The following is a 57,671-nucleotide window of genomic DNA, read 5'->3' as shown; positions in this document are numbered from 1 at the left end:
GGTGGAGGACATTGTATCCAGCGTGGCCCTGATAAGGCCCGGGCCCATCAAGGGGAACATGGTGGAGCCCTTCCTGGCCCGGCGGGCCGGCAGGGAGAAGGTTACCTATCTTCACCCAGATCTCAAACCCATACTGGAGAAGACCTACGGGGTGGTGCTCTTCCAGGAGCAGGTTATCGAGATCGCAACGAGGGTGGGAGGGTTTACCCCCGGGGACGCGGACCGGCTCAGGAGGGCCATGACCCACTACCGCTCCCCTGAGGAGATGGAGGATATCGGGAAGGACTTCGTGGCCAAGGCGGCCTCCCGGGGGGTGCCCGAGGGCACCGCCCGGGAGATATTCCAGATGATGAAGGGATACGCCAGCTACGGCTTCTGCGAGGCCCACGCGGCGGCTTTTGCCAGTACCGCGTACAAGACGGCCTACCTCATCCAGCACTACCCCGCCCACTTCTTCGCGGCCATCCTCAGCAGGCAGCCCATGGGATACTACTCCCCGGCCACCATCACGGTGGAGGCAAGGCGCAGGGGGATTGGGATCCTGCCCTTGTCCATAAACGAGAGCGGGAGGGACTTCCAGGTGGAGGGAGAGGGCATCAGGGTGGCCCTGAGCAGGGTGAAGGGGATCCGCCAGGGAGAGGTGGTGTCCATCCTGAAGGGCAGGCCCTATCCTTCCCTGCAGGACTTCCTGGAGAGGAGGAGGGTATGCCTGGACACCGCGGGCAGCCTCGTGCTGGGGGGTGCCTTCGATGCCCTGGATGACAACAGGAGGGCACTCCTTTGCCAGATCGAGGCATGGAGAAGGGGTTTGAGTTTCCCGGGAAGGCCCCAGGACTTCAGTCATGCCGAGAGGATCCTCCAGGAATATGAGGTCCTGTGTTTGTGGGTAAGCGGCCACTACATGGAGGTCTTCAGGGAGCGCCTCAGGAAGCGGGGGTTTTTAAGCAGCTGCGAACTGGAGAGATTAAGGGATGGATCCCGGGTGAGGGTGGCGGGGCTCCCTGTAAGGCCTCACAGGCCCCCCACCAGGAGCGGGCGTACCGTTGTGTTTCTCTCGCTGGAGGACGAGACGGGGCTTATCGACATCGTTGTGTTTGAGAACATATACCAGCGGTGCGGCCAGTTCATATTCTCCCCGGAGGTCCTGCCCCTAGAGGTCGAGGGCACCCTGAAACGCAGGGGGAGGGGGGGAAGCATAGTGGCCTCCTGGGTAAAGCCAATGGGTCCCGGTGCCTTGGCTTCCTGGGAAGAGGGCCCTGTGCTATAATCAAAACAACCAAAGGAGAACCATTCCAATGGACACAAAGGGATCGACCCGGGGCCACCTGGTGATCCCGGGCCTCCTCATCGTGGGCACCCTGGCGGCTACCGCCGTCCGGATACCGGCCACCAGCTTCCGGGGCTACTTCCACCTGGGAGAAGCCATCATATTCACGGCGGCCCTGCTGTTTGGCCCGTTGACTGGAGCCATAGCAGGCTCCGTGGGCTCGGCCCTGGCTGACCTGGTCCTGGGGGTTCCCGTCTGGGCCCCCTTCAGTTTCGTGATAAAGGGCTTCGAAGGCTTTGTGGTGGGGTTTCTCTCAGGCCAGGCGGAACCGCGCAGGGATGTCGCGGCCATGGCCGCAGGGGGCCTGGTGATGATAGCAGGCTATGCGGTGGCGGTTGCCTTCATCGAGGGCCCTCGAATCGTACCGAGAGAGGTGGCGGGGGATCTCGGGCAGGTACTGGTGGGCGGCATCATTGCCTTCCTGGTGACCAATGCCGTGAGAAGGGCCTATCCCGAGGTGGCTGGCTACAGGGAAGGCCCGGGAAAGCGGAGGTGATACCCGTTGCAGGGAGGAAAACTCCCTCCCGATGTCCTCCGGTCTGTAGTCCTCGGGCGGATACAGAACAGGAACCCAGAGGTCCTGGTCCATGCCTCACTGGGAGAGGACTCCGCCGTCATCGACTTCGGGGACTTCGTGTGCGCCCTGTCGGTGGACCCCATAACAGGGGCTGACGAGGGTGCTGGGTGGCTCGCCGTCCACGTCTCCTGCAATGACGTGGCGGCCAATGGCACCACGCCTGTGGGGGTGCTCCTCTCCGTCTTGTGCCCGGAGGCGGGCTATGCAGAGAGGCTGGAGGCCATCATGACGGATGCCGAGAGGGCTGCCGGCGAGCTGGGGATAGAGATCCTGGGGGGCCACACCGAAGTCATGCCAGGCTTATCCAAACCAATCATAACGGTGACAGCCGTGGGCAAGGCACCCAGGGACCGCCTGGTGACCTCCGGGGGCGCAAGGCCTGGGGACCAGCTCCTCCTCACCAAGGGAGCCGGCATTGAGGGTACCGCAATCCTTGCCTATGACTACGGTGACATCCTGGCGGGCAGGGTGCCCCCGGGCATCCTGGAGAGGGCCCGGGGTTTCGTATCCATGATCAGTGTGGTAAAGGAGGGCATTCTCGCCGCGACGGCCGGGGCCACTGCAATGCACGATGTGACTGAGGGAGGGGTCCTGGGGGCCGTCTACGAGATGGCGGAGGCCTCTGGGACCGGGGTGGAGGTGTGGGCATGCAGCATCCCCATCCTGGAGGAGACCAGGGCCATCTGTGAAGCCCTGGAGGCCGACCCCCTCTCCCTGATCTCCAGTGGCGCCATGCTCATCGCCGCTCGGGAAGGGGAATGCCTCAAGGAACACCTGGAAGCCCAGGGTGTACGGGCCGAGGTCATCGGAAGGTTCACCCCGGGCTCCCAGCGAGTGCTAATCACCGGAAACGGTCCTCGAACCATAGCTCCCCCCCAAGGGGATGAGCTGTGGCGCGTAAGGGCCCGCCTGGATGCCCTCCTGGCGTCCGGGAGCCCTGGAAGGGCGGGATAGGGGATGCTGCTGCTTCTGGCCGCGGTGGCACTGGGCATCTGGCTCCTGGCGGCCGGGGGCGTGAGGGTCATGACCCGTTACGAGCACACACCTCGTTCCCGGGCGGTGTTCCGGGGGCTCGTTCCCTTCGGTATACTGGCGGGCTACTGGGTTACGGTCAGGTACTTCCCGGGGCTGGAGGGCACCCCCTACTTCTGGTTCCTGGCGGCGTTGTTCTTCCTACCCTGTTACACCCTCCTGGCAATTGTCCTGGCAGAGGCGTGGAGGTTCACAGTGCAGCTGGAGTACGAGAGGAAGATATACACCCTCCAGGAGGAGGAACTTCGCCTGGAGGAGGAAATGGAGGCCCTCAGGCGGGCCGGGCGCGGGGAGCCTGTGAGGCGGGAGGATGCTGAGAGGAGAGAGGCCCCGTCCTCAGGTGCCCGGGAGCTCAGGGACAGGGTGGAGAGGTGGAAGCTCCAGGGAGGCTCGGTGAGGGTCAGGACCATGAAGGTTGAGGGATGGGAGAGGGAGATCAGGAAAAGTACCCGGGAGGAGCTGGTGGCCCTGGCTCGGGAGATAGAGAAGTCCCTGGGGCAGGATGGGGACGATGACCAGGCCCACCTGGACCTTGTCAGGAGTTACCTGGCCAGTGAGGAGCCCCGCGAGGCCCCTGGGAACGGCAGGACAGCCCAGGAGGCCGCAGGCCAGGATGCCTTGTTGTACCAGCAGCTGGCTGGCACCCGCAGGGAACTGGCCATGTGGAGGCAAAAGAAAGAGGACTTCTTGAAGAGCAAGATAACCCTGGCATAGGGGGAACGGCCATGAGCGTGATAACCTCTTACACCACCCGCATCCGCCTTAAGACCGGGGAGGGTCAAGACTTCCGGGAGACTGTGGGGTGGTCCCTCTTGGTGGATGCCGTAGAGGCCACCGCCGAGAGCCATGGGGGCCGTGTAGTAAGGTCCATATCGGACTTCTTCGGGCGGGTGCGCCTGTGTGACCTGGCCCTCGTTACTCCGGAGATGCCCAGGGGTGTGGGTGTCGAGGTGGACGAGGCCACGGGGGAGGTATTCTTCCTCTATGACGACTATGGCGGCCTGGAGGAGGCCAGCCGGGACCTGGCAGAGGAGATCTCGCAGAACTTCGCGGCCCTTGCCGTTACCCGGGCCTTCGAGAGCCTCAACTATGAGGTTGAGGTGGAGGAAGTGTCCTCCCCAGAGGGCAGGGAGGTCCTGGTGAGGGGGGGCTTGTGATGCCCCGGATCGAGGCCAGGGTGGGCCGGGGAGGCAGGGTGAAGGTAGACTTCGTGGGGTTCTCCAAGGACAACTGCCTGGCGGAGGCGGCGGTCCTGGAGGCGGCCCTGGCAGAACTGGGCCTTGTGACCTCTCTGGTTGAAAGGAGTCCCAAGAGCGAAAAACAGATCCAGGAGGAGATCGGAGAGGAGGCCTCAAGGAGTGCGGACCCAGAGGGAACCCGTTAGGGTCGTGGCCTCAAAGGGACAGGCCTTTGTGGAGGTGGCCGTGTACCATGACAGGGTGGAGGTCTATGAAAGGTCCGGAGGGGGAGAGGAGGGGCTTCGCCAGGCCCTGGAGGAGCTGGGCCTGGAGGCCTGGACGTGCTTCTCTTCACCCTGCGGCTAGGAGGGGATCCCTTGGCCTACGAGCTGGAGACAGGCTGGATAAGGGAGGCGCTTCTCAAGAGGAAGTCGCTCTATTCCCCTGTCATCTGCTTTGAAACCTCTGACCCCAAGCGCATATACCAGCTGAAGTGCTATCTACTGGAGAACGAGGAGACCAGGGCCGCCGAGAACGTCCTGCTATATGACCAGTGGGACGGCCTCTCCAGGTTGCTTCCTTCGCCATCGGGACCCGTTGCGGAGCCCTACAGGAAACGAGTGGGGGGCTCGCCCTTGACCGCCAGGGCCATGGGGCGGGAGGGCGTTGAGCTGGCCCAGCTCAGGGCGGTGCTCAAGGAGGTTGACCCCTACCTGAAGTCCTCCCGGTCCCTCTTCATCATCCAGAACCTATCCGAGAGCCGGGAGTGGGAGACAGGCCTGCAGAGTGCCCTCAGGGCCTGGGCCATCGACCCCTCGATAATAGCCCGGGGCTCCTCCATTGTGCTGCTTACCGCGGCCACGGACAGGCTTCTGGACGACTTCACCCGCGAGCTGGTCATCACCAAGGAGGTGGACCCCTCCTCGGACCGGGAGAGGGCTTCGATAATATCCGAGCTCTCCAGGGAACTGGATATCCCACTGGATGGGCTCATGGGCGAACTGGTGGTGGCCACCGCGGGGCTGAACCTGCACCAGATGGAGAGCATACTCCTGGAATCCTACCACCGGTGGCAGCGCTTCGACCTCAGGGCCGTGAAGGCACTGAAGTCGGACCTAGTGCAAAGCTCGGGGGTCCTAGAGGCAAGGGATCCCGTATACGGGTTCAGCGATATAGGTGGTTACCAGTCCATTAAGGACTTCGTGAGGAAGTTCATCATCAATGTCATGAAGAATTCGGACAGGGCGAAGCGCTTCGGCCTCTCACTCCCCAAGGGCATCCTGTTCTTTGGACCACCGGGGAACGGGAAGAGCCTCTTTGCGTCTGCACTGGCCACGGAGATCCAGCTGCCCTTCATCAACCTGGTCACTGAGAACATCTACTCCAAGTGGCTGGGGGAATCGGGCCAGCGCATGAAAAATGCCATTCGCATGGCGGAGAAGATGTCCCCCGCAGTTGTGTTCGTGGATGAGATCGACCGTTTCGGTCAAAGGAGCGCCGTGGCGGGAGGCTCGGCGGCGGAGGAGACCCGGAGGGTGTTTTCCCAGTTCCTGGAGTGGCTGGGAAACCCGGAGCGGGGTGCCATGATAGTGGGGACCACCAACGTACCAGGGCACCTAGATGAGGCATTCCTCAGGACCGGCCGGCTGGACTACAAGATCCCCTTCCTCTACCCTGGGGAGAGGGCCCGGCTGGAGGTTCTCCTGGTGCACCTGGGGGTGACGCCAGGTACCCGGCCCAGGGCACCCCTGGGGGAGCCCGAGGAGGAGGTGAGGGACTTCCTGTCCCGGGAGATAGTCCCCAGGACCAAGAACTTCTCCTGCGCCGAGCTGGAAGAACTGGTGACCCGGGGCAAGCGTGTGGCCTTTGACCGCGGGGCCGAGAACCTGGCCAGGGAGGACTTCATCACCGCGGCCAGGAGTTTCCGGGTAGACCACCGCCACAGGGAGGGCGTTATCAGAACCTGCCTGGAGCAGGCAAGGCACTATACGGATGACCAGTCCTTCCTGGATGCCATGGAGGCTGAGATGGAGGTGGACATCTAGGCCTGTTGGACAATCTGGCGCCATTGTTGTATTCTGGGTGGGGCGGCCTGGACGGCCCGCCGGCAGCCCAGGAAGACACAGGACACTTGTAAACTCGATGTGAGGGGGTGTTATGGTGAAGGAGGAAGTCGAGAAGGCCCTGGCCAAGGTAAGGCCCATGCTCCAGGCCGACGGGGGTGACGTGGAGCTGGTTGACGTCGAGGGGGGGCTGGTGAAGGTGCGCCTTAAGGGGGCCTGCGGCGGGTGTCCCATGGCTACCCAGACCCTGAAGCATGGTATAGAGCGCCTCTTGAAGAAGGAAGTGCCCGAGGTGGAGGAAGTCGTCTCGGTGTAACGTAGACGTATAGACGGGACGAGCTGGCGGCGCCTGTGACAACAGTCACGGGCGCCGCATATATTATCGAAGAACGAAAGGGGGGAGATACATAGTGACGCTACCCAAGAACCTCTGCATTGTGAAGACCGCCGACCTGACCTTTGATGAAGTCATTGGCGAGGTTACCAAGCAGGTCATAGCCAGGGGTACCATTGACCTGCTGGCCCACAAGAAGCCGCCTGCCCGGCAGATCATCGATACCGTAGCCTCGGTGAAGATCAAGAGGACCCGGGTTGTGGATGGCAAGGTGATATTTGACGGAGAGGTTGAGGTCAAGGTCATCTACGAAGCGGCCAGGGACGACCAGCCGGTATTCGTCGCAGACATCGTGATACCCTTCTCCGACTTCGTGGACATTGAAGACGCCACGGCTGACGCCAAGATCGTTGTCAAGGCCAGGATCGAGGATGTCGAGGCCGTTCTTACCGGGAAGGAAGTGAACGGCTTCAAGAAGATCCAGGTGACTGTGGTCGTCGAGGTCTTAGTAAAGGTTGTCAAGGAGCGCGTGCTCAAGGTGGCTGTTGATGTCTCGGGGCCCAAGGGGATCGAGGTCAGAAAGGAGATCCTCAACGTACAGAGTACCCTGGCGGTTACTACCAAGCAGATCAACGTCAGGGAGACAGAAAACCTCGACGACCTCTTGAAACCGCCCTTCGTCCAGCTCATCGATACCTTCGCCACGGTTCACATTGAGGACTTCAGGGTCATCAGGGACAAGGTGATCTTCCAGGGCATGGTGCACGTCAAGGTGTTGTATGCCACAAAGACCCAGCAGGTTGTGGTGCTGGCCGAGGATATCCCCTTCAGGGACTTCATTGATGTGCCAGGGGCGGAGCCCGGGGCTGACGTGGATCTGGACGTGGAAGTTGAGCACATTACGGTCACGGCAGAAGACCGGGACGATGATAATCGCAAGGAGACCATCACCAAGACGGTGATACTCAAGGTCACCGCCAGGGTGCTGGAGAAGAAGACCATCCGGGTGGTCACCGACGTCACGGGTGTCCCGGGCATAGAGGTAACGAAGCAGCTGGTCAGGGTGGAGGAGGTCATCGGCGAGCAGACAGCCCAGGTCATTGTCAGGGAGGTCCTTAATCCGGAACCGCAGAACAAACCCTGCATTGTACAGGTCATTGACTGCCGGGCCTTCGCGAAGATCACCAACGTCGAGGCGCTGGTCGACAAGGTTGTCGTAGAGGGCGAGGTGGAGATAAAGGTTATCTATGAGAGCGAGGCCCAGGCCGCCCACGTGCTGTCGGGTGTGTTCAGCTTCTCGACCTTCGTGGACATCCCAGGTGTCACTCCAGACCTCGAGCCGTCCGCCTCTGTGAGCGTTGTGGATGTCACCTGCCAGCTCCAGAACGGTCCTCGCAGTCCCGTTGATGTCCAGGCGGTGCTGGTCGTGGACGTGCGTGTGGCGGTATCTCGCCAGATCAGGGTGGTCCTGGCGGTCTTCTGCCCTCCGAAACCCGTTGACTTCGTCTGCCTGGCAGTGGTGACGGCAAACAGGGTGAATGTACGGAGCGGGCCTGGTACGCAGTTCCCAGTGATAGGCCAGGTGAACCTGGGTGACAAGGTGACCATACTGCAAGAGGTCGGAGCCTGGAGAAAGGTCCAGGTGCCAGGGCTCGGAGGCGTGGTGGGGTTCATCTTCGGCCGGTTCGTTCGCTGCATAGAACCCCTCGGCTAACGGTTGATGGCCCACGCGAGAGGCCTGCGGAGAGGATCCGCGGGCCTCAGCGAGGGATGGCTCCGGCGGTAAGAACGAAAAGGGGCTATCCTGGGCGGGTCTTGGGTAGAAACCCTGGTGCCTGGGGCAGCCCTGCCTTTTACCACTGGCCGGATATGATCTCTACCAGGCACTGGACTATGGCGGGGTCGAACTGGGATCCGGCCTTGTCCTCGAGCTCCTGGATGGCTTCCTCCGGTGTCACCGCCGGCCTGTAGGGCCTCCCGCTGATCATGGCCTCATAGGCGTCTACCACCGCCAGGATGCGGCACTCCATGGGTATGCTCCTGCCTGAGAGCCCTTCGGGATAACCGCTGCCATCCCACCACTCGTGGTGGTGGAGGATGAGGTCAGCTATGTGGCAGAGCTCCGGTGAGTTCCGGGCTATGCGGTAGCCTATTACCGGGTGCTGGCGGATCTCTTCCATCTCATCCTCGGTGAGGTGGTCCTTTTGGAAGAGGCTCTGGTCACGCACGCCTATCTTTCCCAGGTCGTGCACCTCCGCCAGGAGAGCTAGGTTAGACATGATCCTTATGGGCAGGCTCAGCGACTGTCCCACACGAGAGCACAGATCTGACACCCGTTCCAGGTGGCCTTCACTGGCGTAGACCCGGGTGGCCAGGATCGCGCGGAGGGCCTTCACCATGCCATGGGAGGCGCTGGTGGTACGGTGCATCTTGTCCCGGTACATGTTCCTGTCCGCCAGGTTGAAGACCTCCTCCAGCGGGGCGGAAGGGTTGTAGGTAGTGGCCATCCCCAGGGAGATGCTGATGGGCAGTTCGGGGTGGGCTTCGCTGTAGGAGCGGCAGGCTTCTTCCAGGCGGGCGCAGAGCGTCTCGGCTATTATCTCAGTAGTCCGGGGCAGTATCACCGCGAACTCGTCCCCTCCCATGCGCGCCACCACATCCGTATCCCGGAAGCACTTCTTGAGGAGGTCAGCCAGGGTCCTGAGCATTTCGTCGCCCTTCAGGTGGCCCATGGTGTCATTGACCAGTTTGAGCCCGTCTATGTCAGTGCTCACCAGCGTTACCGGGTACTCACCGCTCTCCTGGAGCCTCTGCATCGCCTCTTCGAAGTGGGCCCTGTTGTGCAATCCCGTGACGGCATCGTGGAAGGTTAGGTGTCTTACCGATTCCTCTGCTCGCTTCCGCTGAAGGGTGTTGGAGATGAGCTCCCCAACCACCCTGAGAAGCCCGGAGTTCTCCGACAGCCACGGGTTGGGTGCCCTTATCCATTCAAATCCGGCGAAACCTGCCAGGGTTCCCCCGCACACCATGGGGACCACTATGATTGAGTAGATGCCCTGGGACATCCAGCGCTCCTTCTCAATCCTGGCCTCTCCGGGCATGCCCTCCACCATGGGCACCACTATGGTCTCATTGGACATGATCCTCTGGCAAAACCACGGAAGGGAGTCCACGAAAGTCCCCCTTAACTCCTCCCTCTGGGACGGGATTCCCTCCCGGCACCACTCGTAGGCGCTGTCCATCCTGGTGCCTGCCTCCGAAAACAGCAGGACGTATGCCCTGTCAACCTCGAGGAATTCCCCGATCCGCTCCAGGGCCCTGGTGATGTACTCGTCCATGCGCTCCGCTGGAAGGCTTATGAGCTCTGTGGATATTCCGGCGATGAGGTTCTCAAACTTGTACCTGAAGGCCAGGTCCATTTCCGCCTTCTTGCGGTCGCTGATATCAATTGCCATCTCATAACGCACCATCTTGCCGGTGGGCCAGGGGATGGCCCTGTCTATGCAGCGGTACCAGCGCCCATTGAGCGAGTTGTGGAACTCCCACACGTGGGGCTGCCCCAGCTTCTCGCCAAAGATAATGTGATTGGTGCAGAAGGAGCAGGGGCTGTCCCCTTGCTGCAGGGCCCTGTAGCATACCTGGCTGGCGACTCCTCCCATGGCCGCCTTGGCGGCTTGGTTCGCGTAGAGTATCTCATAGGTATCCGGGTCCACCACGTAAACGATCTCGTCTATGCTGTCGAAGATCGATACCAGCTGCTGGTGCTTGAGGCTCAGTTCTTCCTCCATCATCTTGCGCTCGGTGACGTCCCGGGCTATGCCCTCCACCGCCACCAAGTGGCCCTGGCTGTCGTAGATAGGGTGGAGGTGTTGCTCCATCCACCGGGTGCCGTGCTCCTGCTGGCAAGACATGACGATGGTGCCCCCAAAGTCCATTTTCCCCAGGTTCTCAGGGCAGGTTATGGCCTCGGGCAGGAGTGCCTTCCACACGGAGGGGTCACGATAATAATCCCCTGGTTCATGGCCGGTGACGGTCTTGGCAGCGGGGCTCACATACTCGAACCCCTGGTCAGGCTTCAGTCGAAACCGGTAGATCACGTCACTGGCGTTCTCCGCCAGGAGGCGGAAGAGGGCTTCGCTGGCCTCCAGCGCCGCTTCCCTCTCACGCTCCCGGGTGACATCGCGAAACACCATGATAACGCCGGTTATGGTGCCGTCGGTGTCCCGGATGGGGGAGGCGCTGTCAGCTATGGAGCGCACCGTGCCATCCTTGGCCACGAGGGCGGTGTGGTTTGCCAGTCCTACAATGCGGCCCTCCTTGAACACCCTGGTGATGGGGCTCTCCACTGGCCGGAGGGTCTTCTCGTTGTGGATCCTGAATACCTCATTCACAGGCCGCTCTACGGCTTCCTCCTGGGACCAGCCTGTGAGAGCCTCCGCCACGGCGTTCAAGAGGACTACCCGCTCACTGGTGTCCACCACTATGACGCCATCGCCTATGCTGGCCAGGGTCACCGCCAGTCTTTCCTTTTCATAGGCGATGGCCTGCTCGGCAAGTCTCTTGGCCGTGATGTCCAGGGCCATTTCGATCATGTAGGACAACTTGCCGTTATCGTCGAAAACGGGAACGCCGTGGACCTCAACGTACACGGCGTCACCGTTTTTGTCCATGTGCTTGTGCTCCACAACTACTGACTTGCCCGTCCTGGCGACCTCTCTCAGCGGGCAGGGATGATCAGATTCTGAACAAGGTGTGTCCCTGTGGTGGGTGAGCTGGTAACAGAACAACTCACCCTCTCCAGCCCCGCCGCAGACCTTCATGGTGCTCTCGTTGGCCAGGGCGACACTGTGATCGACGTTCAGGACCAAGAAGGGAAAGGGGATGGCGTTGATGACGGTGGAAAGGAAGCGGTCTTGTGCCAGGTTTTGCTGAGCAAGCCACGAGCCGTTATGGCACTTGTTTCCAGGTCCAGGGTCCGACCCCATAGACTCTACCCCCTAATGCCTACAATCTTGTTCTGGTCCCCTCCACCGCAAACCTTGTCGAAAAAACCGTATCTCGAATTGCCAGAGTCTATTCTCCTTATAGGCAGTTTTTTCCTGCTCTTAATCGTGTATTTCATCATATTTTTAGTTTTCCCTAGATACCCAGTACATGTAAGAAAGGGCCCGTCACCTGTAGGAGCATATCGACATCTTTCGACAAAAAAGTTAAAAGTGGGAAAGAATATCCCTTCCCCCTGGGTTTCACAGGGTTCGCCGCAGGCAACCTAGAAGGCCCCGCCCTGAGGCGGGGCCGGAGCGTGTCTAGGCCCGGTTAGGAGCGAAGGAGAGGGCGAGTGAGGCAGGTAGGGCCTCCCGTAGCCGTGACTGAGATTTGCTGGCCCGTGTACTCGTGCACCCGGCACCCGTGCTTGATGAGGCGAGCCTTCGTCACGGGGTTCCCAGAGTGAAGCACCACGTTCCTGGGGGAGATGGCCAGGACGTTTGGCCCCAGGCTGTCAAATTCCTCATCCGGTACGGTTACCGTGTCTATGCCGCGAGCCTCGAAGAGCTCCAGGAGTTGGATAGGGGCGAGCCTCGGGTAAACCACTGCCAGGTCACGGTCCACTGGGGAAATAACTGACATCAGGTGGAGAACATGTCCTGCACCCAGGTAGTGAGGGAGGTGGATCTGGATGACATCCCTGGTGACGAACCCTTCCATGACAGCCTTGATCTGGCGGTAGGCCTCGTGGTTTGTCCTGTAGGAATGACCGATGAGAAAGGTGTCGGGGTCAAGCCACAGGGTGTCCCCGCCGTCCACCGTGGCATCGCCGTGGACCGAGAAGAGTATGGGAATGCTGAGCTTGGCCATAGCCCGGGCAGTGTACTCCTCCTCTCCTTGCCTCAAAGGATTACCTGACCGGCACATGATGGCTCCTCTCGGGGTCATTATTGAGGCATCATGTGTAAAGAGGGGTTCCCGCTTCTCAGGGTGGACCTCATCCTGGTCTATGACCTCGGCACCCTCGCTCCGGAGGATGCTGGTGAAGGCGTCATGCTCCGCCTGAGCCGCCTCAAGGTCAGGCCTGCCTGGGTAGCCCCAGAGTTTGTATTGCTCCATGTTAGAGAACTCCACTCCGGGTCTTCTAACCAGCACCTTCTTCAGCGGCGAGCATTCATCAGACACACCATAGGTTTGCATCACTTCCACGGCCTCCCTTCCTGTAGTGGGCTCTGGGCATGGATCGAGCATAACATGAAACATGCTCGGGACGGAAGGGTGATGGCCCAGATTTGCCAAAGCACCTGGTGGTGAAGAGGGGTTTGGGGCAGTATGGAGAAGAGGCTACAGAAACATGCCAGATCCCCGGAAGGGGCCCCAGGAGGACGCCATGGAGACGTTGATCGAGATGAAGGCAGCTGTCATGGATGCTATAGACGCCAGGGCCAGTGACATCCTGGCCCTGGGGAACCGCGTTTTCCAGATGCCTGAAATGGGGTACCGGGAGCACGACACGGCGGCCATGGCGGCGGGGGTGCTCCGGGGCCTGGGGCTGGAGGTCCAAGAGGGCCTGGCCATTACGGGGGTGAAGGCCATCGCCCCCGGCCTGGCTTCCAGGCCCTGCGTGGGCGTTTTCGGCGAAATGGATGCTGTGGTGTGCCATGCCCATCCAGGTGCCCACGCTGACACCGGGGCAGTTCACGCCTGTGGGCACAACGCACAGGTTGCCGCCATGGCGGGGGTGGCCATGGGCCTTATCGAGTCTGGGGCGATATCCCATCTGGATGGCTCGGTTAGGTTCATGGCGGTCCCGGCCGAGGAGTACGTGGAGATGGAGGCCAGGGCTCACCTCAGGAGGCGGGGCCGGATCGCCTTCTTCGGGGGAAAACAGGAGATGATACACCGGGGGCACCTTGATGATGTGGACATGGCAATGATGTTTCACCTTGACTCGGACGTGCCTGAGCGCAGGGTGAGGCTGTGCAGCGCGAGCAACGGCTTCATAGGAAAGATGATACGGTACACCGGGCGGGAGGCACACGCCGGGTCCAACCCGCACAGAGGCATCAACGCTCTCAATGCGGCCATGCTGGGGCTCATGGGTATACACGTGCAGCGAGAGACCTTTCGTGACTGGGACAACATAAGGGTACACCCTGTGCTCACAAAGGGGGGGGATCTGGTCAACATAGTCCCCTCGGACGTCAGGATGGAGACATACGTTCGCGGCAACACCATGGAGGCCGTCGCGGAGGCCTCAGCCAAGGTAGACCGGGCGCTCCAGGCTGGTGCCTATGCTGTGGGGGCTTCTGTCCACATTGACAACATGCCAGGTTACTTGCCCCTGGAACCCGATGCCGAGCTCAACCGGGTATTCATGGAGAACGCCCGGGCCATCCTGGGCCATGATGCCGTCACGCCGGGCTCGGTCATGATGGGATCAACAGACATGGGGGATGTCACGCACATTATGCCGGGCATTCACCCCATGGTAGGCGGCACAACGGGGCAGGCGCATACCCGTGACTTCAGGATCGTTGACGAAGAAATGGCCTACATAATCCCGGCGAAGATAATGGCCATGACGGTACTGGATCTCCTCCATCCCCGGGGGGGCAGGGCCAGGGCTATTCTGGGGGCCTTTAGAGCGAGGATTGCCAGGCAGGGGTATGCCGGGGAGTGGGAGAGATACATTGGGTGAAATGGGTTGGAAGGGGGTGTGGTCCTTGCCGGAAGAGGGCATCCATGAAGACCTGCTCTACAATACTGCTGAGGAGGCTACCTTCGTGGAGATCCCGGTGAGGTTCGGGTGGCTGGACCCAGACGAGCAGCGCAGGCGCGGCAGGTACCTTGAGGAGATTACAGAGGAGAGCCCTAAATAGGGTCATATTGGGCCCCCCGAGCGGGGGCTTTTCCATTTGGTTACATGGTTCAGGATATGGAAGGGGGAGCAAGGGATTGGATGAGACTGGCCCGAGTTAACATAAAAAGGGGGCGCAACCGGTATTATCCCTGGCAGGAAAGATTGCACGGGTTTGCCGTAATGCGGGGTCCCCACCTATACTTGTAGAACGGGCGTTGCCCGAAATCAAGCGAAAGGAGGGTTGATATGAACAGGAGAAAGATGGCATTGGTGGTCGCCATGGTGCTAACCTTGCTGCTGAGCATTTCCGCGGTATCCATGGCTGCCACTCCTTGCTCCAGCGGTAAGCTCACCTACTTCAACGGGAAGGTTACATATCGTCTCACCCCGATTTCCCCTGGCTCGGGGAGACTCACCACCCTGTACCGGTACGGAAACACCTACAGGGTGGTCATCACTGTCCCCAGCTCCCCCAAGGCGCCAGCGCCAGTACCGGCGCCTGCTCCTGAACCGCAAGCGCCCCCAAGGCCGAGTCCTGAGCCTGAGCCGCAGGAGCCGTCAACCGGGTCTAGACCGGCGTTCCTGTCCCAGGAGGAGGCCTTGATGCTCTCCCAAGTAAACCAGGAGAGAGCCAAGCAGGGGCTAGCCCCCCTTGTGGCGGACACCAAGCTCACGCAGCTGGCCCGGCAGAAGAGCCAGGATATGGTGAACAAGAACTACTTCTCCCACACTTCCCCCACGTACGGGTCCCCTTTTGACATGATGAAGGCCGCAGGGGTCCGGTACAGGACTGCCGGGGAAAACATCGCCTGTGCGCCCAGCACAACCCGGGCACATACGGCCTTGATGAACAGCCCCGGGCACAGGGCGAATATCCTCAACCCCGCCTTTACGCACGTTGGAATAGGGATAGTCAAGGGTGGTTCCTGTGGGATGATGTTCACCCAGATGTTCATTGGACAATAAGCAGGATGGTCCAGGTATCAAGCGAGGGGAGGGCTCCGGCCCTCCCCTCATAAGATCCTGGCATGTAGAAAGGGAAGCCCTCCCGGACTTCCCTCGCAGGTGGTGGGCGGCACTGGGGTCGAACCAGTGACCTCCTGCTTGTCGAGCAGGCACTCTGACCAGCTGAGCTAGCCGCCCGAAACTTCCTGGAGGCGACGCCCGGATTCGAACCGGGGATAAAGGATTTGCAGTCCTCTGCCTTACCGCTTGGCTACGTCGCCTCGGGAGCCGGCTCTCGCCGGCCTGGAAAAATGGAGCGGAAGACGGGATTTGAACCCGCGCCCCTCGCCTTGGCAAGGCGATGCTCTACCGCTGAGCCACTTCCGCACGATTTCTTGGTGCCGCAGGCCAGAGTTGAACTGGCGACACGCGGATTTTCAGTCCGCTGCTCTACCAGCTGAGCTACCGCGGCGCACCCAGTATCTTCTGCGACGGCCTTGAGTGTTCCTCCTGCCCTCGCACACAACCTAATGGCGGAGGCGACGGGATTCGAACCCGCGATCTACAGATCGACAGTCTGTCATGTTAGGCCTCTACACCACGCCTCCGGTTAAAAGGAGCCTTGAACTCTGATGGTGGGCGAAACAGGGCTTGAACCTGTGACCTCCTGCTTGTAAGGCAGGCGCTCTCCCGCTGAGCTATTCGCCCTTGGGCTTGTTTCACATCGAAAGCAAGCCGCGCCGCACCGCGCTTATTGATTATAGCATAGAAGGGTTTTGGAGTAAAGGAAGGCTTGACCACTGGATATTGGGCTTCTATGCTGGCGTTCTGTCCCAGTGGAGCCTTCTAGCTACTGTATACAAAAATCTGGCCGCACATATAATAGTACAGCAGTGTTGGATGGCTTGGGAGGGGAGTAAATGGCATTGCTTTCCATTGCCGCCTCTAGGCATATCGATCAGGTACGGCGCCGTCTCGACGGTGAGCTCAAGGGCCTTGAGCGAGAAGGCTTCAACATAGATATCATTGAGACCAGCAGGGGATACCTCACGTTCCTGGGGTGCAACGTGGAACGGCAGAACCCGGCGTTGCTCTCCACCAGGGACATTGTCATGTTGTGCCGGCACTACGTGGCGAATGCCCTCTCGGATCTCATCATCGAGGATTGGGAGGGCATGCTGGTACGAAAGATCATCCGCCAGAACTACCAGCACCTTAGTCCTGAGGAGCAGGATGCGGTGTTCGGCAATGTAGAGGATAGCCTTGAGGACACCTCCGGCAGCAGGGGCATCATCTGGCGGATTACGCGTAAAGCCAAGGTCCTGAACAAGCTCCTTGAGTACCTGGACCTTAACGATGTGCTCATCCTGGACGGGTTTGTAACGTTCCGGCTCAAGGACTACCTGGAAGAACTGGAAGAGGTAGTGGACCAGGCTGTAGACGAGTACCTCCTGGATAGGGAGTACCAGGAGTTCATCAAGCTCCTGAGGCACTTTGCTGGCCTCCAGGAACCCAAGGCGGAGCGGATCCACGTCTTCCTGCGCCCGGGGGGAAACTTTCGCATGCGGGACCAGAACGGGCGGACTATCGAGGACGAATTCCTGAGCCACTGCGCCCGGGACCTGGTGGGTGAGGGTATCGAGTGCGAGGATGTGCTCATTAGCTCCCTGGTGACCCTGGCTCCTGCCCGGGTGGTGATCCACAGGGGAGGGCATTCCCTCTCCCGGATGGGGACGGAGACCCTGAAGGGTGTTTTCGGGAAACGGCTGGAACTCTGTGATGGCTGCTCATGGTGCCGGGGAGAACCATCGGGCGAGAAGATAACCTGAGCAAGAAAGCCTAGGCGGGTCTCACTTCCACCTGGAGGTGAGGCCTTTAAGTTTTCTCAAGAACGGGGCACGAAGCCGGGTGATATAAGTAAAGGCTATAAAGGCCCAGGGATTTTGTTATTTGAAACCCCTTGATACAGGCTAGGTGGCCTGCCTCAGTTGACATTGGCGGCTAGCAGTGCCTATAATACCGTGTAATAGAGCAAAAGGCGATGACGGGGCAGACCCTGGTTGATGGCGCCAGCAGAGAGGAGGACCCCTAGGGCTGGAAGGGTCTCCTGGACTGTTCACCGGGCACCACCCCCTGAGCCGGCCGGCGAAAGACCGGCCCGCCACCGAGCGTTACAGGGCTTTGAGCGGGCGCCAAGGCGCCAAGAAGGGTGGAACCGCGGGAAAGAAGACTTCCCGTCCCTTTGGGACTGGAAGTCTTTAATGATTCTCAGGGAGGCGTAAACGTTGAGCGAAAGCATAGTGGTGACGTTCCCGGACAAAAGCAAGAAGCAGTACCCCAAGGGGGTAACCCCAGGCGAGGTAGCCAAGTGTATCGGTACAGGGCTTACCAAGGCGGCCCTGGCGGCTGAGGTCAACGGTGAACCGGTGGACCTGGGAACCGCCATTTGCGGGGACGCCTCAGTCCGGATTCTTACCTTCGAGGAGCCTGAGGGGAAGAGGGTGCTCTGGCACAGCGCCTCCCATGTGCTGGCTGAGGCGGTCAAAACGTTGTTCCCCGCCGCACGCCTGGCCATCGGTCCTGCCATTGACGATGGGTTTTACTATGACTTCGATGTCCCCAGCCCGTTCACCCCTGAGGACGTGGATAGGATAGAACAGGAGATGGCCAGGATTGTCCGGGAGGATGCTCCCTTTTGTAGGAGAGAGGTCTCCGGCGAGGAGGCCAAGGTCCTTTTCCAGGAGGAACCCTACAAGCTGGAACTCCTCCAGGACCTGGACGGGCCACCCAGCGTCTATACAAGCGGAGCCTTCACTGACCTGTGTGCCGGGCCCCATGTTCCATCGACCGGAAGGATCAAGGCGTTTAAGCTTCTGAGCGTGGCGGGTGCCTACTGGCGGGGGGACGAAAAGCGTCCCATGCTCCAGCGAATCTACGGGACGGCCTACCCCAACAAGGCAGATCTCGAGGCCCACCTGGAGCGCATGGAGGAGGCACGCAGGAGGGACCACCGGAGGCTCGGCAGGGACCTCGATATCTTCTCCATCCAGGAGGAGGCTGGTCCTGGGCTGGTCTTCTGGCATCCCAAGGGAGGAACCGTCCGCCAGCTGGTAGAGGACTTCTGGAGGGCGGAGCACCGGCGCCGGGGATACGACATCGTATTCAGCCCGCACATCGCCCGGGTGGGCCTGTGGAAGATCAGCGGCCACTGGGACTGGTACAGGGAGAGCATGTACTCCCCTATGGATGTCGATGGGGTGGAATACCTCATCAAGCCCATGAACTGTCCCTTTCACATCCTCATGTTCAACTCCTCCACCCGCAGTTACAGGGACCTGCCCTTGAGGTGGGCTGAACTAGGTACGGTGTACAGGTACGAGAGGTCAGGCGTGCTCCATGGAGCCTTGAGGGTGCGGGGTTTCACCCAGGATGACGCCCACATCTTCTGCCGGCCTGACCAGCTGGAAAGCGAGATAATCGGCGTGATTGACCTGGCACTATATATGATAAGGGTGTTCGGGTACACGGACTACGAGATCATGCTCTCGGTGAGGGACCCGGAAAACAAGGCCAAGTACATAGGAAACGACCAGGTATGGGCCATGGCTGAGCAGGCGCTCCTGGACGCCCTTAAGGCTAGCTCCTTACCGTACGTGGTGGGGGAGGGCGAGGCCAAGTTCTACGGGCCGGCCGTCGACATCACCCTGAAGGATGCGCTGGGGCGTGGCTGGCAGGGCCCCACCATCCAGGTGGACTTCAACCTGGCTGAGAGATTTGACATAACATACATGGGTGAGGACAATCGCCCGCACAGGCCTGTGATGATCCACAGGACGGTGCTGGGCTCCATGGAGAGGTTTGTGGGGGGCCTACTGGAGCACTACGCGGGGGCTTTCCCCCTGTGGCTTGCCCCGGTACAGGCAAAGGTGATCCCCATCACTGAACGGAACCACACCTACGCAGGAGAGCTTGTGGACCTACTACGAGCTATGGACATCAGGGTAGAGGCGGACCTCCGTAACGAGAAGGTTGGATACAAGATCAGGCGGGCGGAGATGGAGAAGATCCCGTACATGCTAGTAGTGGGCGACAGGGAGCAGGACGCCAGGGCTGCCGCCCTCCGGAGGCGGGGCGAGGGCGACCTGGGCTCCAAGCCCGTGGAGGAGATCATCGAGAACCTGGTCCATGAGTCCCGGCCGCCGCGGTCTCGTTGACGCTCGTCGCCCATGTGTGATATACTTCAAGACGGCAATTCAGGCTAAGAAGAAGCATCCAGCTTCTCACCTTACGACGCCACGGGCTGTCAGTAAGGTTCTGCCAGGCGGACCCCCGGTGCGGGGCGGTCATTTTGGGTCCTAGGCGGGTGAGAGGCTCACCCGCCTTTTTCAGTGCCAACTATCACAGGGAGGTGACCGGCTATAAAAGACCTGCGGGTTAACGAGGCTATCCGTGCCCGCGAAGTCAGGCTTGTGAGCCCCGACGGTGAGCAGCTCGGCATCGTGCCTATCAAGGACGCCCTGAGAGTGGCTATGGAAAAGGGCTTCGATCTCGTGGAGGTGGCGCCTAGCGCCAAACCGCCGGTGTGCCGCATTATGGACTACGGGAAGTACAAGTACGAGATGTCCAAGAAGGAGCGAGAGGCGCGCAAGAAACAGAAGACCGTAACCGTCAAGGAAGTGAAGATGCGCCTTTCCATTGAAGACCATGATTTTGACGTGAAGATGAAGAACGCGCTGAGGTTCTTGCAGGACGGAGACAAGGTTAAGGTCACCATCATGTTCAGGGGGCGGGAGATCGTCCATGCAAACCTGGGAAAGGTCCTGCTTGACCGTATGGCGCAGAGACTCCAGGATGTTTCCGTTGTGGAACGGCCCGCCAAGGTCGAAGGTCGCAACATGGTGATGATCCTCACTCCAAGGCAGAATTGACCGGGGAGGCGGGTTTGATGCCCAAGATGAAGACTCACAGGGGGGCTGCGAAGCGCTTCAGGGTGACGGCCACGGGCAAGGTGGTCCACGCTAGGGCTGGCAAGAGCCACAAGCTCACGAAGAAGAGCGCCAAGAGGAGGCGCACCCTGAGGCATGAAGGGGAAGTGAGCCCGGCGGAGTCCCGGCGACTGAAGCGATTGATCCCGTACATGTAATGAAGGGGGCTTAACGAGGATGCCCAGGGTCAAGAAGGGTGTTACGAAACGGGCAAGACATAAGAAGGTACTGAAACTGGCCAAGGGATACTGGGGCCGGAAGGGCAAGATCTTCCGGGCAGCCAATGAGACGCTCCTGAAGGGGCTTTGGTACTCCTACCGTGACCGGCGGGCCATCAAGCGGGAGTTCCGGAAGCTGTGGATAGCCCGGATCAACGCCGCGGCGAGGCATAACGGCCTCACCTACTCCCGTTTCATGAGCGGGCTAAAGAAGGCAGGGGTAGAGGTAAACCGCAAGATGCTGGCAGACATGGCTGTGCATGACGCCGAGGCCTTCGGGCAATTGGTGGACAAGGCTAAGAGCAGCCTAGCCTAAATGGGGTTTCCTTCAGGGGGTGGAGGCCACGGAGGAGCCACTGAAGCTACGAGCGGGAATGGACCCCGCACGTGTTCTTGTCTTGAGTTTTGCGCTTGCGATCACTGTGGGGACTGTCCTCCTATTAACACCCGCCGCCACGGTTCCAGGGCGGAGTACTGACTTCATAGAGGCGCTCTTCACAGCGACATCGGCGGTGTGCGTCACAGGGCTAATAGTGGTGGACACCGCTTCTCACTGGACACCTTTTGGACAGGCTGTGATACTTGCTCTCATCCAGGTGGGCGGGCTTGGCATCATGACCATGTCCACCATGTTCGCGCTCCTCCTGGGCAGGCGGATCACCTTCAGGCAGCGGGTGGTGATCCAGGCCTCCACAGGCCAGTTCACCTTCGGTGGCCTCGTGCGCCTGGTGAAGTACATCCTCCTCTTTACCCTGGCCTTCGAGGGCGCCGGCGCCGTGCTCTTGGCATTGCGTTTCGCCCGGGACTTTCCCCTGGGGAGAGCCCTCTGGATGGGCATTTTCCATTCTGTGTCCGCCTTCTGCAACGCCGGCTTCGACATAACCGGCGTTAGTTTCACGCCCTATGTCTCCGATCTCTACATCAACATCGTTATTCCCTCCCTCATAATCCTGGGGGGTCTTGGTTTCTTCGTTGTCCTGGAGATCTGGACGGGCAAGGGGCGGCCTTCCTCCCTTCATACCAGGCTGGCGCTGAAGGGGACCTTGTTCCTCCTGGCCGTGGGGTTCCTGGCGGTCCTGGTTCTGGAGCACGGCAACCCCTCCACCATGGGGAATCTGGGGTGGGGCGGTAAGATCATGGGGGCTTGGTTTCACTCCGTAACCCCTAGAACAGCGGGGTTCAACACACTTCCCACGGGGGATCTAAGGCCGGCCACACTCTTCATTACCATAGCACTGATGTTCATCGGAGGGTCCCCTGGGGGCACGGCGGGGGGCATCAAGACCACGACCTTCTTCACGCTGGTCGCTGTGGTAGTCTCCGCCATCAAGGGCGCGCCTGATGTGGAGGTGATGGGCAGGAGGCTTGGCCTGGAGGTTGTGAGGCGAGCCATGGGTGTGTTGGCCATTTCCCTGGTGATGGTGTTCTCCTGCATCCTGGTGCTCACCATTAGTGAGTCTATGGACTTCCTGCAGGTAGTCTTTGAAGTATTCTCGGCCTTCGGCACGGTGGGACTCTCCACAGGCATAACATCGCAACTGAACACCGCAAGCAGGCTGGCGGTGATCGCCACCATGTTCGTGGGGCGTGTGGGCCCCCTGACGATGGCCATGGCCATAGCCGCTCCGCCCACGGGCGGAATGCGTCGGTTTCCCGAAGAGAGGATAATGGTAGGCTAGATGGGGGGCTAAACACGTGCGCAAGGATTTCGCCGTTATCGGCCTGGGACGGTTCGGAGCCAGTGTTGCGGAGGAACTGCAGGAGATGGGCCACTCGGTGCTGGGTGTGGATATCAGTGAGGCCCAGGTGAACGCACTCATGCACGTCTTAACCAAGGTGGTCCAGGCAGACACCACCGACGAGGAGACCCTGAAGAACCTGGGTTTACGGAACTTCGATGCGGTGGTGGTGGCCATCGGCCACGAGATCCAGGCCAGCATCTTGACGACTCTACTCCTCAAGGAGATGGGCGTGAAGTACATAGTGGCCAAGGCCGCAACTGACCTGCATGCCAAGGTTCTTTACAGGGTGGGGGCCGACCGGGTGGTGTTCCCAGAGCGGGAGATGGGCCACCGGATCGCCAGCAACCTGGTTTCCACCAACATCCTTGACTACATAGAACTCTCGCCCGAGGTCAGTCTTATGGAGGTCACCGCCAGGGGGCATCTGGCATCCAAGAAGCTCAAGCAGCTGGATCTCAGGAACCGCTTTGGCATAAACGTCCTGGCCCTTAAGCGAGGCCAGGAGGTGAACGTGTCGCCCAAGGCCGATGACTACGTGAATGAAGGGGATGTCCTGGTGGTTGTTGGGCCCAACAATGGCCTGCAGAAGGTGGGCAATCTCTGTGACAAGGGATGAGGTAATCTCCAGCGTGGACAACCCCAAGGTGAAGGCCGCCCGGCAGCTCGGCATGAGGAAACACAGGAGGCGCCAGGGCATGTGCCTGGTGGAGGGACCTCACCTGGTTGGTGAGGCGCTCCAGGCTGGGGTGAGTGTATCTACGGTGTTTTTCCAGCCTGACCGCGCGGACGAGGAGGCAGGCAGGCTCCTGGATACCGCCAGGAAGAGGGCGGTGGAGGTTCTCGCTGTTAGCGAGAGGGTGATGGCATCCCTCTCCGAGACCTCTTCCCCTCAGGGGCTCGTGGCTGTGGCCCGGGTTCCCTCCTACCGGCCCGAGGACGTGCTGCGTGCCACCAATCCCCTGGTCGTGGTAATGGACGGGGTGCAGGACCCGGGGAACGCAGGCTCAATGATGAGGACGGCCTGTGCCATGGGGGCATCTGGGGTTGTGGCAGGTTCCGGCGCTGACCCCTTCGGGCCCAAGAGCCTCAGGGCATCCATGGGTGCCACCTTCCGGATCCCGGTGGTCAGCGCGGAGGACATGGGGATGTGCCTGGGCTGGCTGGCCTCCCGTGGCCTAAGGCTGGTGGCGGCGGACCCGCACCGGGGAACCCAGTGTCACGAGGCCAGGTTGACAGGTCCCCTGGCGCTGATTATCGGGAGCGAGGGATCCGGGCTTACCCCTGTGGCCCACTCCATGGCCGAGGACACCGTGCGGGTTCCCATGTCCGGGCGGGCTGAATCCTTGAACGTCACCGCGGCCCTGGCCATACTGCTCTACGAGGCGTGGCTCCAGCGTTCTGGAGCGCGGTAGCCCTGACGCCTCGTTTTCCCCCGCAATGACCTGGGCATTACCGCCTTCCTCCAGTCAAACCCTAGGTAGACTGGTACGCTCATGGCTGTTCGGCGAGATTTTGCCTAGGGAGGGGAGGCCCCCTTGCTGCTCTAGGCAGGTTCTAGCAGGTTTCCCTCAGGCAGAGGGAGAAGTACCAAGCGCCGGGGCGCAGTCCTGGTAACGGGTGAGGGGAGGAGTCCTCATTGTCCATTCTCGACTGCATCCAGCCGGACGTTGAACGCGTGGCCGAGGCCATGGCTTCCGTCATTGACCTGGAGATTATCATATATGATGAGGACCTGAAGGTTGTCGCTGCCACGGGCGGCACAGGCCACAATCCCAAGGGGAGACCGGTGAGGGGTCACATAGTGAGGGAAACCATGAGGGCCATGAAGCCTGTGATTAATGAGACTCCGGGCCACCACCCCCTCTGCAGGCCCTGCGAACTGTGGGGCAATTGCCCCGAAAAGGCCTCACTCAACTGTCCTATTGCCTATGAAGACAAGGCTGTGGGAACCATCAGCATAACGGCTTTCACAGACACCCAGAGGGACGCACTGCTGAGGAAGAAGTCTTCACATGCGGATTTCCTCTCAAAGATGGCAGAACTGATCTCCGGCAAGATAGCAGTACAGAGGCTCCTTGACAGATCCCACTTCCTGATGAACCAGGTAAGGGCAATCATAAACTCCGTTCACGAAGGGATAATCGCCGTTGATGCCCAGGGGACCGTTGTCGAGTTCAGCCGCTCAGCCGAGAGGATACTGGGCATCCGTGCCGGTGAAGTAGTTGGCGCCGGTCTGGGTAAAATCATGCCGGACAGCAACATACTCAGGGTGATAGAGAGCCGTAAGGGGTACTCCGAGCGGGAAATCCTTTGCGAGGTAAGAGGGAAGCGCCTGCGCATACTCACAACGGCTGAGCCCCTATTCCTGTCAGGTTCGGCCCTGGGGGCAGTCATCACCTTCAAGGATATCAGTGAGGTACGTAACCTGGTCCACAGGATGACCAGCCCTCAGCGAAGAGTGCGTTTTTCCGACCTGGTCGGGGTGAGCAAGGCCCTGCAGGACGCAATCTCGCTAGCTCGCAGGTTTGCCAGGAGTGATTCGACAGTACTGCTCAAGGGAGAGAGCGGGACAGGGAAAGACCTTTTCGCCAGGGCCATTCACAGCGAGAGCGAATTCCGGGACGGCCCCTTCATAGCCGTGAACTGCGCTGCAATCCCTGAGAGCCTGATGGAGAGCGAGCTCTTTGGATACGAGGAGGGTGCTTTTACCGGGGCAAGGAGACGGGGCAAACCGGGTAAGTTCGAACTGGCCAACAGCGGCACCATATTCCTGGACGAGATCGGCGACCTTAGGCTCCACCTGCAGGCTAAGCTCCTCAGGGTCCTGGAAGAGAAGGCGGTAACCAGGATCGGAGCCACTGAGAGTACCCGCATAGATCTGCGTATCCTGGCCGCCACCAACCAAGACCTCGAAGAGATGGTCAGAAGGGGAGAGTTCCGGGAGGACCTGTACTACAGGATAGCTGTGGTGCCTATCCGGATCCCGCCTCTCCGGGAACGCGGGGGCGACCTGGAGTTCCTGGTTGATCACCTCCTGCAGAAGTACAACTCGGTCTTCGGCAAGGATGTCTCTGGATTATCGGAAGAGGTATGGAGGATATTCCGGCAACACTCATGGCCCGGAAACGTGAGGGAGCTAGAGAACACCATCGAGTATGCTGTCAATGTTGAGCCGGGCTCCAAGGTGTCCAGGGCTAGCCTGCCCTCTCGATTGATCCAAGAGGAGAGCAAGGCTAGGCTTCCAGGCCAGGGCCCGGTGACGCTCAGGCAAATGGAGGCCAGGATGATAGTCGCGGCTCTCGATACCTACGGAAATGACCTCGCAGGGAAACGCAAGGCCGCTGAAGCCCTGGGCATTGACCTGTCCACCCTGTACCGCAAGCTGAAGCGCCTGGAAGGGTAGTTGGCGTAACGCCAATGTGCTTGGCGATGTGCGAATACGTACTAAGCTGCTGCTATGGTCATACGGGAAGCCACCGCGTTCAAATCACTGTTGGCAAACTGCAAATCTCTTTCTTTCATCCTTTCTGCCCTCGGCCAGTCTCGAAAAGAACAACCCCAGCATCCGCATGGTCTGTGATGCAGCCTCTGTGGCCCAGAACTCATGGCATGCAACTTGCTGCAAGAAGATCTGGCCGGGGTTTCAACGGAAAACGAAAGGGGAGTAAGGCCACTTGAATAGCAGCGGGACGCCCGTGACATTCTTCGGAATCCCTTCCTTCGCCAAGGTTCCCGCGGTTGAGGTTGACGGCGACTGGGAAGCCGATGTAGCCATACTGGGTGTTCCCTACGATTCCAGCGCAGGATATCGCCCTGGGGCACGCTTTGGCCCGCGGGCTATCAGGGACATATCCACAAGGTTTGGATTTCTGGGGGCAGGCCTGGGATACTGGGACGCCAGGCACCAGAGGCGGCTCCTGGAGGGTGCCCGGGTTGTCGACTGCGGGGATGTTGACGCAGTGCCAGTAAGCTACCAGGTTACCTTCGAGAATGCGGCACGCTGTGTGAAGACCCTTATCCAGCGAGGTGTGTTTCCCGTGGTGCTAGGGGGTGACCACTCCATAAGCTGGCCGGTGTTCTCTGCCCTGGAATCTCTTAGGCCTGTATCCCTGGTTCACCTGGATGCCCACCTAGACTACAGGGACGTACTGGCGGGGGAAGGCCACGGGCACGGGAGCGTGGTCCGGCGGATATCGGAGATATCCTGGATTGACCGGCACGTCTCCGTGGGGATCAGGGGCCTGAGGACCAGCGAGGAGGACTACTCCCGTGCCGCGGGTTCGGGGGCGGTACTCGTGCCCTGCCACATGGTTAAGACACAAGGAGTAGCTGCGACGCTGGACATGCTCCCATCCCTGCACCGGACCTATGTCACCATAGACATAGACGTGCTCGACGCTGCGCTGGCTACAGGTACCGGCACACCCGAGGTGAATGGGCTCACCTACGAAGAGCTCCGAGCCCTCCTGGCGGGGTTGGCCGAGAGGGCCGAGATAGTCGGCTTTGACCTGGTAGAGGTAAACCCCTTTTTCGATCAGGCTGGTGTGACCTCCTTGAGCGCTGCCAGCCTGGTTATCGAGTTTCTAGGAGCTATTTTCTCTGGGAGGTGACACGGGTGGACGAAATCTCAAGGGCGCTGGCGAGGTTGGGCCTCCCCACAGGGGACCGCTACGATCTGCCCAGTTCTCCCCTGGCTTTTCCCGACGGGGGGCAGTGCCGCATCGAAATCGCGGGTGTGGAGAGGGCATCGGCCATGGAAGCACTGGCCCGGGAGAGTGATGCCAGGGGCGTACCGGTTCACAGGGTTATATCCACAGTGGGTGGTGCTACGTTCCTGGATAAGGCTGAGTTGAGGGATCTTGCCCAGGCAGCGTCAGGCGCCCGGGTAGAGGTCATCGTGACGCTAGGGCCTCGCAGATCCTGGGACACTGGCCGGCAGATCGCCACGAGTGAAGGCTTGGTGTCCGGGATGAGGATCAGGGGGGCGGACAACGCCTACTACTACCTGAAGGACATGGAGCGTTGCCTGAACGCAGGCTTCAGGGGGTTCCTGGTGGCTGACGAGGGAATGATGTGGCTCCTTAAGCGCCTGAGGGAGGAGGGTTCTATCCCACAGGATACCATCTTCAAGGTGTCGGTTTTCGCAGGACACGCCAATCCCTTTGGGGCTCGCCTCATCGAGGAACTGGGGGCCAACAGCTTCAACCCCCTGGCGGACCTGAGTATTCCCATGCTAGCAGCCATCAGGCAGTCAGTGCGCCTGCCCCTGGACCTTTACGTGCACATTGTCCAGTCTATGGGTGGGTTCGTTCGCTACTATGAGGCGCACGAGATGGCCAGGGTATGCGCTCCCTGCTACTTCAAGTTCGAGCCGGGGGAGTCAGAGGAGTACATCTATCACCCCTGGAACACCCAGGCGTTCAACGAGCACCGGGTCAGGGAGAAGGTTCGCTTCGCCAGCATAATGCTGGAGATAATGCAGGGAATGAACTCGGAGATACGGTGGTCCCAGCCCGGAGCCGAGGATCTGGCTATTCCGAAACTGCCTTGAAGGGGTGTTCATGTCGATGACTCACACGCTCCACCGAAAGAGGGGTCCGGGAGAGGCGCCCGGGGATTACATAGTGTTCTGCATGGCCGCCCAGAAGCGAAATAGCGAGGGTGCCTCGGGTAAACTCGTGGCCATGCTAGATGTGTTGGCCGCGGGGGCCCCATGCAATGTCGGGGACGATAACCGGGGAGGGATCCTGACAGGACTCACCCTGGAGGAAATCCGGGCAAAGGCAGGGGACAAGGCCTACATGGCGGGTGTATACACATCGCTGGATCAGGTGAAGGCCGTGCTCGTGAAGCTGAAGGAACTGGATACCGGCATGTCGGTGGTAGTCACCGGGGACTTCCAGGAGGTGTTTGAGGTGGTAAGGAGTGCTGGTCTGGAGCCGCACACCATCAACATGTCCCTGGGGATCTTCGGGAAGAGAGAACTCCTGCCGCGGGAGCCAGTACTTCAGATAACCACCATGTGTGGTCACTCTATGGTATGTCCCGACCACGTGGAACACGTGATGGACCTGGTCCGAAAGAGCAAGATGACTGCTGGCGAGGCGGCTCGTGACCTAGCCAAGCCCTGCACATGTGCCATGTTCAACCCGGATCGCGCCGAATCCATAATCAGCCAGGAGTGCGTGGGGAGGAACCGAGAGTGCTCATAGACGAGAGATCCTGTGTGGGATGTGGCGAGTGCCTCAAGTATTGCCCCATGAGGGCGATATCGCTAGAGGGTGAGACCGCCAAGGTTGACCAGGACCTTTGTGCAGAATGTGGGGTTTGTGCCAGGTTGGGGGTGTGCTTGGAGGATGCCTTCGTGGTGCCTCCGGAACTCCCTTGGCCTCGTTCAATAAGGAGCATATTCTCGGATCCCCTCACGGAGTTCGAAGCCACGGGGGTCACAGGGCGTGGGACCGAGGAAATGAAGACAAACGATGTTACTGAGAGGTACAAGCCAGGTTGGGTGGGTGTGTGCGTTGACGTGGGCCGCCCCAACGTTGGGTGCCGCCTGCGGGACATCGACACCTTGGCCAGGGCGATAGCGCTGTTGGGGGTGGAGTTCGAGACCTTGAACCCAGTCAGCTATCTCATGGAGTCAAAGAGTATGGGGGCCCTGATGAAGGAGGTCCTGGACGAGCGAGTGGTATCAGGGATCATTGAGTTCACCATACCCGTGGAGAAGGTCGTTGAGGTGGTGCAGGCGCTGAAGGCGGTTGAGGGCGAGGTAGACACCGTGTTCAGCGTGGGGGTCATCTCCAGGGTTGTTGACGGGGACATCCCCGCCAGGAGGCACCTGGAGTCCGCGGGGATGTCGGTGGCGCCCAATGGCAAGACCAACGTAGGCATGGGGAGATAGCACAGAAAAGATCAGGAAAAGGGGGTAAGGGACCATGTTCAGGGGGGAAAAGACGTTGAGGTCTGGCAGATTTGCTGTAGTACTCTTGCTTGTGCTTGGAGTATTGTTGTCGGGATGTGCAATCACGCAAGAGACGGCTCCGGAAGAAGGAGAGGAGGCTTTGCCTGCGGAAAAGAAGGAACACGTGATCCATGTCAACCACGAAATGGGGGCCGGGACACCAGTAGCCGCAACTTTGGAGCGTTTTGCCGAGATGGTTGAGGCTAAATCAAACGGTCGTATTCAGGTCGAGGTGTACCACACCGGAGAACTTGGCAGCGAACGGCAAATGTATGAGTTGATGGAGTCTGGCGCCGTGCAGATGGGTTTGTCCGGGTCAGCCTTGATTGCTGCAGTAGCACCCGAATACGGGGCATTGGATATGCCGTATCTGTTTGCGAGTCAGGAGCACCTTCGCAGCGTTGTATCCGGCCCTGTTGGACAGGAACTGACTGAGAAGATCTTGGACCGGAAAGGCATCAGAGTGCTGGGTTTCATGGATCGCGCGCCAAGACACTTGACAACTAAAGGGGCAAGAGTAGTAAGGCAACCTGCGGACCTAAAGGGATTGAAGATTAGGATAAGAGAGATCCCCGTTCAAGTGGAAGCATGGCGGGCTCTAGGCGCAAGCCCTGTTCCTATGGCATTTGGAGAACTCTATACCGCGCTACAAATGGGAACCGTAGACGCACAGGAGAACCCGGTGGAAGTTACTTATGGAAACAGCTTCCAAGAGGTCCAGGACAATCTCATGCTGACCGGACACGTACGGGAGGTACAGTGGCTGTTGATCAGCGAACTGTTTTGGAAAGAGATCGATGAAGAGGACAGAAACATAATAACGTCTGCGGCCAGAGACGCTCTGACTTATGGGGATCAACTGACTGAGGAGCAGGAAAGAGATTATATCAACAAACTGGCTGAGGCAGGAATGAACGTTGTGGAACTGGGTCATGACGAAATCTCGGCCTTCCAGGAAGCTGTGAAAGATGTGCCCAGCAAGTTTGCTGACAAGTGGTTGCCCGGTTTATATGAGCGTATCGTGGAGTCAGGAAGCTGAGCTTACGGAAACGGATAGGGGGCCCGGGCGCAGTCGTCCGATTCCGAGGTTAGGGCAGGGCAGTCTCCGCTCTCAAGCGTGTTGTCGGATAGCCTGGAAGTTGCAGGATGGCATGTGGGACAGTTCAAGATGGTGGGATGGAACATGAAGAGATTAGGCGACATGCTGGCCCATACTGTAGAATTCGTGCTTGTCATCATTATGGCGGCGCTTGTAAGTGTGGTTTTCGTACAAGTGGTCTTTAGATACATCTTGCAGGCACCACCTTTTTGGACGGAAGAACTTGCTCGCTACTCGTTCATATGGGTATGCTTTCTGTCTGCTGCACTCGCCTTCCACAAAGGTGAGCATATAGTCATTGACATGTTTCTCGGTTCTCTCTCCGAACCACGACGCCGCTTTTGCATGGCAGTCATAGACGGTGGCATCGCGGTCTTTCTGTGCTTTCTTGTGTCAATCAGCATACGTGCAGCGGCGAGGTCAGTCCATATCTTGTCGCCGGCTCTCGGGATCAGTCTAGTCTATGTCAATCTCTCATTGCCCGTATCGGCGGGCCTCATGATACTCTTCTTGGTTGCCTCCGTTGTGCAGAGTATCACTAAGACTCGTACGAAAGGTCGGACGTAATGTTAGCTGTCGTAGTCCTGGGACTGTTCGTTCTATTGTTCCTGGGTGTACCTGTATCCTTTGCCCTTGCTATTACCTCTATGATCTATCTTTCCGTGGAGGGTATTCCTGTTGTCTCACTGGCCCAGAGAATGATAGCAGGCACCGATTCTTTTTCGTTAATAGCGGCTCCCTTGTTCATGCTCGCAGGGCAAATCATGAGCACCGGTGGCATAACAAAACGGCTCGTTCGTCTTTCGGATGCCCTTATCGGTCACGTGCCGGGTGGACTGGCGCAGGTCAACATAGTTGTAAGCATGATATTCGCCGGAATGTCGGGTTCAGCCACGGCCGATGCTGCCGGTTTGGGGTCTATGCTAATACCTGCCATGAAAGAGGACGGATACGATGCCCCCTTCAGTGCAGCTGTAACAGCCGCTTCGTCAACGCTTGGTCCCATAATTCCTCCAAGTGTGCCTTTCGTCATATACGGTTCCATAGCGCAGATTTCTATCGGTAAACTCTTCTTGGGAGGCGCCATTCCAGGTCTAGTTATGGCTCTGTATATGATGCTAGTTGTTCACGTGTTATCCCTCAGGCGCGGCTATCGACGCCGGTCTCTGTTCTCGCTTTCGAGACTCTTTTCGGCTCTCCGAGAGTCGGCCCTCGAACTCATGCTTCCCCTGATCATAGTGGGAGGGATAATGGGAGGGGTTTTTACACCCACTGAGGCTGCTGTGATTGCCGTGGTGTATGCGTTGATCCTTGAAGTCCTCGTACGCAAGGAACTGACTACGAAGGATCTCCCTCAAGTGTTTCTGAGGGCTGCCGTAATATCGGGAGTCGTTATGTTCATCGTCGCCAGTGCCTCCATCTTTGGCTGGATACTGGTCAGGGAACAGTTCGGGAGAATGGTCGTGGGACTCTTGACAGGCTTGTCAACAAACCCTGTTATCTTGAGGGCTTTCATCATTGGGGCACTCTTTGTGATGGGGCTCTTTGTTGAGACAATAGCCTCAATAATCATCGTTGTACCAGTGGTACTGCCGCTAGCAACTGCTCTGGGGATGGACCCGATACACTTGGGCGTAGTCACTGTGTTAACGATCATGATAGGCCTGATTACTCCACCTGTCGGGCTATGCATGTATATTGTGACTGCGATAGCCAGAATCAATGTGGTTGCCTTTACCAGGGAAGCCTTGCCTTTCATAGCCGCATTAATCCTGGCGGTCCTGACAATTGCGTACTTCCCCGGGCTTGTTTTGTGGCTTCCCAACTTACTTATTAGGTAACGCGAATCTGAGAACGGGGGGTTGGTCGTGCGAGGGGCACTGGTAAACAGAGGGGCTTTCCGATTAGTAGGGCTCCTGGGCAGGGTATCTGAAGAAACAAGAGTTGTGGTCCTGGCTGATTTCTCGACCCTAGACGTTGCTGAGCCTTTGGTTGCCGCAGCGTTTCAGTTGACGAAGAACGTATTGCTGGGGGTAATTCCGCCGAGAACATTGCATGGCGAAGAGTTGCCGGATTGCGTATCAGCATTGTTCAAACAAGCTGACCTTGTTGTTGCCCCCATGAAAACCAATATAGCCCATACTTCGGCCAGATTTAAAGCACAAGCCTCGGGCACGCGTTTCATTGTACTTCCGGAAGCAACCCTGGAACTTCTCATGAGTCCCAGCCTTGAAGCAGACTTCGAGGCCATAGCCCCCAAGGTTGAATATCTGGCAGACAGGCTTACTAAGGCTGGTACTGCGAGAGTGAGCACGCCTTTAGGAACAGACATAACCATGAGCCTGGAGGGCAGGACGGGTCGGGCTCTCACGGGGTTCCCCACCGAAAAGGAAATCTCGGCTGGGCCATGCATTGAAGCGAGCATAGCCCCGATAGAGACCTCTGCAAACGGAAGGATTATAGTTGATGCAAGTATTCCTGGAATCGGCTTGATTGACGAACCGTTTACGATCGAAGTATCCAGCGGGCGTGTCACTTCCATGAGTGGAGGTCCCAAAGCAACGGAATTTGCGGAACTCCTTCGCAGGACCGGAGATCCCAACATCTACCATATTGCGGAACTCGGCATCGGAATGAATCCAAAATGCGAGCTCGAGGGTAGTATGCTGACTGACGAAGGCGTTGCTGGCACGGTCCATATTGCCTTCGGAACCAGTGCGTACATAGGGGGTGTCGTAGAAGCAGCCGGTCACTATGACGTCCTGTTCGGCGAAGCCAGCATTGAACTGGACGGTGATCTCATATTAGCGGACGGACAAGTTATCGTCCGATACTGACGTGCCGGAATGCGACCAAACCGTAGTCAACAACCCCAGGGGGCCGGTCAGGGTCACCGGCGTCCCGGCTATGCCTGCGTTGGTTCCTTGAGTATCGCTCTACCCCTCCGTAAGGAACCTCTCAATTTCACCAAGATGAGATTCGATCTCGCTCTTTGCAATTTCTTCCTGCGTATTCCGATGAAATCGACCACCGATTCCGATCCAAATCGTCCACCTGTTCCGATTGAAATCGGCCAGTAGTTCCGAAGGAAATCGTCCAGCCATTCTGCCGCAAAGCGACCACCCTTTCCGGAGCGAAGCGATGCCGGGGTTTTGCTCTCATCTATCCTTTGATTTATTTGACGCCTGTTCGGGAATCACCTTTCTCATCGACTCCCCCTTCAAAGCGATCTTGTAGCTGGAATGGACCAGGCGGTCCAGAATAGCATCAGCGACAGTAGGGTCGGCGAGGGTCGCATGCCATTTCTCCACGGGGAGCTGGCTTGATATGAGAGTGGAACGCAGCATACTGCGTTCATCGACCACTTCAAGCAATAACCGGGCTTCGGCCCCGGTCAGGGGAGCCAGGCCCAGGTCATCGAGAATGAGTAGTTCCAGCCTGGCCAGATGGTCGATGAATCTGGGGAAGGAGCCATCAGCCCTGGCCAGTTCGAGGTCCTCAAGCAACCGCGGGAGACGGTAGTAGCGGGTGCGGAAGCCCTGGCGGCAGGCTGCGTTTCCAATGGCGCAGGCCAGGAAGGTTTTGCCGTTATGAAAAGCTTTCCATAAGGGAAAAACATATTTGTCTTGTGCCCTCGCCAATGCCGCCTGCCGGCACGGGCTCAGCGCCCGGTACTACCGCGTCTCCAACCTGCTTGCAGAAATGACCGCCGCCAGGGGTGATGGCTCCTATTCACGCCTGATCCACCAGATGTCCAATTATGATCTGCTGGTCATGGACGACTGGGGCCTTGTTCCCTTCAAGGATTCTCAGGGGCACGATCTTCTAGACGTCATCGAAGAACGCAGTGGCAGGGGATCTTTGATCATCGCCAGCCAGTTGCCATTCGAAAACTGGCATGAAACTCTGCCGGATCCCACCCTGGCCGATGCCGTCATGGACCGCATCATCCACAACTCATACAGGATATCACTGAAAGGTGAGTCCATCAGAAAGGTGACTTCCAACAAGTTCACTGCCGCTACCTAACGATTCTCTTTTCAATTTGACTCCTACAGGATGACGCGAGATGCGTCATCCTTTTCCTTTTCCTTCGTCGCTTCGCTCCGAGCTGGCCAAATGGAAATTCTCTCAGTGGTCGGTTTTCCCGGAATTACTGGTCGACTCAAAATGGAATACGTGGTCGACTGAGACCGGAATCAGTGGTCGATTCCGATGGAATATGCACACCAATAACCGGCGCCGCATGCAATACGATTATTTCCGTTCTCTTGGCCTGTGCGTTGGCTCTGGGGTGGTCGAGGCCGGTTGCAGGGTGGTCATTGCCCAACGGCTCAAACGCTCAGGCATGTTCTGGAGCGTCAATGGCGCCAACGCCATCATCGCCTTGCGCTGCTGTCTGCTCAGCGGCAGATTTGACGAATTCTGGGCTCGCTATCGGCCGAATAGCCTCCGGCAGGTTCTCTAAAGTGGAATTGCCATATTTACTCATAATCATAAAATTGTCGTGCACCTACCATATTCTCAAGTTCACGGAGATGGCACGCAATTTCTTCCCTCGCGACGTCTTCTCGCCCGGCTTCAATTGCGGCATAAATCCGGCGATGCTCTTGGAGTAGGCGAACTACGTTCTCGGACGAAACCGCTATGCTCTTTAAGATAACCGGCATTTGGTCCTTGAGCACCTCTGCCAAATTCACCATCATTCTTAACAAGAGAGCATTATGCGTAGACCTGACTATTGCGACGTGAAATTCAACATCCGCTTCGCATCGTTTCTCTAGAGAAGTAGCACTCTCCATCTGAGAGAGAGTCTCTCGCATTTCCTCCAAGTCTCCCATGCTTCGTTCCCTGCAAACAAGCTCTATTGCTCCCATTTCAATAATCCTTCGTACCTCAAGGACTTCTTTCAGGTTTTTCTCCTGCATCATCATTATAGTTGCCAATATCTTTAAATCATCAGAGTCTGGCTTTTTAACAAATGCACCTTGCCCGGGGACTATATTGACCAAGCCCATGCATTCCAAGGCCTTCAAAGCTTCTCTAACCGAATTTCTGCTCACATTTAATTTCTCTACCAGCATACGCTCCGAGAGTAAGCAATGCCCCGGCTTTACAACCCCTTTCGAAATCATCGTCTGAATTCTCTCCACAACGATCATGTAGGGCTTTTGGTTAACATCGCGTACCCACCTGGTATCCATATCTCTCACACTGCAGGCCCCCGGTTGATCTCGGTTTATATTGTTATACCTCGGTTCACTAGGGTGACATTTCTAGATGGATTTCAATTCTCCTGCCCACGCGCTATGCAAGAGAGAAAATTGAGCATCCCTAGAGTAAGAAAAACAAGAAGTGAAATGTTGAGATAGAAGGAAATAGCCGTAAAATATAGAATAGCGACTTAGAAACCGGTGCAGACCGCGGTTGACCTCGGAACACTAATGAGACGTGAGAGCTGTATTTCGCGCTGTTAGGTGGCCAAACGCGTGACTGTCTATGTGGTCACTGAATCCCTTGGCCCAGCAAGGAGTGACATTGTGAGCGAGTACCTGGTAGTCTGCACAGAACCGCACATGCCGTACGTCCACCTGCAGGAAGCAGCGATATGTGAAGTGGCCCGTTTCAAGGCCTTATCGTGGGATAGCGAGGCGTTTTGCTCTCACCTTCCTAACCCTAAGGCACATGTCCTCATGGTTGATTGCAGAAGGGTCGATTCCGAGATATTGCTCAAAGCTAGCAACCTGCTAATGGTCGTGCAGTACGGCTGGGTACAGATAACATTGATGTTGAATCTGCAGCAAGGGGCGAAATCTCGGATGATGTTCGTGTCGTTCTCGACAATGTGATCGTAACCCCGCACACGGCGTGGCGATCGGAGGCGGCGGACCAGGAGCTGGAGATAAGGGCAGCTCGCTAGGTTAAGGAAGCACTATCTGGGAGGAAACCGGAGCACTTGGCAATCCGGGAATCTGGAAAGAAGCGTGGTTTCGGGAAAGAGGGGAAACAGGGTAACGGGCAAGTGAACTATTTGGCATCCTTACCTTTAACTGGATGCTGCCCTGAGCCCTCTCTCATTCGCGGTGAAGTGGGCTCTCCTATGGGGGAAGGGTGCGGAAAATGGGGGGTTAGCAATTGCGGTCCGGTTGAATAGCGGTTCGTCTTTGGCAAGGAGTGCGGAATGCGGGTGATCGTATGCTTGGGCGCAGAAAAAGATTGTGCGACAGTAGAGGAAGTTCACCGAATAGTGCCAACAGTCGTATTTGGGCTTAGAAAGCCTCTAGAGGAAGCTGGTGATCTACATAAGAAGGAGCTTCAATCAACTATCCGGCTAATCTACTCAAGGAGGGAGAAGTAGAAGTGCGCATCAATTCATCTCTAGTGAGAATTGTGCCGATAGGGATGGTTATCGTGATTGCCGCAATGGGATGTGCAGCTCAGCAAGCCGTGGAGCCAGAGCCTGAGCCAGAGGCTGTAGGGGAGGAGGAGTATCCTTCCCGAACGGTAGAAATCATAATTGGATGGGGGGCAGGGGGAGGTACTGATATCTTTACGCGCACCGTTGACATGTACGTACGAAGAGAAATGGGTGTGCCGCTGGTCGAGATCAACATGCCTGGAGCTAGCGGGGCCAAGGCCACGGCCTATGTCATGGAGCAGCCGGCTGACGGATACACGCTTTACGCCCACAGCACCGAAGTGTTAAGTAACCCGTTGGTTGACGTCAGCCCGTACACTCACGAAGACTTGACCCCGATAATACGCGCGCATGTTGACGTTGCTGCCCTGCATGTACTACCCGGGACCTTTGACACGTGGGAGAGTTTTGTTGCTGAGGGAAAAAAACGCCCTCTCACCATTGGGGGTTGCGGAGCTGCGTCGTCTGACGAATTGTCCGCCGCAATGGTAGCCGAGTGGGCTGGCTTCAAATTCAAATATGTACCGTACGAAGCCGCTGGTGAGATGCATGCAGCCCTTTTGGGCGGACACATAGATGCCATGTATGAAGAGTACAGCGTTGTGCTCCCTCTTATTGACGATGGAGGTATTCAGCCGATCTTCACGTTTAAGACAGAAAGACTGGAACGTTTTCCCGATACCGTTAGCCTAGGCGACTTCAATTGGGAGCAAACACCACTTCTTTGGAGAGCCCTATCTGTTAAGAAAGGAACGCCCGAACACATCGTCGAGTACCTTGAGAGATTATATACGGAGGCGCTCGATTCGCAGATGTACAAGTTGTTCGCCCGCGACAGATTGCTCGACTTGGTTCCTGGATACCTGGGTTCCAAGGATTTTGCAGCGGATCTAGCAAGAGAAACGAAAATATACGAAGATGTTATGAAGGAACTGGGGTACATAGATTGACAATGAGCAGTGAAGCCGACGCGATCAGTCCTGATCCGTCGGCTTTCGTCTGTAGGGGGGTTTTCGAGTGAAGAGTGAGATCTTGGCCAATGTCGTCATACTTGCTCTTGGGTGTTTCTTCCTTTATCTTACCGAACACATCAAGGGTTTTGCTCATGAAGCTTTGGGCGGTGCCTTCTGGCCTCGTATGGTCCTGCTGTTGCTGGTCGGGCTAACCATGTTTCACATCATAGGCTGCCTTAGAAAGCGTGACAATGCAAGGGACACAGAAACGCCTAGCGGCAAGCAATCTCTGGAGATGGCCAACATAAGAGCTAGGGTGGTCCCAGCCTTGTTGAGCCTAGTGGCCTACGGAATCCTCATGAAGCATTTAGGCTTTATTATTTCAAGCCTCATCTTTCAAGCCGTATTCCTCTACATTTTGGAGAGGCAAGTTTCGTGGCGCAACCTAGTTGTGCCTTTCGTTTTGACTTCTGTGCTGTTTATCCTTTTCGTCAGAGTAATGGCCCTCCCTCTCCCAAGGGGGACAGGCATATTTCGTGAATTCAGCCACCTTTTCTATTGAAGGATACTGTTGTATGGGGTGATACAGTGTGGAAGATTTGATCGCCGGTTTGTTTGTTAACCTCCACATCGAAAACCTTGCGATGATCATGGTAGGCACTATTGTGGGCGTCATATTTGGTGCAATTCCCGGCGTGGGCCCGATGGAGGGCGTTGCGCTCCTTATACCGATGACATACATAATGACACCTATTCAAGCGCTTCTCTTCCTAGTGGCGCTGTACAGCGCGGGAACGTATGGCGGGTCTATCACCGCGGTCCTTTTCCGCATACCCGGTTCTGCGGAAGCAGTTATGACTACGCTTGACGGATATGAAATGGCCAAGAAAGGACAAGCTGGGAAGGCACTTGGCATTGCCATTAGTTCTTCGGCTTTTGGCGGTCTATTCGGCGTGATGGTGATGATCCTCCTTGCGCCTATCCTGGCAGGCATTGCATTACGTTTCGGACCGGCTGAGTATTTCGCTCTATGTGTTCTCGGGTTATCAGTAATGCCTTCCGTCGGAACAAGTCAGCCCACCAAGGCGGTGGTGGCAGGGCTGTTCGGGCTATTCCTATCTACGGTGGGCATGGATCCAATTTCTGGTGCGTTGCGTTTTACCTTTGGCAATACGGCACTGATTGGAGGCATCCCGTTTATCTCTTCGATGATTGGGCTGTTTGCTGCAACGGAACTCCTGAACCAGATTACCACTTATCGCAAAGACCGTCGTGAGACGGCGGCAGTTGAGAAGATTAGGTCCGAACTTCCAGGATTGAGAGAACTGCTGAGTCTAAGGTGGACTCTCCTGAGGGGTGCCATAATAGGAACCTGGGTGGGGATCTTGCCTGGTGTTGGGGCGACTACCGCCGCTATAATTGGATACAGCCAAGAAGTGAGGCTTTCCAAACATCCAGAAAGGTTTGGCACCGGGATTGCGGAAGGTATTGCAGCTCCTGAAAGCGCAAACAACGCTGCAGTCGGTGGCGCGATGATCCCGTTGCTGAGCCTTGGCATACCTGGAAGCGGCACAACGGCTGTCATGGTTGGTGCTTTTCTCATCCATGGCCTCCGCTTGGGCCCTCTCCTCATGGTGGAACATCGGCCGCTCGTCTATGCACTTTTTGGTGGTATGCTGCTGAGCAACATCATGATGGTTGTCGTGGGCCTTGTTGCCTGCCGGTACGCGGCCAAGATTCTCAGTATTCCCTACCCCTTCCTCGCCACCGTCATAGCTTCTTTCTGCATCGTTGGCTCCTACGCCCTTGGCGACATATACGGCATCTGGTTCGTAATTAGCTTTGCGATTATCGGTTATCTGATGGGCAGGACAGGATTTCCTACAGCACCTGTCATCCTTGGGTATGTACTCGGTCCTATTGCCGAAGCGTCTTTCCGAAGGGCGTTCATCATTGCAGGCGGTGACGTACTCGCGATAGTAACAAGGCCCATCACGTTCGTATTGCTTTTACTGGCAGTACTGTCGTTCTTGTGGCCTTCTATTGCCGGCTGTACCACAAAAAGACGAAAGGGAGCGGTTTAGGATGACCCACAGCCTCCATCGATCCTGCTCGTTCACATCTCTTGCCGGGGACTACGTAGTTTTTGCCTTGGCAGCCCAGAGATTCAACAGCGAAGGAGCTGCTTGTCGCTTGAGGCAAATCTTCTCGATCCTACGGCGGCATTGTCCTGTGAATCTATCAAATGGCTTTGATAGCGTCTACATGGGCAAGACGGCGGATGAGCTAGAAGCAGAGATACGGGACAGCTCCTATCCGGCGGCTGTGTTCACGGATACCGAGACATTGGAAAGGGTGCTTCGCGACCTGTCGGAAGCCGATCAAGGGATGTCCGTAGTGGTCAGCGGCGATTACCGCACAACGCTGGAGGTGGCAAAATCTGTTGGGCTTAAACCGCACACGATCAACGTCTCGCTAGGTATATTCGGCAGGACAGCGGATCTGCCCGAGCCTGCCGTCTTGGACATAGCAACTATGTGCGGGCATGCCCTGGTTACACCCATGAGAATCCACGAGTTGGCCAAGAAGGTTGCGCGCGGAAGACTGTCCTTGGAGGAAGCAGGGCGAGACCTAGCCAGGACCTGCACCTGCGGCGTTTTCAATCCTCACCGCGCGGCCGACATCCTATCGCGGTACATTGGCGGAAAGGAGCGTGAAGAGTAATGTTCATAGACCAAGATCAGTGCACGGGGTGCAAGCAATGCCTTGTGTTTTGCCCAGTACAGGCTATACGCATGGTTGACAAGAAAGCTGTGGTCACTGCCGATCTATGCGTGGAATGCAATAACTGTTTCAGGTCAGCTTGCTGCAAACCAGGAGCCATTTTGCCCGAAGCCCACCTTCCCTGGCCTCGGTCGCTCAGGAATCTGTTTAGCGATGTGTGCTCGGAGTTTGAGAGAACAGGGGTATCGGGGCGGGGAACTGAGGAGATGAAGAGCAACGATGTCACAGGGCGATTTTCCCACGGAGAGGTGGGTATCGGGATCGACATTGGCCGTCCTGGGCTTGGAGCCTCAATGCGAGATATAGACCTCTTCACCAGGCGATTGGCAAATGCAGAAGTGTTCTTCAGTGATGACAACCCAGTGACTTTCCTCCTCGAAGACCGGACAACAGGTGCTATCCAGAAGGAGGTCTTGGACGAAAGAGTGCTATCCGCTGTCATAGAGATTAAAGTGCCGGTGGAGAAACTGTCGGGCGTCCTGAGTCTGCTAAAAGGCCTAGCCACAGAGACCAGGACAGTGTTCAGCGTAGGGCTTATCTCCCGCCTTAAAGAGGACGGGTCCATTCCCGCTCTACGGATTGCCGAGGAAGAAGGGTTTCCTGTGCAGCCTAGCGCCAAGTTGAATGTTGGCCTGGGCCGGCGGGGGAGCTGACCGAAATGGCTCTTTGCCAATCCAAGAAGCCCCCGTGAACGCTATGGGTTACGCCTACGTGGGCTAATGAGTGGGGAAGGCCTCTTGTGAAAGCTGGAGCGCCTCGCGGTTCTATCCACGCTCTCCACAATGGCCTATCTGATACGTGTGCTCCCGGAAACACCCAGGAATTACATGGGAAGAGATAGGAGCATAGTCGAAATGAGAAGATGGCTACGGTTACACGGTGTTTTTTACGGACCTTCCTGGTTTTATTACCGAAGAGGATAGCCTTGAGGATGCTCTAAAGATGGCCCAAGAGACGCTCCATCTGCACCTTTACGGAATGGAGAAGGAGGGTGACGAGATCCCCCTGCACCCACTCCACCCGAGAATATCAAGGCGCCCGGTGGAGCATTTATCGCCTTGGTGCAGGCGGTAATGCCGCCAGCCAGGGAGCGAATGGCAGACAAGTCCGTGAACAATACTTTTACGCTGCCCCAAATGGCTTAATGACCTGGCGGAAGAGAAACGCATCAACTTCTCCCGAGTGCTCCAGCCTGCGCTGAAGGAGCGCTTGAGAATACTAGAGCCACACAAGCGGTAGGGCCGACAACATGTTAGGGGTACGGGGTGGTCATGGTCGAACAGGGCGTTACCACAGTCACGCCTTTATTCACTGCCAGCGTGAGGATTAGACCTTCTCTGAGCCTGGCGATAGGCCGACAGAGCCAAGCGTGGAAACGATCCCCCACGGGAGTTTGCCCCAGGCCCCCTAGATGACTCTGATGGCCATCTCCTTGCAGTGCGGCGCACAGTAGCCACAGAGAACACAGAGATCGGGGTCCACCACGACCTTATCCCCCTGGAGGGACAGGGCCCCATTGTGGCACACCTCAACGCAGGTGCCGCATCCCACGCAGATCAAGGGAAAGATGAAGAGCCTCTTCTCCTTTATCGAGTACTCGGGGTCATCAGGGATTGGCCTACCCTCAAAGATGGCCACGTTCACCCGGACCTCAGCAGGGCTGGACATTCCCACGGCCACTGAGGCCAGGCCCGGGATGCCCATGACGAAGGAAAACCCCTCTTCCAGGCGTTTGACGTAGTTCCCGCCAGCCAGGGCCTTCATGCCGTACAGTCCCTTCCCCGCCCTGTGGGCATCGTCGATGGCCTGCACCATGTCGTCCCTTGTCCCGTCCAGTATGCCGAAGCCCGTGAGGTTTACCATGGGGAAGATCACATCGATCCCCGGCAGTCTTGCCGCGGCGCGCACCGTCAGGACCGAATGGGTGGTGATTCCCATGGCCCTGATGAGGCCTTCCTCCTTGGCTTTCGCCAGGCACTCCACGGCTCCAGTCCTCTCGGAGAACACACTGGGAGAAGAGCGCGCGGCGTGGAGGCAGAAGATGTCCACCGTGTCCAGCCTGAGGGCCCTCAAGGCATCCTCGATGGCCTTCCGCATGCCGTCGTAGGTCTGGGCTGTGGACTTGCTGGCAATCACGACCCGCCCGCGATATCCCTCCAGGGCGGGCTCCATGTGAGTGTAGGTCCGGTACATCTCCGCGGTGTCCAGGAAGTTGATGCCCCTTTCCAGGGCTTCCCGGACAACCCTGGCGCCCTGGGCGGGGGGAAGGTCTAGCTGAAGAGGCCCAACGGGGAGTACTCCCAGGCAGAGCCTGGTCACCTCAATGCCGCTCTTTCCAAGGATCCTTCTTTCCAAGCACCTCTCCTCCAGCCCAGTGTCAGCCCGTGTTCTTGAGTGTCCTGATGGCACTGGCCGCCCAGTCCGCATCCTTCAGCATGGCCCTGCCCACGCCTACCATGTCGGCCTTGCCCTGCCTCACTATGTCATCGGCCATCTGGGCCTGGGCGATGCCGCCGGTGGTCACCACTGGGATGTCCACCGCGGGCTTGAGCCGTTCAACCCAGGGCAGGAAGTAGGCCGCAGGTGCCCCTGAGGGCCTGGAGCCGCACATGCCTCCGGATATGTCAAGGAGGTCAGCGCCGGCTGACTCGGTGAGCCTCGCCGCTTCGATGCCGTCCTCCAGGGTAAGGCCCCCGCTGAAGTTGGGGTTCGGGGGTACGCTGTCAGGGTACTGGTCCTGGATCCCCAGGCGTACGATAACCGGGAGCCCGGGGGCCCGCCCCTTGATGGCCTGGACTATCACGACAAGGAGTGCCGCCCGGGAGGCCACTGGGCCGCCATAGATGTCTTCCCGCTTGTTGGTCAAGGGTGAAAGGAACTGGCTCAACAGGTAGCCGTGGGCCGAGTGCACCATCACCATATCGAACCCGGCACGATCGACCCTGAGTGCAGCCTCGAGGAAGGCCTCCTTGAGTCCGGCGATCTCAGCCGCCGGGAGCTCCCTGGGCATCTGGGTGCCGTTAGGGTGAAGGGCCGCCGAGGCTCCCAAGGGTGTGGACCCGGTGAGGTCCCGGGTGCCCGCGCTCCCGCAGTGGGTAATCTGGAGGGCTACAGTAGCCCCGGCGCTGTGGAGTTCCCCAACAATATCCCTGTAGAGGGGCACTAGCCCGTCGCTGTGGATCCCCAGCTGGTGCCGCGAGAACCTCCCGCTAGTGGAGACGTAGGCGTGCTCCAAGACGATGAGACCCACGCCCGCCCTGGCCCTGGCCTGGTAGTGCTCGAGTGTCTCCTGGGTTGGCTCCCCGGACTCCGTGGCGCTTTCCGTGGCCATGGGGGGCATGACGATCCTGTTTCTAACACTGGCCCTTCCCACCTGGATAGGGTCGACTAACCGGGGCATTGAGGCATCCCTCCTCTAGAGATTCTCCCCTAGCGTTCTAGGAACCGCCAGGGGAATCCTCCCTTCACGGGTCCTTGCCCAGCAAGGCTTCCACTAGTTGCCTTTCCCGGGGAGAATTGCCCTGGGAAACCCGGAGGCAGTCACATTGAACGGGCACTTTGATTTTGCTATAATTGAGTTAAATGACAGGCCCTGCTCGGGCGAAGGGGCGTGAGTACCTTGGCAACCTTGAACGCCGAGTTTTTCTGGCGCATCTTTCAGATGACAGGGTCAATAACAGCTTACCTCCTTTACAGGAAGATGTATACTGCTGTATCATGAATCCAACGTTTCCGGCTTGTCTCGCTCAAAAGGCAGTGAAGGGGAGGAGTACACCGGGGCGGTGACCCCACAGGAAGGGTGCCCAGACTGAAAGCGCCCGGGTCGTCACCGGTGGAAGTTCGCCCTGGAGCCGCAGGCTGAAAGGCTTTCGGGCCCAAGTAGGCTGGGCCGGCTGCCCCCACGTTAAGGGGGCTGGGGATCACGGATCCCCATCAAGGGAGGCCCTGTGCCTAATACTAGGTGGTACCGCGGAAGCGCAGGCTTTCGTCCTGGTATGGACGGAGGCCGCTCTTGTTTTAAGGAGGGTTGCCAATGGACTTGAATGACATCAAGACAAGGGCCCTGAAAGCGGTAAAGGAGGCCCGGAGCCTGGACGATCTTGAATCAGCCCGCAGGGACTTCCTCGGGAGGAAGGGTGACCTGACCGTCGTCCTAAGAAGCCTGGGGCATGCATCCCCCGAGGAGAGGCCGCGCCTGGGTAGGGAGGCCAACGAGATCAGGGGGCTCCTGGAGGAGGCCATCGCCCGCAAGACCCGAAGCCTGAAGGATGAGGCATCCTCAGGGCCTCCCCTGGACGTTACCCTGCCAGGTGACCCTCCTTCCCTGGGCAGGGCCCACCCCTTGAGAACCGTGCTCAGGGAGATCGAGGAGATCTTCATGGGCCTGGGCTTCGAGGTGGTGGAAGGCCCCGAGGTGGAGTTCGACTACTATAACTTCGTGGCCCTGAACTTCCCCAAGGGTCACCCCGCCAGGGACATGCAATCCTCTTTCAAGGTATCCGAGGAGGTATTGCTGAGGACCCACACATCCCCAGTACAGATCAGGGTCATGGAGGAGAGGGCCCCTGGCACACCCTTGAAGGTGATCGCCCCCGGTAGGGTCTTCCGCAGGGACGACGATGCCACCCATTCCCCCATGTTCCACCAGATCGAGGGGCTGGCGGTGGGGGAGGGCATCACAATGGGGGACCTCAAGGGCGTGCTCCTGGCCTTTGCCAAGAGGATGTACGGGGAGGATGCCCAGGTCCGGTTCCGGCCTAGCTACTTCCCCTTTACCGAGCCCAGCGCCGAGGTGGACATTTCGTGCTCAGTGTGCATGGGGAAGGGCTGCAGGACATGCGGGGACACCGGCTGGCAGGAGATACTGGGTTCGGGGATGGTACACCCCCAGGTGCTCAGGAACGGTGGCTATGACCCCGAGGCTGTCACGGGTTTTGCCTTCGGAATGGGCCTGGAACGCGTGGCCATGCTGAAGTATGGGATTGACGACCTCCGGCTCTTTTTCGGGAACGACATGCGTTTCCTCGCCCAGTTCTGAAAAAGGGGGACTCGTTCTTGAAGGTACCTATGACTTGGCTGAGGGAGTTCATCGATACGGATGCCACCGCAGAGACCATCGCGGGTAACCTTACCATGGCGGGGATGGAGGTAGCGTCCCTCGAGGATGTCGTCCCGGAGGTGGAGGGCGTTGTGGCCGCCCGGGTGCTCAAGGTAGAGAGTCATCCTGACCAGGACCTCTTGGTGGTGACGGTAAGACATGGTGAGGGCAATTGCCGGGTGGTAGCCGGTGCCAAGGTAGGTGTGGGCCAGGTGGTGCCCCTGGCGCTCCCCGGGGCCCGGCTGCCAAAGGGCAGGGTCATCCGGGAGACCTCGCTGGGCGGAGTCCGCTCCCAGGGGATGTTGTGTTCAGCCAGCGAGCTCCTCCTGGGGGAGGAGCACCGGGAGGGTGAGGGTATCCTTATCCTGGAGGGCGCGGACCCCGGCCAGGACGTCCTGGAGTTCCTGGACTGGAAAGACCAGGTGATGGAGCTGGACCTCACCCCGAACTACGCCCACTGCCTGTCCCTGCTGGGTGTGGCCAGGGAGGTCTTGGTCACCTCGGGGGGCCGCCCCCGTCACAGGCCTCGCAAACCCCGGGAGAGCGGTGGGCCAATCCACGGAAGGGTAACCGTGGACATCCTGGACCCCGGCCTGTGCCCCCGCTACTCAGCGAGACTCTTCGAGGGGGTGACCATAGCACCTTCGCCCCACTGGATGCAGTATCGCCTGTGGGCCTCGGGCATAAGGCCCATCGATAACGTGGTGGATGTGACGAACTATGTCATGCTGGAACTTGGGCAACCCCTTCACGCCTTCGACTTCCACCGGCTGAGGGAGCCCGCCATCATTGTGAGGACAGCCAGGCCGGGCGAGAGGCTTCTTACCCTGGACGGCCATGACCGGCCCTTGGACGAGGGCATGCTGGTGATAGCGGACCCACTAGGCCCTGTGGCCCTGGCAGGGGTCATGGGGGGAGAGGATACCGCCGTGGTGCCGGGCACCAGGTGCGTTCTCCTGGAATCCGCGGCCTTTGACGCCAGGACCACCGGGATGACCTCTAGGGGTCTTGGCCTGCGATCGGAGGCCTCCTCGCGATTCGAGAAGGGAACCGATGTGGAAGGCACCGTCAGGGCGCTGGACAGGGCTGCCGTGCTCCTGGAAGGCATGCGCGCGGCCACGGCCGCGCCAGGGGTGGTAGACGAGTACCCGGGAAGGACAGGTCCCAGGGTGATCACCCTGAGGCCGCAGCGGGTGAATGAGATACTGGGGACCTCCATGCCTGCCAGGGAGGTTAGCCGCATCCTGAAGGGACTGGGCTTCGGCGTGGCCAGGGAGGGCAAGGCCTACCAGGTACAGGTGCCGACCTGGAGGGTGGACGTGGCGGAAGAGGTCGACTTGGTGGAGGAGGTAGCCAGGATCCATGGATACGGCGCCATACCCACGACGATGCCCCAGGGACCCTCAACCTCCGGCTGGCAGCCCAGGGAGCGCGCCATGGAGGGCACCGCCCGGGATATCCTTGTCTCCCTGGGCCTTACTGAGGTGAACACATATGCCTTCTCCTACCCGGGGGTTTTTGACCGGGTGCGCCTGGACCCTGGGGATCCCCTGAGGAACGCCATAGCCCTGGCTAATCCCCTTAGGGAGGACCAGTCCATCATGAGGACCATTCTCCTCCCCAGCCTCCTGGAGGTCCTCGAGGCCAACGCCAGGAGGGGCGTGGAGGGCATCTCGGTTTTCGAGGTATCCCGGGTCTACCGCCCATCGGAGGGGTTTTCGGAGAGACTGCCTGGAGAGTCCACGGTGCTGGCGGTGGCCTGTACTGGCAACCCGCGGGCGAGGGCATGGAGGCAAAGGGATGCCCAGTGGGACTTCTACGCCCTCAAGGGCATGCTGGAGGTGCTCCTTTCCAGGCTGGGGCTGGAGGCCCTATGGGAGCCCTCGGCGCACCCCTCCTATGCCAGGGACAGGCAGGCCCGGCTGTCCTGGGAAGGTAAGAGCCTGGGATACGCCGGTGAGGCACACCCCGCTGTGAGAGAGGCCTACGGCCTGGAAACCCCAGTGTTCATGGCCGAGATAGACTTCGAGGCCCTCCGGGGTAAGGCAGGCTTTACCCCCCGGTATGTCCCGGTGCCCCGCTACCCCGCGGTGCGCAGGGATATCAGCGTGATCGTCCCGGAGGGGTTTCCCGCGGAGGAGGTGGCCAGGGCTGCCAGGCTGGCCGCGGGGGAACTCCTCGAAGACATGGTGTTGTTCGATGTGTATGACCAGGACCCAATCCCGGCGGGCCACCGCAGCCTCGCCTACAGCCTCACCTACCGCTCCAGGGAGAGAACCCTTACGGATCCCGAGGTGGATGCGGTACAGGGCAAGGTGCGCAAGGCCCTGGCAGGGATGGGCCTCAGCCTTCGTTGATGCCACACGAGTTGGAGGGAGGCGCTCCCCAGGGGAGCGGCGCGCATCTTGAAGAATTTAGAGGTGGCCAGGGCTTTCCTGGAAATTGCCGGTCTTCTGGAGGTCCTGGGAGGGGATCCCTTTAGGATCAGGGCATACCGGAGGGCCGCCCGCAGCGTTGAGACACACCAGGGCGACCTGGAGGAAATGGCCTCCCAGGGGCGACTCCAGGAGATCCCGGGGGTCGGCAAGGCGCTATCCTCCAAGATCCAGGAGGTCCTGGAAAGCGGGACCTGCCGCTACCTGGAGGAACTCCGGGAGAAGGTGCCTGTGGAGGTCCTCCAGATGATGCGGATCCCGGGGGTGGGCGCCAAGACGGCCGCCCTCATCTACCGCGAGATGGGGATAGTAGGCCTGGATGAGCTGGAAACCGCCGCCCGGGCTCGCAAACTCCGGGACATCCCCGGCCTTGGCGAGAAGAAAGAGGAGGCCATCATCAAGGGAATTGAGGCCCTTAGGAGGCACGGGGAGCGTGTGCTGCTGGGGATCGCCCTCCCGGTGGCTGAGGCCATGGCAGGCTACCTAAGGTCACTCCCCCAGGCAGTAGATGCCCGGGTGGCAGGGAGCCTCAGGAGGATGAAAGAGAGCGTCAAGGATATCGACCTTGTGGTGTCATCCTGGGACCCCTTGGCCCTCATGGAGGGTTTCGTGTCCATGCCTGGCGTGAAGGGTGTGATCAGAAAAGGAAAGACTGAATCCACGGTGGCCACGTCCGTGGGCAACGTCGATCTCAGGGTGGTGGAACCAGGCCAGTTTCCTGCAGCACTCCACCACTTCACTGGGTCCAAGGAACACAACGCCCGGCTCAGGGGCATTGCCCGCAAGGCAGGTCTCGGGATCAACGAGTACGGGGTGTTCCGGGAGGATGGGGAGGCGCTGGGCATCTGGACGGAGGGAGGTATCTATCATGCCCTGGGCATGGCCTATGTGCCCCCGGAGCTCAGGGAAGACCTGGGTGAGGTGGAGGCTGCCCTGGATGGCCATTTACCCCAGCTGGTGGGACTGGAGGATATCAAGGGAGACCTTCACATCCACAGCACCTGGTCGGACGGGGTGGCCACCATAGGCGAGATGGCCGAGGCCGCCAGGGCCCGGGGCTACCAGTACCTGGCCATCTCGGACCACACCAGTTCCCTCAAGATAGCAGGGGGCCTTGATGAGGAGGGCCTCAGGGAGCAGGCCCGGGAGATAGACGGGATAAACGAGCACATGGACAGCTTCCGGGTGCTCCGGGGTACCGAGGTGGACATCCTGGCCTCCGGCCGCCTGGATCTCTCTGATGCTGTCCTGGAGGACCTCGATATTGTGGTGGCCAGCATCCACCAGGGCTTCTCACAGCCCCGGGAGGTGTTGACAGAACGGCTGGAGGGTGCCCTGAAAAACCCCCATGTGGACATCATCGGCCACCCCACAGGGCGCCTCATCGGGCGCCGGGAGCCCTACCCGGTGGACCTTGAGCGGGTGTTGGACCTCGCCTCGAGGACCGGAACAGCCCTGGAAATAAACGCCTGCCCAGACCGCCTGGATCTCAAGGATGAACACGCCCGGAAGGCAGCCTCCCAGGGCGTCAGGATAGCCATCAACACAGATGCCCACGATGCATCGGCCCTGCCGGACATGAGGTATGGCGTTGGCGTGGCCAGGAGGGCCTGGCTCAAGCCAGCCGATATCCTTAACACGCTGGACCTGGAGGACCTCCTGGACTACCTGGGGTAGGCTCAGGATAGTATCTCCCCGGTTACTCAATAATAGCTGGGGAGGTGGCGTCGTGGTCCGGGATGTCATAGACATAGCCATCCGCACCAGCATCCTTTACTTCTTCGTGCTCTTCACCGTGAGGATGATGGGCAAGCGTTCCGTAGCCAACCTTGCCCCCTTCGACCTGGCTGTCATCATAGTGATGGGTTCCGCCGCGGCCATCCCCATGGAGGATGATAGCATCCACCTGCTCCGGGGGATCATCCCGGTGGTGCTCCTGGGGTTCTTCCAGTACCTGGTGTCCGTGGTGAACCTCTATGTGAGGCCCTTTGAGAAGATCACCCAGGGTGTGCCTGTCCTCCTGGTCCAAAATGGCCAGGTGCTCTGGAAAAACCTGAAGAGAGAGAGGGTTACCCTGGAGGACCTCAGGGTAATGCTCAGGGAGAAGGAGGTTTCTGACATTGCCGATGTCCAGGAGGCTCGCCTGGAGCCAGATGGCAGGACTAGCGTGATCAAGAAGAAGGACGCTTCCCCCCTGACACCCAAGAACCTCCAGGAACTGGCGAACATACGCCTGGAGGCGGTCTTGGAGGAGACGGCCAGGAGCCTTCGCACCGAGATCTCCCAGCTCTTCGCCGAGGCCGAAGGCAGGAGAAACCTCTCCTAGACAGAATGGCTTAGCATGGGAGTGTTCCTGTTCTTCGTGGACGGGCTGGGGCTGGGTCCCGGCGGAGAGAATAACCCGCTTGCCCAAGCCAAGATGCCCTTCCTGACCCGGGCCCTGGGGGCCCGGCTCTTGGCTGAGGATGTGCCGGGGGGCTTCAAGGAAGGGCCCCTGGGCTTTGTCATTTCCACGGATGCCCTGTTAGGTGTGCCGGGGATCCCCCAGAGCGCCACAGGACAGGCAGCCCTCCTGACGGGGAAGAACGCCCCCGCTATCGTTGGATGCCACGTGAATGCCCTGCCCACCCGGGAACTCAGGGAACTCCTGCGCCGGGAGAACCTCTTGGGAAGGGCCAGGGCTCAAGGATTTCGGGTGCAGTTTCTCAACGCATACAGGCCCCTGGCCTTTGAGGCCATGGGGAAGGGCACCTACCATGCCTCGGTGACAACCGTGACTGCCCTGGCGTCCGGAATCCGGCTCAGGGACTTCGGTGACCTTCTCCATGGTGAGGCGGTCTATCATGACATGACCCACGAGACCCTGGCGGCTTCAGGCTATGAGGTCCCCAAGAGGAGTCCCCGGGAGGCTGGCATCATCGCCCGGCGTGTTGCCTCCCGGACCCACCTTACCCTGTACGAGTTCTTCCTGACAGATATGGCGGGGCACCACCAGGATAGGGAGCAAGCCCTCCGCTTGCTCGGGAACATAGATGCGTTTCTTGAAGCGCTGGACCCTGGGGAGGGGGTGTCGGTGGTGATGACCAGTGACCATGGGAACGTGGAGGACCTGTCCACCGGTGAACACACCCTCAACCCGGTTCCCACGGTGGTGCTAGGGGGGTCCGTCCAATCGAGGGCGGCCTTCAGGGGGGTAAGGAGCATTCTGGGCATCGCCCCGGCTGTCATGGACTGCCTTTCCAGGATGGGCAAGGAGGGGGATGGAGATGGAGCTAGAGGCGCGATGTTTCAAGACAGACTGGGGCTTCCTGGGAATGGCCTTCAACGGCCCGGCCCTGAGGGTTCTGACACTGCCTGAGCCCGGGCATGACCAGGCGGTACAAGCCCTGTCGGGACCCTGGCGGCTCCGCTGGGGTCCCGTAGGGGAGGGCCTGGAGGAGGTCCTGAGACACTACTTTTCAGGAAGGGGCCCCATCGACTACCACGGTCCCCTGGACTACGGGAACCTCACTCCCTTCCAGGCTGCGGTGATGAATGGTATGAGGGCCATACCCTTCGGGGGCGTGGTCTCCTACGGGGAGCTTGCCGCGTCCGCGGGGCGCCCCAGGGCTGCCCGGGCCGCCGGCTCCGTTTGTGCCCGCAATTCCCTTCCCCTGGTGGTACCCTGCCACAGGGTGGTGGCCCAAGGCGGGGGCCTCGGTGGGTTCGGGGGCGGGCTACAAATGAAGGAGAGGCTTCTCCTCCTGGAGGGCATAGACGTGAAGGGCGGTCGAGTAGTTGGACGATAGGAGTCTTGAGATACTGGAATTCCCCAAGATCCGCCAGGCGCTGGCCGGAATGGCCACCTGGGCCCTGGGCAGGGAGAAGGCTCTCGGCCTTGAGGTACTGACCTCCCCGGTTGAGGTGGGCCGGGTCCAGGAGGAGACTGCCCAGGCAAAGGGGTTCCTCCAGGCACACCCTGGGTTCCGCCTGGGCGGGGTACGAGATGTGAGGGACCTTGTGGCCCGGGTCTGCCGGGGGGCTATCCTCGAACCCATGGAGATCCTGGACATGACCTCCACGGCCCTGGCATCCAGGCGGGCCAGGGGCTACCTCGGGGAACACGGGGCACCCTGGGATATCCTGGAGGGTGCAGCCAGCGGGCTCTACGACTTCCCGGGCTTCCCTGAGGAGGTTTCAGGGGCCATCTCGCAAGAGGGTGCCGTGAAGGACGAGGCCAGTCCCGATCTGGGGCGGGTCCGCAGCCTCCTCCGGAGCCTTGGAGCCAGGCTCAAGGAGCGCCTGGAGTCCATGGTGCGCTCGCCTGAGTTCGGGCGCTACCTCCAGGAACCCATAGTGACCATCCGTGAAGACCGGTACGTGGTTCCTGTGAAGATGGAACACCGCGGCCAAGTGCCAGGCATTGTCCATGACCAGTCCTCCAGCGGTGCCACCCTCTTCATTGAGCCTGAGGCCATCGTTTCCATGAACAACGAGATCAGGAGGCTCCAGCTCCAGGAGGTGGAGGAGGTTCGCAGGGTGCTGCGCCGCCTCAGCGGGCTGGTGGCCAAGGACCAGGTACAGTGGGAGGAGACCCTGCAGGCCCTGGGGCGGCTTGACTTCGCCTTCGCCAAGGCCCGGCTTGCCCTGGAGATGGGGGCCACTCGCCCCTACCAGGACCAGGAACCCAGGGTCAGGCTGCTGGAAGCCAGGCACCCACTCCTTGGAGGCCGGGCGGTGCCCATAGATATCCACCTGGGGCAGGACTTCGATATCCTTGTTGTCACCGGCCCGAACACCGGAGGCAAGACGGTGAGCCTCAAGACAGTGGGGCTCCTTTGCCTCATGCACCAGGCAGGCCTCCAGGTACCTGCCCGGGACGGGAGCTGCCTCGGGGTCTTCAACGAGGTGCTGTGCGATATCGGGGATGAGCAGAGCATTGAGCAGAGCCTCAGCACCTTTAGTTCCCACATGAACAACATCTGCCGGTTCATTGGGCGGGCAGGGCCCGGGGTGCTCATCCTCATGGACGAGATGGGGGCGGGCACGGACCCGGCGGAAGGGTCTTCCCTGGCCATGGCCATTCTTGACCACCTCGGTGAGAGGGGGGCCAGGGTGCTGGCCACAACCCACTACAGCGAGTTGAAGACCTACGCCTTCCAGAAGCCCCGGGTGGAGAACGCCGCCATGGAGTTTGACCCGGAGACGCTCTTACCCACCTTCCGCCTGATCATGGGACTCCCGGGACGTTCCAACGCCTTTGAGATCTCCCGCCGGCTGGGGCTCCCCGAGTGCATTGTTGAGGCTGCCCGCGGGCACCTGGGGGCCAAGCAGTCCAAGGCGGATTCCCTCATCCGCCAGATGGAGGATGATTCCCTCAGGCTCCATGAAGACTGCCGGAGGGCCGCCGAGGCCAGGGTCCAGGCAGAGCGGGCCATGGCCCAGGCTGAGGCAGAGGCTGAGCGGGTGAGGGCCGAGAGGGAGCGCCTGGTGGCCAAGGCCAGGGAGGAAGCGGAGAGCCTTGTCCGGAAGGCTAACCGGGAGGTGCGCCAGGCACTCAAGGAACTCAGGAAGGCCCAGAAGGAACACCATCTCCCCCAGGCGGAAGGAGCCAGGGAGCGCCTGGCCAGTCTCCAGGCGGACCTTGAGGTGCCTCCGGAGAGGGAGCCCGGCGAGCCGCCGGCTGACCTGAGGGTGGGAGACCAGGTACAGGTGGTATCCGTGGGGGTCAAGGGCACCGTCGTGGCATCCCCTGATCAGGAGGGGCTTGTCCTGGTGGAGGCTGGGGCGGTGAGGGTGCGGGTGTCCCTTGATGACCTCAGGGAGGCCAAGACCACCGTGCAGGTGGACACGCGGGAGCGGGCCATGTCCATGGCTGCCGCCAAGGTGCAGGCCTTCTCGCCGGAACTCGACCTCAGGGGGCTCACCTCGGAAGAAGCGCTTCTCAGGGTGGACAAGTACCTTGACGATGCACATTTAGCCGGGGCTGCTGAGGTACGCATCATCCACGGCAAGGGGACGGGGGCATTGAAGAAGGCCGTTGCTGAGCACCTGGGTGGACACGCAATGGTGGCCTCGTTCCGGCCTGGGGGACCAGGGGAAGGGGGAGACGGAGTCACGGTAGCCCGCCTGGAGTGAAAAGGCAGCCGCTGGGGCTGCCCTTCTTCTAGTACACTATGCCGCTTGAGTCATCATCCCTGTCCTGGATTTCTTGTCCTTTCGTTCTCGTACCCCGGAGGGGGATCAAAGGGAGTTTGCACGCTGTGAATGCTGCAGGGCTCCGTTGGTGCCTCCTGGGCAGCGTCCAGGGGCACTCGGCCGTCGGGTGCTGGCGTGAAGGGCTCGCGCCTCCTGATAAAGGACATGCTCACCGCATCGGGGCACCACGGCGTAGCCAGCTCCGTGGGGTTCTCAGCGCATACCTGTACCGGGACGTGGACGTCACAGGTCAAGAGGGGTTCTGTGCCCTTTACGAAGGGCTCATTGGAGACCGTCTCCGCCGGGCACCAGTCACCAACCCTGAGGCCCGACTTGGTGCATATGGCGGCCCGGGTTAAGGATGCCCCCGGGGGCACCTCAAAGTCCCTCACCGGAAGCTCCTCGTGGAGAACCTTCATGAAGGACGCCCATATTGCCGCGGGATACTGGCCTCCCACCACCCTGTCCATGGGTTCTCGCTGTTCAAAGCCCATCCATACCGCCCCGGAGAGGTCCGGGGTGTAGCCAATGAACCAGGCATCCGCATGGTCGCTGGAGGTGCCGGTCTTCCCAGCGGCCGGCCTGCCTATGTTGGCCCGGGTACCGGTTCCCCTGGTGATTACCCCTTTAAGGATATCTGTCATGATGTAGGCGGTGGTCTCTTTCATGGCCACGGTTTGTTCCGGTTCGGCCTCGTACACAACAGCGCCGTTCTGGTCCACCACCTTCAGGATGGCGACGGGCTTCACGTGGATCCCGTTGTTGGCAAAGGTGCCAAAGGCCGCGGCCATCTCCAGGGGGGAGACACCCTTGGTGAGGCCTCCCAGGGCCAGCGAGCGAGTGTAGTCACTGCGTTCTGAACCCCACTCCGTGGCCAGGCTGGTGATGCCCATCCGCAGGGCGTAGTCCAGGCCAGTCTCTATGCCCACGGTGTCCAGGGTCTTGACGGCCAGGACATTGATGCTGAGTTCCAGGGCCCTCCGGACCGTCATGAGGCCCCGGAAACGCCGGTCATAGTTTTCCGGCCATACTGCGCCGCGGGAATCGAACATGGGGGCGTCGTCCAAGACGGTGCCAGAGGTGAACATGCCCTCCAGGGCCGGGGCATAGGCCACTACCGGTTTGAAGGCGGAGCCGGGTTGCCTAAAGGCATCCACCGCGTCGATGTGGCCCAGCTTGCCCTCGTAGTTCCTGGCCACCAGGGCCTTGATGTGACCTGTGGAGGGTTCCACGATGGCCACGCCAGCCCTCATGGGTTCCTCGGCGTCTATGGGGAATGTCTCGTCCAGCACCTCCGCCATGGCCTTCTTGGCGGCCTCCTGGGCCTTCACGTCCAGGGTTGTATAGACCTTCAGGCCCCCGCTGTAAACTAGGTCGGGCCCGTAGCGGTCCAGGATCTGCCTGAGAACGTAGTCCAGGAAGTGCGGGGCCACAGCCCACTCCTGTTCCTCCTTTAGCCCTGCCAGCCTCACGGGTTCCGCCTGGGCTGCCTCGGCCTGCTCTTCACTGATGTATCCCTGTTCCACCATCTTGGTGAGAACCAGTGACCTGCGGCTGAGGGCTAGGTCCAGGTCCACATAAGGGGAGTACTTGTAGGGGGCGGGTGTTATACCCACCAGGATGGCGCACTCGCCCAGGGTCAGGTGACTGGCGGGCTTGCCGAAGTAGGTCTGTGCAGCCGCCTCTACGCCGTAGGCCCCGTGGCCCAGGGATATCTGGTTCAGGTACATCTCCAGTATCTCAGGCTTTGTGAATTGCCTCTCCAGCTGGACGGAGAGTATGGCCTCCTGGACCTTGCGGGTGTAGGTCTGCTCGGGGTTCTTAAGAAGGGCGCTCTTGACCAGCTGCTGGGTAATGGTGCTGCCACCCTGGACGGAGCCGCCGGTGACATTCGCGTAGAGCGCCCTGAGGATAGCCAGGGGGTTAACCCCCTTGTGCTGGTAGAACTTACGATCCTCCATGACTATGAAGGCATCCTGGAGGGTCTGGGGTATCCGGTCAAGGCTTATGGGGGTGCGGTTCTCCAGGGCATGGAGCTTAGCAACAACGGCTCCCTCAGCGTCGTAGATGACCGAGGTCACGTTGGGTTTCGGCTCGAAGCTGGAGAGGGGTGGGAGGTTCTTCACGGCGGATGCTACAAAGCCTGCGCCTAATCCTATGCCAAGGAGGACAGCTATGGTCAATAGGACGAGGAACAATCCTACCAGGCTCCGGGCAACACTGCGTTTCCTCCTGGGCTTCTTGGGCTTCTCGGTCACCCGAATCCCTCCTGAACTGGAGGACTTAATGTCCCTGAAATTATAACACAGGGCCCGCGTTCCGTAAAAGAGCAGCGGATCCAGATCAAGACCAGCAGCAATGGGTCCTGTTCTAGTATAGAAAAGACGACCGGTGCCGGTGAATGGTTCCCTTTGTGTCCCCCTCCTCTTTCATGCTATAATCTTTTACAATTGGAGGCGAGAGGCCAAGGCCCTCCGCTCCGGCCACGCTTTTCGTAAGGAGGGATGGCGCAAGGGATTCCTGCCCGGCGGGGCCCGCGCCAAGAGGATGATGAAACCCCAAGAACAGATGGCGCTCCTGAAGAGAGGCATAGCGCAGATAGTGTCCGAGGAGGAACTCCTCGCCAAGATCGAGAGGGCCAAGAAGGAGGGGAGGCCCCTCCGGGTGAAGTACGGGGCGGATCCCAGTGCCCCTGACATACACCTGGGCCACACCGTTCCAATCCGCAAGCTGAAGCAGTTCCAGGACCTGGGCCATCACGTGATCTTCATCATAGGGGACTTCACTGGCAGGATTGGTGACCCCAGCGGGCGCTCGGAGACCAGGAGACAGCTGACAGAGGATGAGGTGATGGCAAACGCCAGGACCTACCAGGATCAGATATTCAAGATCCTCAACCCGGAGAGGACCGAGGTGGTGTTCAACAGCTCCTGGCTGGGGCGGCTGGATTTCGTGTCGGTCATAGAGCTGGCCGCCAAGTACACTTTGGCCCGCCTCCTGGAGCGGGATGACTTCAAGCGCCGCATGGAGGAGGAGAGGCCCGTGAGCGTCCACGAGCTCCTCTACCCGCTGGCCCAGGCCTACGATTCTGTGGCCATCAAGGCTGACGTGGAGCTGGGCGGCACGGATCAGACCTTCAACTTCCTGCTCACCAGGGATATCCAGCGGGAGTATGGCCAGGAGCCGCAGGTGGCTGTGACAATGCCACTCCTGGAGGGCACCGATGGTATGCAGAAGATGTCCAAGAGCCTCAACAACTACATTGGGATAAACGAGGACCCCCGGGAGACCTACGGGAAGATCATGTCTGTCCCGGACAACCTGATGCTGCGCTACCTGGAACTGGTGACCGAGGTGCCCATTGAGGAGATAGAGGCTGCCAAGGCGGGACTGGAGGATGGGAGCCTTCACCCCAGGGACCTCAAGATGAGGTTGGCCAGGGAGATCGTGAGCATGTACCATGGAGATGAGGCGGCCCAGGAGGCCGGGGATG

General features: G+C 59.3%; 53 protein-coding genes, 6 tRNA genes, 3 pseudogenes and 1 other annotated feature (1 of these 63 running past the window's edge). Of the genes and pseudogenes, 49 read left to right on the top strand and 13 right to left on the bottom strand.

Annotation, left to right across the window (positions count from 1 at the left end):
* From AB1576_13520 to AB1576_13475, 10 genes are all read left to right on the top strand, one after another.
* Nucleotides 1-1,267, top strand: the 3' portion of a protein-coding gene (locus AB1576_13520; GenBank protein MEW6082747.1) for a hypothetical protein. Its footprint begins 191 nt before the window's first position; the window shows 1,267 of its 1,458 coding nt (coding positions 192-1,458); its start codon lies beyond the left edge, outside the window; the stop codon is at nucleotides 1,265-1,267.
* Nucleotides 1,268-1,295: 28 nt separating this feature from the next.
* Nucleotides 1,296-1,823, top strand: coding sequence for an ECF transporter S component (locus AB1576_13515; GenBank protein ID MEW6082746.1), 528 nt, complete (start codon nucleotides 1,296-1,298; stop codon nucleotides 1,821-1,823).
* Between the two features lie 6 nt (nucleotides 1,824-1,829).
* Nucleotides 1,830-2,858 (top strand): AIR synthase family protein, encoded by a 1,029-nt coding sequence (locus tag AB1576_13510; protein ID MEW6082745.1) that lies wholly within the window; start codon nucleotides 1,830-1,832, stop codon nucleotides 2,856-2,858.
* Nucleotides 2,859-2,861: 3 nt separating this feature from the next.
* A complete protein-coding gene (locus AB1576_13505; protein ID MEW6082744.1) occupies nucleotides 2,862-3,650 on the top strand; it encodes a hypothetical protein in 789 nt (262 codons plus the stop codon).
* Nucleotides 3,651-3,661: 11 nt separating this feature from the next.
* Complete coding sequence (locus tag AB1576_13500; protein MEW6082743.1) at nucleotides 3,662-4,093, top strand: hypothetical protein; 432 nt, start codon at nucleotides 3,662-3,664, stop codon at nucleotides 4,091-4,093.
* Entirely contained in the window at nucleotides 4,093-4,320 is a 228-nt protein-coding gene (locus AB1576_13495; GenBank protein ID MEW6082742.1) for a hypothetical protein, read from the top strand. The genes AB1576_13500 and AB1576_13495 overlap by 1 nt, the downstream gene beginning before the upstream one ends.
* Nucleotides 4,295-4,480 carry a hypothetical protein gene (locus AB1576_13490; protein ID MEW6082741.1) on the top strand — a complete coding sequence of 62 codons (186 nt, stop codon included), beginning with the start codon at nucleotides 4,295-4,297 and terminating at the stop codon, nucleotides 4,478-4,480. The genes AB1576_13495 and AB1576_13490 overlap by 26 nt, the downstream gene beginning before the upstream one ends.
* Nucleotides 4,456-6,159: an ATP-binding protein gene (locus AB1576_13485; protein ID MEW6082740.1), complete on the top strand. Its 1,704-nt coding sequence runs from the start codon at nucleotides 4,456-4,458 to the stop codon at nucleotides 6,157-6,159. The genes AB1576_13490 and AB1576_13485 overlap by 25 nt, the downstream gene beginning before the upstream one ends.
* Nucleotides 6,160-6,274: 115 nt before the next feature.
* Complete coding sequence (locus AB1576_13480; protein ID MEW6082739.1) at nucleotides 6,275-6,493, top strand: NifU family protein; 219 nt, start codon at nucleotides 6,275-6,277, stop codon at nucleotides 6,491-6,493.
* Nucleotides 6,494-6,587: 94 nt separating this feature from the next.
* Nucleotides 6,588-8,225 (top strand): SPOCS domain-containing protein, encoded by a 1,638-nt coding sequence (locus AB1576_13475; GenBank protein ID MEW6082738.1) that lies wholly within the window; start codon nucleotides 6,588-6,590, stop codon nucleotides 8,223-8,225.
* A gap of 139 nt (nucleotides 8,226-8,364) precedes the next feature.
* Here the strand turns inward: AB1576_13475 and AB1576_13470 are convergent, their stop codons facing one another.
* A complete protein-coding gene (locus AB1576_13470) occupies nucleotides 8,365-11,496 on the bottom strand; it encodes an HD domain-containing phosphohydrolase (protein MEW6082737.1) in 3,132 nt (1,043 codons plus the stop codon).
* Nucleotides 11,497-11,827: 331 nt separating this feature from the next.
* Nucleotides 11,828-12,697 carry an arginine deiminase family protein gene (locus AB1576_13465; protein ID MEW6082736.1) on the bottom strand — a complete coding sequence of 290 codons (870 nt, stop codon included), beginning with the start codon at nucleotides 12,695-12,697 and terminating at the stop codon, nucleotides 11,828-11,830.
* 154 nt (nucleotides 12,698-12,851) lie between these two features.
* On the opposite strand from AB1576_13465, the gene AB1576_13460 reads away from it, so the two are divergent.
* The 3 genes from AB1576_13460 to AB1576_13450 all read left to right on the top strand — a co-directional run bounded on the left by AB1576_13460 (nucleotide 12,852) and on the right by AB1576_13450 (nucleotide 15,326).
* On the top strand, nucleotides 12,852-14,198 hold the full coding sequence (locus AB1576_13460) for an amidohydrolase (protein ID MEW6082735.1): 1,347 nt from the start codon (nucleotides 12,852-12,854) through the stop codon (nucleotides 14,196-14,198).
* 25 nt (nucleotides 14,199-14,223) lie between these two features.
* Nucleotides 14,224-14,379: a hypothetical protein gene (locus AB1576_13455; protein MEW6082734.1), complete on the top strand. Its 156-nt coding sequence runs from the start codon at nucleotides 14,224-14,226 to the stop codon at nucleotides 14,377-14,379.
* Between the two features lie 227 nt (nucleotides 14,380-14,606).
* Nucleotides 14,607-15,326, top strand: a complete 720-nt coding sequence (locus AB1576_13450) for a CAP domain-containing protein (protein MEW6082733.1) — start codon at nucleotides 14,607-14,609, stop codon at nucleotides 15,324-15,326.
* Between the two features lie 100 nt (nucleotides 15,327-15,426).
* On the opposite strand, the gene AB1576_13445 is transcribed toward AB1576_13450, so the two are convergent.
* The 6 genes from AB1576_13445 to AB1576_13420 all read right to left on the bottom strand — a co-directional run bounded on the left by AB1576_13445 (nucleotide 15,427) and on the right by AB1576_13420 (nucleotide 16,013).
* Nucleotides 15,427-15,503 (bottom strand) — tRNA-Val (locus AB1576_13445).
* 9 nt (nucleotides 15,504-15,512) lie between these two features.
* A tRNA-Cys gene (locus AB1576_13440) sits at nucleotides 15,513-15,586 on the bottom strand.
* A gap of 31 nt (nucleotides 15,587-15,617) precedes the next feature.
* Nucleotides 15,618-15,692: transfer RNA gene (locus AB1576_13435), tRNA-Gly, on the bottom strand.
* Between the two features lie 9 nt (nucleotides 15,693-15,701).
* Nucleotides 15,702-15,777: transfer RNA gene (locus tag AB1576_13430), tRNA-Phe, on the bottom strand.
* 59 nt (nucleotides 15,778-15,836) lie between these two features.
* Nucleotides 15,837-15,913, bottom strand: a tRNA-Asp gene (locus AB1576_13425).
* A 25-nt stretch (nucleotides 15,914-15,938) separates the two neighbouring features.
* A tRNA-Val gene (locus AB1576_13420) sits at nucleotides 15,939-16,013 on the bottom strand.
* A 212-nt stretch (nucleotides 16,014-16,225) separates the two neighbouring features.
* Here AB1576_13420 and ytxC point away from each other — a divergent pair.
* The 17 genes from ytxC (at nucleotide 16,226) to AB1576_13335 (ending at nucleotide 33,150) form a co-directional block, all read left to right on the top strand.
* Nucleotides 16,226-17,134: a putative sporulation protein YtxC gene (gene ytxC, locus AB1576_13415; protein ID MEW6082732.1), complete on the top strand. Its 909-nt coding sequence runs from the start codon at nucleotides 16,226-16,228 to the stop codon at nucleotides 17,132-17,134.
* Between the two features lie 456 nt (nucleotides 17,135-17,590).
* Nucleotides 17,591-19,519 carry a threonine--tRNA ligase gene (thrS, locus tag AB1576_13410; GenBank protein MEW6082731.1) on the top strand — a complete coding sequence of 643 codons (1,929 nt, stop codon included), beginning with the start codon at nucleotides 17,591-17,593 and terminating at the stop codon, nucleotides 19,517-19,519.
* 40 nt (nucleotides 19,520-19,559) lie between these two features.
* Nucleotides 19,560-19,699, top strand: a sequence feature (ribosomal protein L20 leader region).
* Nucleotides 19,700-19,732: 33 nt separating this feature from the next.
* The gene (gene infC / locus AB1576_13405; GenBank protein ID MEW6082730.1) at nucleotides 19,733-20,233 is read left to right on the top strand and encodes a translation initiation factor IF-3; all 501 of its coding nucleotides are present in this window, start codon (nucleotides 19,733-19,735) and stop codon (nucleotides 20,231-20,233) included.
* 17 nt (nucleotides 20,234-20,250) lie between these two features.
* Nucleotides 20,251-20,448, top strand: coding sequence for a 50S ribosomal protein L35 (gene rpmI / locus AB1576_13400; GenBank protein ID MEW6082729.1), 198 nt, complete (start codon nucleotides 20,251-20,253; stop codon nucleotides 20,446-20,448).
* Between the two features lie 19 nt (nucleotides 20,449-20,467).
* Complete coding sequence (rplT, locus tag AB1576_13395) at nucleotides 20,468-20,824, top strand: 50S ribosomal protein L20 (protein ID MEW6082728.1); 357 nt, start codon at nucleotides 20,468-20,470, stop codon at nucleotides 20,822-20,824.
* An 82-nt stretch (nucleotides 20,825-20,906) separates the two neighbouring features.
* Nucleotides 20,907-22,187, top strand: coding sequence for a TrkH family potassium uptake protein (locus tag AB1576_13390; GenBank protein MEW6082727.1), 1,281 nt, complete (start codon nucleotides 20,907-20,909; stop codon nucleotides 22,185-22,187).
* A 16-nt stretch (nucleotides 22,188-22,203) separates the two neighbouring features.
* On the top strand, nucleotides 22,204-22,866 hold the full coding sequence (locus tag AB1576_13385; GenBank protein MEW6082726.1) for a TrkA family potassium uptake protein: 663 nt from the start codon (nucleotides 22,204-22,206) through the stop codon (nucleotides 22,864-22,866).
* The gene (locus AB1576_13380; GenBank protein MEW6082725.1) at nucleotides 22,853-23,662 is read left to right on the top strand and encodes an RNA methyltransferase; all 810 of its coding nucleotides are present in this window, start codon (nucleotides 22,853-22,855) and stop codon (nucleotides 23,660-23,662) included. Before AB1576_13385 ends, AB1576_13380 begins: the two co-directional genes overlap by 14 nt.
* Nucleotides 23,663-23,886: 224 nt before the next feature.
* A complete protein-coding gene (locus AB1576_13375) occupies nucleotides 23,887-25,653 on the top strand; it encodes a sigma 54-interacting transcriptional regulator (protein MEW6082724.1) in 1,767 nt (588 codons plus the stop codon).
* Nucleotides 25,654-25,924: 271 nt separating this feature from the next.
* Nucleotides 25,925-26,860 (top strand): agmatinase, encoded by a 936-nt coding sequence (gene speB, locus AB1576_13370; protein MEW6082723.1) that lies wholly within the window; start codon nucleotides 25,925-25,927, stop codon nucleotides 26,858-26,860.
* A gap of 5 nt (nucleotides 26,861-26,865) precedes the next feature.
* Nucleotides 26,866-27,801, top strand: a complete 936-nt coding sequence (locus AB1576_13365; GenBank protein MEW6082722.1) for a hypothetical protein — start codon at nucleotides 26,866-26,868, stop codon at nucleotides 27,799-27,801.
* A 10-nt stretch (nucleotides 27,802-27,811) separates the two neighbouring features.
* Nucleotides 27,812-28,462 carry a hypothetical protein gene (locus AB1576_13360; GenBank protein ID MEW6082721.1) on the top strand — a complete coding sequence of 217 codons (651 nt, stop codon included), beginning with the start codon at nucleotides 27,812-27,814 and terminating at the stop codon, nucleotides 28,460-28,462.
* Nucleotides 28,453-29,154 carry a 4Fe-4S binding protein gene (locus AB1576_13355; GenBank protein MEW6082720.1) on the top strand — a complete coding sequence of 234 codons (702 nt, stop codon included), beginning with the start codon at nucleotides 28,453-28,455 and terminating at the stop codon, nucleotides 29,152-29,154. The genes AB1576_13360 and AB1576_13355 overlap by 10 nt, the downstream gene beginning before the upstream one ends.
* 34 nt (nucleotides 29,155-29,188) lie before the next feature.
* Complete coding sequence (locus tag AB1576_13350) at nucleotides 29,189-30,253, top strand: TRAP transporter substrate-binding protein (protein MEW6082719.1); 1,065 nt, start codon at nucleotides 29,189-29,191, stop codon at nucleotides 30,251-30,253.
* Nucleotides 30,254-30,382: 129 nt separating this feature from the next.
* Nucleotides 30,383-30,880, top strand: coding sequence for a TRAP transporter small permease (locus AB1576_13345; protein MEW6082718.1), 498 nt, complete (start codon nucleotides 30,383-30,385; stop codon nucleotides 30,878-30,880).
* Nucleotides 30,880-32,154, top strand: a complete 1,275-nt coding sequence (locus AB1576_13340; GenBank protein ID MEW6082717.1) for a TRAP transporter large permease — start codon at nucleotides 30,880-30,882, stop codon at nucleotides 32,152-32,154. Before AB1576_13345 ends, AB1576_13340 begins: the two co-directional genes overlap by 1 nt.
* Nucleotides 32,155-32,181: 27 nt before the next feature.
* A complete protein-coding gene (locus AB1576_13335; GenBank protein MEW6082716.1) occupies nucleotides 32,182-33,150 on the top strand; it encodes a hypothetical protein in 969 nt (322 codons plus the stop codon).
* 321 nt (nucleotides 33,151-33,471) lie between these two features.
* Here the strand turns inward: AB1576_13335 and AB1576_13330 are convergent, their stop codons facing one another.
* Nucleotides 33,472-33,954: an ATP-binding protein gene (locus tag AB1576_13330; protein MEW6082715.1), complete on the bottom strand. Its 483-nt coding sequence runs from the start codon at nucleotides 33,952-33,954 to the stop codon at nucleotides 33,472-33,474.
* Here AB1576_13330 and AB1576_13325 point away from each other — a divergent pair.
* Together AB1576_13325 and AB1576_13320 are read left to right on the top strand one after the other, a co-directional pair.
* Complete coding sequence (locus AB1576_13325; GenBank protein MEW6082714.1) at nucleotides 33,935-34,342, top strand: ATP-binding protein; 408 nt, start codon at nucleotides 33,935-33,937, stop codon at nucleotides 34,340-34,342. The genes AB1576_13330 and AB1576_13325 overlap by 20 nt on opposite strands.
* 202 nt (nucleotides 34,343-34,544) lie before the next feature.
* Nucleotides 34,545-34,781, top strand: a pseudogene (locus AB1576_13320) (hypothetical protein).
* Between the two features lie 16 nt (nucleotides 34,782-34,797).
* Here the strand turns inward: AB1576_13320 and AB1576_13315 are convergent.
* Nucleotides 34,798-35,517 carry a FadR/GntR family transcriptional regulator gene (locus tag AB1576_13315; GenBank protein ID MEW6082713.1) on the bottom strand — a complete coding sequence of 240 codons (720 nt, stop codon included), beginning with the start codon at nucleotides 35,515-35,517 and terminating at the stop codon, nucleotides 34,798-34,800.
* Between the two features lie 285 nt (nucleotides 35,518-35,802).
* On the opposite strand from AB1576_13315, the gene AB1576_13310 reads away from it, so the two are divergent.
* The 8 genes and pseudogenes from AB1576_13310 (at nucleotide 35,803) to AB1576_13275 (ending at nucleotide 41,707) form a co-directional block, all read left to right on the top strand.
* On the top strand, nucleotides 35,803-36,162 hold the full coding sequence (locus AB1576_13310) for a hypothetical protein (GenBank protein MEW6082712.1): 360 nt from the start codon (nucleotides 35,803-35,805) through the stop codon (nucleotides 36,160-36,162).
* 511 nt (nucleotides 36,163-36,673) lie between these two features.
* Nucleotides 36,674-37,681 carry a tripartite tricarboxylate transporter substrate binding protein gene (locus tag AB1576_13305; GenBank protein ID MEW6082711.1) on the top strand — a complete coding sequence of 336 codons (1,008 nt, stop codon included), beginning with the start codon at nucleotides 36,674-36,676 and terminating at the stop codon, nucleotides 37,679-37,681.
* 67 nt (nucleotides 37,682-37,748) lie between these two features.
* Entirely contained in the window at nucleotides 37,749-38,246 is a 498-nt protein-coding gene (locus AB1576_13300) for a tripartite tricarboxylate transporter TctB family protein (protein MEW6082710.1), read from the top strand.
* Between the two features lie 28 nt (nucleotides 38,247-38,274).
* Nucleotides 38,275-39,768 (top strand): tripartite tricarboxylate transporter permease, encoded by a 1,494-nt coding sequence (locus AB1576_13295; GenBank protein ID MEW6082709.1) that lies wholly within the window; start codon nucleotides 38,275-38,277, stop codon nucleotides 39,766-39,768.
* A 148-nt stretch (nucleotides 39,769-39,916) separates the two neighbouring features.
* Complete coding sequence (locus AB1576_13290; protein ID MEW6082708.1) at nucleotides 39,917-40,408, top strand: hypothetical protein; 492 nt, start codon at nucleotides 39,917-39,919, stop codon at nucleotides 40,406-40,408.
* Nucleotides 40,408-40,527: pseudogene (locus AB1576_13285) on the top strand (4Fe-4S binding protein). Before AB1576_13290 ends, AB1576_13285 begins: the two are co-directional and overlap by 1 nt.
* Nucleotides 40,528-40,674: 147 nt before the next feature.
* On the top strand, nucleotides 40,675-41,121 hold the full coding sequence (locus AB1576_13280) for a hypothetical protein (protein ID MEW6082707.1): 447 nt from the start codon (nucleotides 40,675-40,677) through the stop codon (nucleotides 41,119-41,121).
* A gap of 226 nt (nucleotides 41,122-41,347) precedes the next feature.
* Nucleotides 41,348-41,707, top strand: a pseudogene (locus tag AB1576_13275) (type II toxin-antitoxin system HicB family antitoxin).
* A gap of 168 nt (nucleotides 41,708-41,875) precedes the next feature.
* Here AB1576_13275 and AB1576_13270 read toward each other — a convergent pair.
* On the bottom strand, nucleotides 41,876-42,823 hold the full coding sequence (locus AB1576_13270; protein ID MEW6082706.1) for an aldo/keto reductase: 948 nt from the start codon (nucleotides 42,821-42,823) through the stop codon (nucleotides 41,876-41,878).
* A 22-nt stretch (nucleotides 42,824-42,845) separates the two neighbouring features.
* Nucleotides 42,846-43,868: an NADH:flavin oxidoreductase gene (locus AB1576_13265; GenBank protein ID MEW6082705.1), complete on the bottom strand. Its 1,023-nt coding sequence runs from the start codon at nucleotides 43,866-43,868 to the stop codon at nucleotides 42,846-42,848.
* 210 nt (nucleotides 43,869-44,078) lie between these two features.
* Here AB1576_13265 and AB1576_13260 point away from each other — a divergent pair, with 210 nt between their 5' ends.
* From AB1576_13260 to AB1576_13225, 8 genes are all read left to right on the top strand, one after another.
* Nucleotides 44,079-44,189, top strand: a complete 111-nt coding sequence (locus AB1576_13260) for a YqzL family protein (GenBank protein ID MEW6082704.1) — start codon at nucleotides 44,079-44,081, stop codon at nucleotides 44,187-44,189.
* Nucleotides 44,190-44,501: 312 nt separating this feature from the next.
* Complete coding sequence (locus tag AB1576_13255) at nucleotides 44,502-45,506, top strand: phenylalanine--tRNA ligase subunit alpha (GenBank protein ID MEW6082703.1); 1,005 nt, start codon at nucleotides 44,502-44,504, stop codon at nucleotides 45,504-45,506.
* A 17-nt stretch (nucleotides 45,507-45,523) separates the two neighbouring features.
* Entirely contained in the window at nucleotides 45,524-47,923 is a 2,400-nt protein-coding gene (gene pheT / locus AB1576_13250) for a phenylalanine--tRNA ligase subunit beta (GenBank protein MEW6082702.1), read from the top strand.
* Nucleotides 47,924-47,971: 48 nt separating this feature from the next.
* Nucleotides 47,972-49,678, top strand: a complete 1,707-nt coding sequence (polX, locus tag AB1576_13245; GenBank protein MEW6082701.1) for a DNA polymerase/3'-5' exonuclease PolX — start codon at nucleotides 47,972-47,974, stop codon at nucleotides 49,676-49,678.
* A gap of 52 nt (nucleotides 49,679-49,730) precedes the next feature.
* A complete protein-coding gene (locus AB1576_13240; protein ID MEW6082700.1) occupies nucleotides 49,731-50,327 on the top strand; it encodes a DUF421 domain-containing protein in 597 nt (198 codons plus the stop codon).
* Nucleotides 50,328-50,342: 15 nt separating this feature from the next.
* Complete coding sequence (locus AB1576_13235) at nucleotides 50,343-51,359, top strand: hypothetical protein (protein ID MEW6082699.1); 1,017 nt, start codon at nucleotides 50,343-50,345, stop codon at nucleotides 51,357-51,359.
* The gene (locus AB1576_13230; GenBank protein ID MEW6082698.1) at nucleotides 51,316-51,789 is read left to right on the top strand and encodes a methylated-DNA--[protein]-cysteine S-methyltransferase; all 474 of its coding nucleotides are present in this window, start codon (nucleotides 51,316-51,318) and stop codon (nucleotides 51,787-51,789) included. The genes AB1576_13235 and AB1576_13230 overlap by 44 nt, the downstream gene beginning before the upstream one ends.
* Nucleotides 51,779-54,118: an endonuclease MutS2 gene (locus AB1576_13225; GenBank protein ID MEW6082697.1), complete on the top strand. Its 2,340-nt coding sequence runs from the start codon at nucleotides 51,779-51,781 to the stop codon at nucleotides 54,116-54,118. Before AB1576_13230 ends, AB1576_13225 begins: the two co-directional genes overlap by 11 nt.
* Nucleotides 54,119-54,171: 53 nt before the next feature.
* Here the strand turns inward: AB1576_13225 and AB1576_13220 are convergent, their stop codons facing one another.
* Nucleotides 54,172-56,436 carry a PBP1A family penicillin-binding protein gene (locus AB1576_13220; GenBank protein MEW6082696.1) on the bottom strand — a complete coding sequence of 755 codons (2,265 nt, stop codon included), beginning with the start codon at nucleotides 56,434-56,436 and terminating at the stop codon, nucleotides 54,172-54,174.
* Nucleotides 56,437-56,725: 289 nt separating this feature from the next.
* On the opposite strand from AB1576_13220, the gene tyrS reads away from it, so the two are divergent.
* Nucleotides 56,726-57,671 (top strand): tyrosine--tRNA ligase (tyrS, locus tag AB1576_13215; protein ID MEW6082695.1); only part of this gene is annotated, 946 nt, incomplete at its 3' end.

This window comes from Bacillota bacterium (assembly GCA_040754315.1).
In the GTDB taxonomy this organism is placed as follows: Bacteria; Bacillota; Sulfobacillia; order DUSP01; family JBFMCS01; genus JBFMCS01.
Note: the sequence above shows the minus strand (reverse complement) of the source record. Positions and strands in the feature narration are given on the sequence as shown.

Bases quoted from the DNA above. Each gene is read 5' to 3' on its own strand.
- AB1576_13450 (MEW6082733.1), top strand. From the start codon at position 14,607: ATGAACAGGAGAAAGATGGCATTGGTGGTCGCCATGGTGCTAACCTTG.
- rpmI (MEW6082729.1), top strand. From the start codon at position 20,251: ATGCCCAAGATGAAGACTCACAGGGGGGCTGCGAAGCGCTTCAGGGTG.
- rplT (MEW6082728.1), top strand. From the start codon at position 20,468: ATGCCCAGGGTCAAGAAGGGTGTTACGAAACGGGCAAGACATAAGAAG.
- AB1576_13265 (MEW6082705.1), bottom strand. From the start codon at position 43,868: ATGCCCCGGTTAGTCGACCCTATCCAGGTGGGAAGGGCCAGTGTTAGA.
- AB1576_13340 (MEW6082717.1), top strand. From the start codon at position 30,880: ATGTTAGCTGTCGTAGTCCTGGGACTGTTCGTTCTATTGTTCCTGGGT.
- AB1576_13280 (MEW6082707.1), top strand. From the start codon at position 40,675: ATGAAGAGCAACGATGTCACAGGGCGATTTTCCCACGGAGAGGTGGGT.
- AB1576_13460 (MEW6082735.1), top strand. From the start codon at position 12,852: ATGCCAGATCCCCGGAAGGGGCCCCAGGAGGACGCCATGGAGACGTTG.
- AB1576_13345 (MEW6082718.1), top strand. From the start codon at position 30,383: ATGGTGGGATGGAACATGAAGAGATTAGGCGACATGCTGGCCCATACT.
- AB1576_13495 (MEW6082742.1), top strand. From the start codon at position 4,093: ATGCCCCGGATCGAGGCCAGGGTGGGCCGGGGAGGCAGGGTGAAGGTA.
- AB1576_13350 (MEW6082719.1), top strand. From the start codon at position 29,189: ATGTTCAGGGGGGAAAAGACGTTGAGGTCTGGCAGATTTGCTGTAGTA.
- ytxC (MEW6082732.1), top strand. From the start codon at position 16,226: ATGGCATTGCTTTCCATTGCCGCCTCTAGGCATATCGATCAGGTACGG.
- AB1576_13315 (MEW6082713.1), bottom strand. From the start codon at position 35,517: ATGGATACCAGGTGGGTACGCGATGTTAACCAAAAGCCCTACATGATC.
- AB1576_13465 (MEW6082736.1), bottom strand. From the start codon at position 12,697: ATGCAAACCTATGGTGTGTCTGATGAATGCTCGCCGCTGAAGAAGGTG.
- AB1576_13470 (MEW6082737.1), bottom strand. From the start codon at position 11,496: ATGGGGTCGGACCCTGGACCTGGAAACAAGTGCCATAACGGCTCGTGG.
- AB1576_13515 (MEW6082746.1), top strand. From the start codon at position 1,296: ATGGACACAAAGGGATCGACCCGGGGCCACCTGGTGATCCCGGGCCTC.
- AB1576_13360 (MEW6082721.1), top strand. From the start codon at position 27,812: ATGTCGATGACTCACACGCTCCACCGAAAGAGGGGTCCGGGAGAGGCG.
- AB1576_13505 (MEW6082744.1), top strand. From the start codon at position 2,862: ATGCTGCTGCTTCTGGCCGCGGTGGCACTGGGCATCTGGCTCCTGGCG.
- AB1576_13235 (MEW6082699.1), top strand. From the start codon at position 50,343: ATGGGAGTGTTCCTGTTCTTCGTGGACGGGCTGGGGCTGGGTCCCGGC.
- AB1576_13230 (MEW6082698.1), top strand. From the start codon at position 51,316: ATGGCCTTCAACGGCCCGGCCCTGAGGGTTCTGACACTGCCTGAGCCC.
- AB1576_13500 (MEW6082743.1), top strand. From the start codon at position 3,662: ATGAGCGTGATAACCTCTTACACCACCCGCATCCGCCTTAAGACCGGG.
- AB1576_13255 (MEW6082703.1), top strand. From the start codon at position 44,502: ATGGACTTGAATGACATCAAGACAAGGGCCCTGAAAGCGGTAAAGGAG.